Below are 44,945 nucleotides of genomic sequence, written 5' to 3' on the forward strand. Positions count from 1 at the left end.
GGGACGCTGGTGCGAACTGACCGAGCCGGCAGGCAAGAAACGTTTTTACGCCGATTTGGTCGCTACCAATTTTTCACGGTCAAAGGGAAAAGAATATTATTTTTGTAGTAGGACCGCAAAGAAAAAGAAGCTTCTGAAGACCGTGGCTTTTTCAGAAACTTTTTGCCGTTGGGAGAAAAAACGAAAAACCCAGGCAGGCTCTGAGAAAAAGGCAAAATTTCTAAAAATTTTTATTGAAAGTTTTTGACGCAAATAGATTTTGGCGTTATAATGGAGACAAGAAAGCCATAAGGGGATAGAGCCATGAGGTATTATGTGGTCAGGGTAAACGCTGTCCGCCATACGAAGGAGTATCGCGCGTCAAGAACCGTAAGCCGATGGACAGCGGACAAAAGCAAGGCGTATGGATTTGCCAGCCGGCAGGTAGCGGAACTGCTGGCGGAGCGCGAGTGGCGCCTTCAGCACCCATGCTGGATAAATACGATCAAGTTCCGAATTGAACAGGCGGAGGACCGGGCATAGCGGCTTTGAAGCTGCCTCAGGGAAAACCGACGCGCCGAAACAGAAAAAAGGCTTTTGCGAAAAGATTTTGAGATTCTGCCGGAAGTGCCTTTTCTTTTCCAGAAAAAGGTGGTACAATGTCCGTATAAAGAAAGGGCGGAAACGCCCTTGGGTCAGGCAAAAACAGAGAGGAGCCTCTTATTATGGCAAAAATCATCGGTAGACCTGCATTACCCAACATGCCCTGGCAGGATAAACCCGCCGGGTACGACAAGCCCGTGTGGCGCTACACCGGGAACCCCATCATCAAGCGGGACGCGATCCCCACCTCCAACAGCATTTTCAACTCCGCCGTGGTCGTGTTTGGCGACGCTTACGCCGGGGTGTTCCGCTGCGATAACAGAGGGGTGGAAATGGACATTTTTGCCGGCTTCTCCAAGGACGGCATTCACTGGGAGATCAATCACGACCCCATCGTGTTTGAGGGGGAAAAGGACGTGATCCGCAAGGAATACCGTTACGATCCCCGGGTCTGCTTCATTGAGGACAGGTACTATATCACCTGGTGCAACGGCTATCACGGTCCCACCATCGGCGTGGGCTGGACCCAGGATTTCAAAACCTTCCACCAGCTGGAGAACGCTTTCCTGCCCTATAACCGCAACGGCGTGCTGTTCCCCCGGAAAATAGGTGGGAATTACGCCATGGTCAGCCGCCCCAGCGACACCGGGCACACCCCCTTCGGCGACATTTTCTACAGTGAAAGTCCCGACCTGTGCTATTGGGGCAGGCACCGCTGGCTGTTCGGCACGGCAAACGGCTGGCAGAGTAAGAAAGTGGGTCCCGGACCTACCCCCATTGAGACGGACGAGGGCTGGCTGATGATCTATCACGGCGTGCTCAATTCCTGCAACGGCTTTGTCTACCGCTTCGGCGTGGCGCTGCTGGATATCGACCGCCCCTGGATCGTGAAGGAGCGCTGCAACTTCTATGTGTTCGGACCTGAGGAGCAGTATGAGCTGACCGGCGACGTGCCCAACGTCACCTTCCCCTGCGCCACCCTTACCGACCCGGAGACCGGGCGCATCACCATTTACTATGGCGCTGCCGACACCGTGACCGGTCTGGCTTTCACCACCGTGGACGAGCTGCTTTCCTACATGAGAAAGTACCCCATGCCGGTAGGCGACCAGGAAAATAAGTAAGTTTTTCTGTCACTATGACAAAAAAGGCATACCCTCTGCGGGTATGCCTTTTTTACATTCAGGAACTGCGCTCCTTATTGCTTTTGCAGCAGGACGTCCCGCACGAGGGAAAAGTGAAGCTCCACGCCGCCTGCCGGGTAATCCCCGTTTTTTTGAATACGGTATTCTATCCACTCAGCGGAATTCTGCTCACCATTCAAGCTGAAACGGAACACCAGCTGCTTCTGGGCAGATTCCCAAAAATCCTGAAAGACAGTATCCGCCCCGCCTTTGGGGTACTCCATATTTGTGCCGCCCTGCCCGCTTTCCAAAAGATAGGAAAAAGGGGCGCCGAACTGGGCTTGGAACAGGTCGAAGCAGGCTCTGCATACGTCCTGTAATTCTTTTTCGTCCCCGCCGGGGAAAACCGTGTTTGCTGTAATATTTCCCACCATTCCGTAGCCGAAGGAAAGCTTCGTATCCAATTTTATTCCGCACCAGGAGTAGGGAGCGAGATAGGTTTTGTAGGAGACGGTCTCATCGCCCTTTGTTTCCACAAGGTCGGACTCCTTCAAATCCAGCAGAGCAGCGGCGGCGTCTTCCCCGGGGGAGGAAAAAGCTTCCAGAAGCTTGTCCTCTACCGCTTGGGAAGCCCCGCGGATCTGCGTCACTTCAGGCGCACCGCCGCAGCCAGCCAGCAGGAAGCACAGCGAGAGACAGACGCAGAAGCTGGGAAGTAGTTTTTTCATACAAAAACCTCCTCGACAAAAACGGAACAGGAAAAACCTGTGGTATGGACGCGACAGAATGATCCACAGTATATTTATATTAAAAATAATTATACAGAGTTTTTGATAATTTGTCAATAAAGTTTTCCAATTTCTTTTTTATTTTGAAAGGACAACATGAAAAGCAAAGAAAGCAAAAGTGTTTTCAATGATTTGTTGAAAGGCAAACGGCAAATTTTTCTGAAACTTACAGATTTCCCAATCTGACAGGAAACGACAAAAACTCCCCCTTGACAAAGAAAAGGGGGAGTTTTATACTTTGTGTGAGGTTTATCGTCAAGACTTGCCAATTTTCATCAGGGACTGAAGAAAATGCCAGACGGCTTCCTGACTTTCATAAGAAGCTTGTTTCATAAATTCGGTCACACAGTCGTTAAGGGGCTTGTCCAGCTTTCCTGTGAAAAGATAATCCAAACTTACGGAAAACAGCTCGCTGACTTTGAGATAGCTTTTTGGCGTAAGGCTGCTGGTCCCGTATTCTACCCGGGCAATCTGTTTCCCGGTAATGCCCAGATATTCGCCCAGCGCTTCCTGGGTCATTCCGTGCAGCTTTCTCAAATCTGCGATCCTTTTGCCAATGGCAAGCAAATCATATTCCATAAGTTCACCACCTGATGACCTAATTATAGGTCATTTTCTTGGCAGTCTATACTGCATTTCGTGCGAAATATGGACATGAAATGCGGAATTTTTAACAGGAGGATTTCAAAATGAAACGCAAAAGTAAAAAAGGGGCTTCCCAGAAAAATCTGCAAAAGCAGCTTTCCGCTTCCCTGCGGACGCTGCGGCTCAATGTGGGTATGAAGCAAGAAACGGTGGCGGAGTTCCTGCACGTCTCGCGCTCCACCTATTCCTATTACGAAACGGGGGGCGCAACGCCCAGTGTGTTCACCCTGTACTCACTCTGCCAGCTTTACGATGTTCCCATGGAGACATTTTTCGCGCCTGTTGCCGGGTTGTGTCCCGACAGACCTCGGGTGCGGGAGCGCTTGGAGCAAAATCGGTAAAATCAGCTTGTGTTTGAAATGTGCCGCGCACAAAACACGCCCGGAACAGAAAAAGCCAAGCCTGCCGCCTTTGGACGGTGGGCTTGGCTTTGAAGCGTTTTTTTGGGAGCGGCTGGCTACTGATTCTTTGCTGTCAACTGCCCGCAGGCGGCGGAAATATCCGCGCCGGGCGAGTTGGATAGGAAAAAAGCAGCCCCACGCCGCAAAGCGTGAAAGCTGCTGGTTTCCTATTGATTTATCCTATCTCGAAATTCCCATGTTTTGATAGTCTTGATCTGTCAACCGTGAAATTGGAATTTTATGCTTCAAGGAATACTGCCTGATGATAGCAAACTCTTTTTCCCCTTTCGGATTGCGCTTCAAAGTTCCGGGAGCAGCCACAAAACCACCTGCCTTTTCTGCGGCACGTTCCAGCTCCTGACTTTCGATTAAAACCTTTTTCGTCATGGTCTATCATTCCTCCAGAGTATATGCTTCTAACAGCGTTTTTGCGTTTTCCTCATCAATAATCATTGAGTATTGATGAGGTCTGCCTATCAATTTTGCCCCGAATTTTTCACTATAATGCTGCACTAGTTCCATGTTTTTGGCTTCAAAATAAATAAATCCGCCATATCCTGCCTGGTAGGATTTTTGAACCGCAATAGCAAACAGGTGACCGCCCACGCCATTATATATCTTATTTTCTCCTCTATTGTGAGGTGCGCTTTCAGCCAGCGAAAGATGGACGGCATAATTTTTCGGCTGTTCTTCAATAGCCACCAGCCCTTGAATCTGTGGGTCGTCTTTGACCGTCAATTTATATATTTGACTGTCCCTAAGGCTTTCATGATTCCAATTAAACAGCCACCCTTCCTTTTTCAGCCCTTTTCTGTCGGCAACAGATGAAAGACTATAGGTCGTATCAACAATATTTCCTGTTTGGCGTTCTACTAAGCAAGGAGTAAAATCATCAATTTGCACATCGACACCCATAGTCTCACCCTCTATATTTATTATACCGTTTTTTGAGAATTTTTCAAGTGTTTCCACTGATTTGGAGTGCACTGTTTTAGCTTTCCTTGCTTGCGCTGCCTGCTGCCTATTCCACCTGGCGATAGAGAAACGGTCAGAGAGCCGTTTCAAGTTGTTTTCTTGTTTACGATGTTCCCATGGAGACATTTTTCGCACCGGTTGCAGGGCTGTATCCCGACAGGCAGCTGGTGCGGGAGCGCTTGGAACAAAACCGGTAAAATCAGCTTATGTTTGAAATGCGCCGCTCCCAAAACACGCTCGGAACAGAAAAAGCCAAGCCTGCCGCTTTTGGACGGTGGGCTTGGCTTTGAAGCGTTTTTTGGGAGCGGCTGGCTACTGATTCTTTGCTGCCAACTGCCCGCAGGCGGCGGAAATATCCGCGCCGAACTGGGTACGGGCGGAGCAGCTGACACCTGCCCGGCGGAGGACCTGCAAAAATTCCTCCACCTGCCGTGGCTCGGGGGAACGGAATATCCCGCCGGCGTGGTCGGTTTCATTGCAGGGGATCAGGTCCACATGGTACAGGGGAAGCTCCCGGGGATTCTGCCTGAGAAGCTGCGCCAGCTTCCGGGCATGGGCAGGGGAGTCGTTGATATTTTTGCAAAGGGTGTAGGCAAGGAACACCCGGCGGTGGCTGCGCCGGATATGGGCGTTTAACAGGGGAAGGACCTGCTCCATGGACCAGCGGTCTTCCACGGGCATCAGCTTTCGCCGCAGCTCCGGGGTGGGGGCGTGAAGGGAATAGGCCAGGTTGACCTGGGGAAATTCCAGGGTCAGCCGGCGAATGCCCGGCGCCACTCCAACGGTGGACACGGTAATGCGCCGCTGGCTCAGCCCGAAAAGCCGGGGGTCGGTCAGCAGGGAAAGCGCTTCAAATATATGGGGGTTCGCCAGCGGTTCCCCCATGCCCATAAAGGAAACGCTGTCCAGCTCACAGCCCTGCAAATAGAAATAGAGAAGCTCCTCTGCAATCTCCCAGGCGGTAAGGTTCCGCAGTTTGCCCATAGCCCCGGTAGCGCAGAATTTGCACCCGAAGGCACAGCCGCATTGGGAGGAAATGCAGAAGGATTCCCAGCCCTTTTTATAGTGCAGCCGAACCGCTTCGATCCTGCCGCCGCCCGGCAGCTCAAACAGCAGCTTATCCGCCTGCCCGGAGCGGCTTTCCCCAATGGGGCGCAGGGAAAGAACGCTGTCTCCCAGCTCCCGGCACAGCTTTTGCCGCAGGTCTTTGGGCAGGGCGGTCATGTCCTGAAACCGGGAAACGCGCTCCCGGAACACGGCGTGCAGGATCTGGCGGTATCGGTAATCGGGCTGCTCCCAGCAGCCCAGAAGATTCTTACATTGTTCTAATTTTGTCATGATCGGTTCTCCTTATAATAATTGCGAGGTAACCGATCTTCCGGCGGTAAATGATCGCGGTGCGAGCATCTCAGAGAGCCCTGAACCGCAAGCGGTTTTCTCCAAGAAGGCAGCACTTAACGATCATCTTGATCATTTGCGCCTGCAGCGCTCATGAGAAATCAGGACAGGCAAAGAACCGCCGGGAAAACCGGCTTTGCTTGCCCTAAACGGCAAGCGATCACTTTGCGACAGAAAATCAACATGACGGCGAAACCTCCTTTCGGAAAGTAACGGAAAGAAAAAAAGCAAGGTCACGAGAAGCACCTTCTCATGACCTTGTTTTACAGTTTCCAAGTAAAACAGGGAGAGACAGATACTTTGCCACACAGAAAAATCACCGCAGACGCAGTGTGATTTTTACAGGTAAGCAAAGTATTGCCGCATTTCCCCGCCCTCTTTTTCTTTCAGTCTGCTTGATAGTATAGCACAGCCTTCCAGGGAATGCAAGGGCGGTTTTCCGAAATGCTCAGTACCCGTACTTTTTCCGCATGGCGGCAAGGAAAGCGGCGGTGGTCAGGGCTGCCATCAGCTCTGCGGCGACAATGGATATCCAAATGCCGTCCAGCTTCCAGATGAGAGGGAAAATCAGCACCGCCGCCACCTGGAACACCAGGGTGCGCAGGAAAGAGATCAGGGCGGAGACCAGCCCGTTGTTCAGGGCGGTAAAGAAAGACGAGCCAAAAATGGAAATGCCGCTGAACAGGAAAGAGAAGGAGAAGAAGGCAAACGCCCGGAGGGTCATGGAGAGCAGACCCTCGTCATAGCCCACGAAGATCAGGGAGAGGGGGCGTGCCAGCAGCTCGGACGCCGCCAGCATGGCGACAGAGCAGCTGCCGATCAGGATCAGGCTCTTGCGCAGGAGGCTTTTCAGCTCCGTTTGGTTCCCCGCGCCGTAATGGAAGCCGATGACCGGCGCGGTGCCCACGGAATACCCGATAAACGCGGCAATGAAGATCATGCTGACATACATCAGCATGCCGTATGCCGCCACGCCGTCTTCCCCGGCATATCGGATCAGCTGGACATTGTAGAGCATGCTCACCAGCGACATGGAGATGTTGGACATCAGCTCGGAGGAGCCGTTGGTGCAGGCTTTCAGCACGGACTTCCCGTCGTATTTTGTTTTGGTGATGCGCAGCAGGCTGGAATTGGGGCGGGCAAAGTAGACTACCGGCACAATGCCGCCGATGCATTCGCTGATGGCGGTCGCCAGCGCCGCGCCCTGCAGACCCAGCGGGAACACCGCTACCAGCAGGGCGTCCAGAATCATGTTGGCGACTCCGGCGCACACGGTGACCGCCAAGCCCAGCTTGGGCTTTCCCGCCGTGGAAAAGAAGCTTTGAAATTCAAATTGCAGCATGAATGCCGGCTGGGCAAAAAGAATGATCCGCCCGTACACCACACAGTTTTCCAGCATTTCTCCCTCCGCGCCCAGCGCGGTGGCAATGGGGCGGAGAAAGATAACGCCCAGCACGGTGATCGCCACACCGCTTGCCGCCGTCAGCAGCAAAAACAGGGAAAACAGGCTGTTGGCTTTGTCCCGGTCACCCTCGCCGAGAGTTTTGGCGATCAGCGCGCTGCCGCCCGTGCCCAGCATAGAGCCTACCGCGCCTAAGATCATCAAAAAGGGCATGATGAAGTTTACCGCTGCGAAGGGCGTTTTTCCCACATAATTTGACACGAAGAAGCCGTCCACCACACCGTAGATGGAGGTGAAGATCATCATGCCGATGGTGGGCAGCGTATAGCGGACAAGCCGCCCGTAAGTAAAATGGTCGGAAAGCTGGATCCTGTTTTTCATAAAAACTTCCCTAAAGCCTTGCTTTTTTCCCGTAAGGCAGTGAGATAGCGCTCAGTAAGCTGTAAATACAGGCGCTGCTCCTGCTCAGTCCAAGACGCCCAGATTTCGTTTTCTATCCGAATGACAGGCATGACATACAGCTCTATCAAGTCCTTCCCTTTTTCCGTCAGGCAGACGGATTTCCGTTTGCCCCGGAAGGGCTTCACGGTCAGCGCGCCTTCCCCTTCCAGCTTCCGCAGAGCGGAGTTTACCGTCTGCTTACTTGCGCCGGACAGCCGGATAATATCCCCTAAAAGGCACTCCCCTTCAAAATCGTGGAGAATGTAAAGCACAGTCATGGTGCTGTCGGACAGACCCAGCCTGGCGTGAATATCGTGATAAGTACAATTGATTTCTGAATTCAAATAATTAAACTGTACCACCGGGTTCCCAGAGTGGGGAAGAAAAGAGTATCCGGCAGTTCCTGGTTCGGTCATGGCAAACGCCCCTTCCTAAAATCAAGTCCGAAATCGTACAAAAGTATAGTACGATTTCGGACGAATGTCAAGAAAAGGCGTCCCAAAAGGCAAAAAAGCCGAAACAGGGGCGGTCAGGCACGTGAGAGCGGGGGGCGGGAAGTCAAAACAGACCGCGGGAAAGGATAAAACGAAAAAGCCTCGCGGAAAATCGGTATCAGACAAACAACACAGAAAGCGGCGGTTCCGTACATAGATTTTTTACATTGGCACAGTTGACCTTTTTCGCGTTTTTCGGTATCATAAAAACGGAATTTTGCAAGCGATGTTTTGGAAAGGAGATTCCAAATGGTAAAAATACTGACAGACAGCTCCTGCGACCTGAGCCCGAAGCGCTGTGCGGAGCTGGGCGTGGAAATGCTGCCCATTACGGTGAATTTCAGCGGGGAAAGCTTCCGCGCCAATATCGACATTACCAACGACCAGTTCTATGAAAAGCTGGCGGCGGCAAAGGAGCTGCCGAAAACGGCGCAGATCACCCCGGCTGAGTTCGAGGAGATTTTCCGCCCTTATAAGGACAGCGGCGACGAGGTGGTGTGCCTGTTCATTTCCTCCCGCATGAGCGGCACGCTGCAGTCCGCCACCGTGGCAAAGGATATTCTGGGCGCGAAGAATATTTATCTGCCCGACACGCTGAACGTTACCTTTGCGCTGGGGCTGTTGGTGGAGGAAGCGGTAAAAATGCGGGACAGAGGGCTGTCCGCCGCAGAGATCGCCCAGCAGGTCGAGGGGCTTGTGCCCCGCGTGCGCCTGTGGGCGCTGATCGACGATCTGAAGTACCTGAAAATGGGCGGCCGGCTTTCTGCCACCAGCGCCATGGTCGCCAGTATTTTGGGCATCTGCCCCATCATCACCCTGAAGGACGGTCTGGTAGAGGTGGTGGGCAAGGCGCGCGGCAGGAAAGCGGCGTTCCAGTTTATCCGCAAGCTCATTGATAAGGAGCCCATTTCCGCGGACTACGGCGTTTCCACCGGTCACGCGGCAGTGCCCCGGACCAGGGAGGATTTCAAGGAATATTTGGAAGAGGTGCTGAAAAAGAAAGAACTCTATGATATGGATATCGGCAGCATCGTGGGGACGCACACAGGTCCCGGCGCCTGCGGGCTGGCATACATCAAAAAGTAAGCAAATATAAAAATTCCCGAAAGCCCTGTAAAATGCAGAGCTTTCGGGTTTTTCCTTTTCAAGCCGGCGGCGCTAAGAAGGAGAAGGCAGGCAGATTGCGGAGAACGGAGAACACCGTCGCTGTCGCCAATATGGCTACCGCGGGGATCCATGCGTATTTCATACGGCACAGCGGGCGTTCCTTTCGGACGAAGCGCACGCCCTCCCACAGCAGGTATCCGCAAAGCGGGGGAAGCACACAAAACAGGAAGGGGTTGTATCGGAACGCCGCGGCAAAGTCCCCCCGCAGCAGGGCAAACGCCATTCTCTGCCCGCCGCACCCGGCGCAGTAGAAGCCGGTGCGCTGTAAGATCAGGCAGGGCGGCTGCCAGACAAATAAAATGAAGCTCAGCAGCAGTCCCGCGCCCAAAAGCACGGCGAGCAGCAGCAATATCCGCTTTTTCCTGTCCTGCGTCATGGCGGCTCCCCCTTTCCAAGGTCTGTTCTCATTGTACCATAAGCGCCGCAGGCGCCAACCATTTTAGAGAAAGTCGGTGCTTTTCGAGTTTACGAGAAAAGAGAGGTGCTTCGCACCTCAGGCTTTCTCAGTGATGATCGCTTTGCGATCATTGTACTACACCTGCGGTGAGCAATCGTGAAATTTCCTCGTGCAAAGGAAAAGCCCGGCGACCCGACCTCAGCAATTCTTGTGCCCTTACGCCCTTCCTAACATCTAGACTCTAGAATCCAGAATCTAGTGTCTATTATACCATAAGCGCCGAAGGCGCGTTGGTATAATGTGCCGATCGGTCGTCTGAGCAAAGCGAAGAACTGACCGAGGCAACTTCAAATCTATAATATCCGCTGTCCTTTGCGGATATTATACCGCAAGACAAAGCGCCGGGCAACGGTTTTCCCGATTTTTCAGGATTTAGTAAGAAGCGGCGGCTTCTGCACAGAAACAGTCGTCAATGTATACAAATTTTTGTGAAATCCGAAAAAGGGCTTGACTTAAACCGCACTTCACCTTTTATAATAAAAACAAGCCAAAAGGCTGAAATTTTCATGAAGAAAGTGGGGCTGCCGAAGCGGCTCCGGGGAGGAAACGAGTATGGCAGAGAAATATTTGGGTGAATCTATCAAGAAGCTGGGCTTTGGGCTGATGCGCCTGCCCATGAAGGGCGAAGAGATCGACATTGAGCAGGTCAAAAAAATGGCGGATACCTTTATCGCGAAAGGGTTCACCTATTTTGACACGGCATATGTGTACATAGGAGGCAAGTCCGAGGTCGCCCTGAAGGAAGCGGTGGTGGACCGCTATCCCAGGGACAGCTTCCAGTGCGCCAGCAAGCTGCCCCTGTGGGACCTGAAAGATAAGGCGGACATGGAGCGGGTGTTCCAGGAATCCCTGACCCGCGCCGGGCTGGAATACTACGACTTCTACCTGCTCCACGCTTTGAACAAGGACTCCGCGCAGAAAGCGGAGGACCTGGGCGCGTGGGAGTTCATGAAGTCCATCAAGGAGCAGGGAAGGGCGAAGCACATCGGCTTCTCCTTCCACGACAGCGCCGAGGTGCTGGACGATATCCTCACGAAGCACCCGGAAGCGGAATTTGTACAGCTGCAGATAAACTACGCCGACTGGGACAGTGAAAACGTGCAGTCCCGGCTGTGCTATGAAACGGCGAGAAAGCATGATAAGCCCGTCATCATCATGGAGCCTGTCAAGGGCGGTTCCCTTGCCACCATGACGCCGGAGGTGCAGAAGCTCTTTAAGGACGCCAACCCCAACCTTTCCGTGCCCTCCTGGGCGGTGCGGTTCGCCGCTTCCCTGGAGGGGCTGGTCACCGTGCTTTCCGGCATGTCCACGGAGGAGCAGCTGAACGACAATGTGTCCTATATGGAAAATTTCCAGCCCCTGAGCGAAAGCGAGCAGGGTGTTGTGAAGCAGGCGGTGGAGATTTTGAACAGCATTCCCACCATTCCCTGCACCGCCTGCAAGTATTGCGTGGACGGCTGCCCCCAGAAGATCAACATTCCCGGGATTTTCTCCGTGATGAACAACCTGACCCTCTACAACAACAAGGAGGGCGCAAAGGGCTCTTACCAGCGCACCACCGCGGAGGGCGGCAAGGCAAGCGACTGCATTCAGTGCGGCTCCTGCCAGGCGCACTGCCCCCAGCATATCGAGATCATCGAGACCCTGAAAAAGGCTGCGGCGGCGCTGGAACAGTAATGTCATACAGGAGGGATTGACATGCAGGATATTTACATGGGAAAGCCCCATAGGAAGTTTGGTTTCGGTCTGATGCGCCTGCCCCTGAACGACAGGACAAATGCCGGAGACATTGACATCGAGCAGATGAAGCAGATGGTGGACCTGTTTCTGGAAAAGGGCTTTACTTATTTTGACACCGCGTGGATGTACTGCGGCTTCCAAAGCGAAAATGCTGTGAAGACCGCTTTGGTGGAGCGCCACCCCAGAGAAAGCTTTACCCTTTCCACAAAGCTGAACGCCGGCTTTTTTGATTCCCTGGAGGGGCGGGACGAAATTTTTGACCAGCAGCTGGAAAAAACCGGCGCGGGCTATTTCGATTATTACCTGCTCCACGGGATCGATGGGAACAGCTATCCGAAGTTTGAGCAGTTCGACTGTTTCCACTGGCTGATGGAGAAAAAGGCGCAGGGGCTTGTCCGCTGCCCCGGCTTCTCTTTCCACGGCACGGCGGAGCTGCTGGACGAGATCCTCACCAAGCACCCGGAAATGGAATTTGTGCAGTTACAGATAAACTATCTGGACTGGGACAGCCAGTGGATACAGTCCAAAGCCTGCTATGATGTGGCGGTAAAGCACGATAAGCCCGTGATCGTGATGGAGCCCGTCAAGGGCGGCACGCTGGCAAGCCTGCCGGAGAACGTAGAAAAGCTGTTCCGGGAAGCGGACGGGGAAGCCTCCCCCGCCTCCTGGGCGATCCGCTTTGCCGCAACTCTTGACAATGTGTTCATGGTACTGTCCGGCATGAGCGATCTGGAGCAGATGCGGGATAACCTTTCCTATATGGAAAGCTTCCAGCCCCTGACAGAGCAGGAGATCGCCCTGACCCACAAGGCGGCGGACATGATAAACGCCCAGGTCGCCGTACCCTGCACAGGCTGCTCCTACTGCACGGAGGGCTGCCCCCGGCACATTGCCATTCCCCAGTATTTCTCCCTGTACAACGAGGATATGCGGGAGCATTTGGAGGAAAAGGGCTGGACGGTGAATTTCAGCAATTACGACCATCTCACGGAAAAATTCGGCAAGGCGGGGGACTGCATTGGTTGCGGTCAGTGCGAATCCATGTGCCCCCAGCACCTGCCCATTATCGAGCATTTGAAGTCCGTGGCGGAGCATTACGGCAAGTAAGAAAAAATGTAACAGAAATCAGGCGCAGGAAGGCAAGCGGCTTTCCTGCGCTTGCCTTTTTTGAGCGCCTGTGCTATGATAACCCTAAGAATGTGCGGCGGTTTCTGCACAAGCTGCTTTCCCATCGCGGCGGTTTCCCAAAGGAACGCTCCCTGTGGAGGAAGAAAAATCTCAGTTTCGAGAGTGATGAGGTGGATTGCTTTGCGTACGATCAAAAAGCTGAAGCGCACCATTGTTTTCATTTTGAAGCTTGCGTTGTTCATGTCCCTGTTCGGGATATTTTTCGGGATCTTCGGGATCAATAACCCGTGGCTCTTCAACCTTTCCCGTACCACCGGCGTCACCATGGTGACCTTTGTGGTGCTGGGTATCGCGCTGATGTCCGTATACGGCGGGTATGCCATCGGTTCCCAGAAGAGCAAGCCCATCGTGTACTCCATGGCGCTTGCCACGGTGATTACCGATCTGGTCACCCACCTGCAGCTGTCCATCATGAATACCAGCGAAAATAATAACGACCATTTTGTATATGAGACCCCCCATCTGCTGCTGCTGGTGATCCTGCTGCAGGTGGTGGTCATTATCTTTTTTGCCTATTTCGGCAATTTTGTGTACTTCTCCCTGGAGCCGCCGGAGAAATGCTGCGTCATTTCCTCCTCCCGCCAGAGCCTGGGGAATATTATCCCAAAAATCAACAAGTTCCAGCGGCAGTACGAGGTGGACGAGATCATTCGCTACGACGCCCCGGACGTGCTGGACGTGATCGCCCGGAACGACACGGTGTTCCTCTATGACGTGCCGGCGCGGGAGCGCATTACCCTGACGGAATACTGCTACCAGAAGCAGAAAAATATCTACTACAATTTTGAAATGGTGGACGTGGTCGCCCAGGGCGCGAAATACATGACGCTGGACGATAAGTCCCTTGTCATGTACGTGGCGAAGGACCTGACCATGGAGCAGCGCATCGTCAAGCGGCTGATGGATATTGGCGTGTCGCTGCTGGCGCTGATCCTCACCAGCCCCATCATGCTGGGCTGCGCCGCCGCCATCAAGCTGGAGGACGGCGGCAAGGTGTTCTATAAGCAGAAACGGCTGACGAAGTACGGCAGGGTGTTCGAGGTGTACAAATTCCGCACCATGCGGGAGGAAAACTCCATTCACAAATCTGTCACCGCGGACGACGACCGCATTACGAAAGTGGGGAAAATCCTGCGGAAGTACAGGATCGACGAGCTGCCCCAAATGCTGAACATTCTCAAGGGCGACATGACCGTGGTGGGTCCCCGCCCGGAAATGCTGGAAAATGTGGAAAAGTACACCGACGAGCTGCCGGAATTTGCCTACCGCCTGCGTATGAAGGCGGGGCTGACCGGGCTGGCGCAGATTTCCGGCAAGTACAACACCTCTCCCAAGGACAAACTGGTCATGGACCTGATGTACATTGAGAATTACAGCATCTGGCAGGATTTCAAGCTGATCTTCCAGACGCTGACCGTGTTCTTCAAGGCGTCCGAAAGCACGGAGGCATTCGGCGCGGAGGAAATATACGATTTTGACGAGGACAGGGAAAAAATGCGCCGGGCAATGCGGGAAGCCGCAAAGGCGCGGGAAGCGGAGCAGAATGCCGCGAAAGCCGGGGCTGAGCCGGAGGACCCGGATCAGCTGACCTTAGAAGAGCCGGAACAGGCGGATTCCGACCAGATGACGCTGGACGAAGCGGTGGAGAAAACGACGGGAAAAGGAGACTGAGCCATGGCAATCCAGGAATATTTACAGCGGGTATTCCCCGGCACGGCTGAGGAATTTTGCGAAAAAGCAGGGGCAGCCATGACGTCCGGGGAAAAGCTGTTCGTGGTCACGGCGAACCCAGAGATTTTAATGCATGCCGAAAAGCGCCCGGATATCCGGGGGATCCTGCTTTCCCCGGACACTGCCATCACCCCGGACGGTATCAGCGTGGTGAAAGCCATGCGAATGTGCGGGCTGCCCGCGCAGGAGCGCATCACAGGCGTGGACCTGGCGGAGAAGCTTCTGAAGCAGGCGGGGGAAACGGGGAAGTCTGTTTTCCTGCTGGGCGCGAAAGAAGAGGTGGTTTCCGCGCTGGCGGAGAAGCTGAAGGGTGAATATCCCGATATGGTCGTACAGTACCGCAACGGCTACGACGGGAACAAGGATGAGATTTTTGAGGAGATCGCCGCTGCGGCTCCCGACCTGGTGCTGGTGGCGCTGGGCGTGCCCGCCCAGGAGCTGCTCATTGCGAAGCACCTTGCGAAATTCCAGAAGGGCGTGTTCATCGGCGTGGGCGGCTCCTTCGATGTGCTCAGCGGGAAGAAACAGCGCGCCCCGGCTTTTTTTGTGAAGACCAATACCGAATGGCTGTACCGCATTCTGCGGGAGCCCTCCCGGCTGGGCAGGTTCTGGCAGAACAACGTGAAATTCCTGGGAGAGGTACGGAAAGCCGTAAAAAAGTAAAACGGAACTCGCCCATTCGGGCGAGATTTTATATGAAAAAAGCACTTTTTGAAAACTGTAAGAGAATCGTAAGCTCTTTGTTGATAAGTTTTTGAAAGCTTTGCGATATCCTTGGAAAGGTTTTGATCGTATGGAAAAAATCAAGGTCATGTCCGTGTTTGGCACGCGCCCGGAAACCATTAAAATGGCGCCGCTGGTCAAGGAGCTGGACAGGCGGGAGGAATTTGACAGCATCGTCTGCGTCACCGCCCAGCACCGCCAGATGCTGGATCAGGTGCTTTCCGCCTTTTCCATCTGCCCGCAGTACGATTTGGACATCATGAAGCAGGGGCAGACCCTGTCGGACATCACGTCCCGGGTGCTGCAGGGCATGGAGCAGGTCATCAAAGAGGTCCAGCCCGATATGATTTTAGTGCACGGCGACACCACCACCACCTTTGCCGGGGCGCTTGCCGCCTACTATGCCAGAGTGGCGATCGGGCACGTGGAAGCGGGCTTGCGCACCCACGACAAATATTCCCCCTACCCGGAGGAAATGAACCGCCAGTTCGTGGGCTGTATGGCGGACCTGCATTTCGCCCCCACGGAGCAGAGCCGCCGGAACCTGCTGGCGGAGGGGAAGCGCCCGGAAACCATTGTGGTGACGGGCAACACCGCCATCGACGCGCTTTCCACCACCGTGCGGAAGGAATATTCCGACGGGCTGCTCCGCTGGGCGGAGGGCTCCCGCCTGCTGGTGCTCACCGCTCACCGCCGGGAAAACCTGGGCGAGCCCATGCATAGAATGTTCCGGGCGATCCGCCGGATCATCGACGAGTTCCCGGACGTGAAGATGGTGTATCCCGTGCATTTGAACCCTCTGGTGCAGCAGGCTGCCGATGAGGAATTTGGCGGCTGCGACCGGGTGAAGCTGGTTCCTCCCATGGAGGTCATCGAGTTCCACAACCTGCTGGCGCGCTCCTGTTTGATCCTGACCGACAGCGGCGGGATACAGGAGGAAGCCCCTTCCCTGGGCAAGCCCGTGATCGTCCTGCGGGATACCACCGAGCGCCCGGAGGGTATCGCCGCCGGAACGCTGAAGCTTGCCGGGACAGAGGAAGAGACCATCTACGGTATGATCCGGGAGCTGCTGACGGACAAACAGGAATATGACCGCATGAGCCGTGCCAGTAACCCCTATGGGGACGGTCAGGCGAGCCGCCGTATTGCGGACGCCATCGCCGCATGGGCGGCAGGGCGCAAATAGAGCCTGCGCTTCGGCTTTGCAAAAAAATCCATCGTCAAATCATTCATAAAAGTGAGGGTTTGAAGAGCTATGAACAACCTGGAAAAAGAAGAAAAAGAAACGGAAAATTCACAGCCGGAAACGGAAAAAGGACGTCGCTGCCCGGTGGGGATCACATTTTCAAACTGGAGAAAAAACTGGCGGCTTGCCGGGATCGTGCTGCTGGTTGCCTGCGTTTTGCTGGCGTTTGCCGCCCCCACCGTCTGGGAGAATACCGGCACGGGGGAAACCGTGTTCCATCATGTGGCATTTGGGTGTTACATAGGCGTTTCCCTGGCGGCAATCCTGCTGTGCCTGTTGGAAATCCGGCTGCCGGAAGCGGTTCGCCGCGTTTTCGGCTGGGTGCTGCCCCTTGCCACGCCATGGGTCATTTTCTACATAGTCGATCTCATCAACGACACGAAGGTGCTCTATTTTTCCAACCGGCGGCTGGTTGCCAATTATCTGTGCTACCTGCTGGTGTTTGCACTGGTGTATGCTCTGTGCCGCCGGGCATGGCTGACCACCCTGATCGGCGGCGGCGCCTGCCTGGCTTTCGGCATTATCAACTATTTTGTCATTCAGTTCCGCGGGAAGCCCATTCTGCCCTGGGACATTCAGGCGGTCACCACGGCGTTTGAGGTTTCCGGCGGGTACCATTATGAGATCAATCGGCTGATGGCACTGGGGGTCATGCTGCTGGTGTTCCTGACGCTGCTGTGCTACCGGCTGGAATCCCATCAGAAGAAGTGGGGCGGCTGGAAAGCCCAGCTGCTGGAGCGGGGCATTGCGTTCGTGCTGTTCGCGGTGCTGGCGATCCAGATATTCCCCTGCGACCTTCTGACGGATATGGGCATTTCCGTGTGGGCGTGGAACCAGAAGGTCAGCTCCGAGCAGACCGGCGTGCTCACCGGCTTTTTTGCCAACATCCAGTTCGTCATGGTGGATAAGCCGGAAAATTATTCCGTTTCCCGGGTAAAGAGCATCGGGGAAAAGGTGGAAGAATGGGAAGACCCGGCTCCGCTGGGAAAGCCGGAAAAGGACCCTACCGTCATCGTGGTGATGAGCGAGTCCCTCACCGATTTGCAGAATGTGGGAAACGAAGGGGCGCTGCAGCTCAATGAGGACTGCCAGCCCTTCCTGCACAGCCTGCAGGGGGCGGACAACGTGATATGGGGCACGGCGTATTCCTCTGTGTACGGGGGCGACACCTGCAACAGCGAGTACGAATTTTTAACGGGAAATTCCCTGAGCTTTCTTCCCACCGGCAGCAAACCCTACCAGCAGTATGTGGATCACGAGCAGACCGCCCTGCCCTCTATCCTGAAAAGCCAGGGCTATACCTGCACGGCGCTGCACCCCGGCTATGCCACCGCGTGGCACCGGGACACGGCATACCCCCAGCTGGGCTTTGATACGTTCATTTCTGCTGATGAGTATACCTACACCAATCGGGAGCACGGCTTGATCAGCGACGAATCCCACTATAACGAGATCATTCGGCAGTATAAGAACCGCCAGCCGGACGAGAAGCAGTTCCTGTTCACCATCAGTATCCAGAACCATGGCGGCTATGAGAAGGAAGATTATCCCAGCACCGTTCATATTGAAAAGGTGGGGGACGAGGTGCAGGACCCCAACGCCGAGCCCAAGTACCCCCAGGCGGAGCAGTATCTTACCATGCTGAAAAAGACGGATACGGCTACGGAAAAGTTCTTCCGCTATTTTGAGCAGCAGGAGGACCCGGTGATTATTCTGCTGTTTGGCGACCACTGGCCCAATCTGGAAGAGGAATTTGCCAAAAACCTGCTGGGCGTGGACACGGAGGAGCTGGTGTTTGAAGACCTGATGCAGGAGCATAAGGTGCCTTTTGTGATCTGGGCAAATTATCCCATCGAAAGCGGATATGTCGGCGAGACCAGCCTGAACTATCTTTCCGGGCTGCTGCTGCGGGCTGCCGGTCTGCAGGGCACCCAGTACACGAAATTCCTGGAAAATATGCGGCAGGAAATACCTGTTATCAGCGCCCTGGGCACGATGGATAAGGAACTGAACCTGTATCGGAACGGCAACGGCAGGCTGGCGGAGACCCCGCCCCAGGAATATGCCCTTTGGCTCAACGAGTACGCCATTTTGCAGTATAACAACGCCTTTGGCGGCGGGGAAAAGCAGCGGGAGCTCTTTACCGTGGCAGAGTAGCGCGACCTATGGTTCCGTTTCGCCCTGTCCGGCTGCCGGACGGGCAAAAAATTCACTGAAAAGGGAGCTTTCTCATGGCAAAGGTAGCGGTGCGCAGGATCAATGAGTGGGACGGACCGGCAATGCTGAAAATTTATTCCCCCTATACCGGCACGCCCTGCGCGCCGGAGAGGCAGCCCCCGGAGCTGCAAAGCTACATTGCCCGGATCGACACCTACACCTATGGGCTGGGCTGGCTCCTGTGCGAGATCGATTCCACCCCCGCGGGCTTCTGCCACCTGACCGAGGACAGGCACGACCCGAAGAACCTGTTTTCCGTGGAATTTCAGCTTTACGTCAAGCCGGAGTTCCAGCGCAAAGGCGTGGGAAAAGCGCTTTGGGCGCTGATGCGGGACATGATGGAGCTGGGGAACCGCCGGCAGGTGACCGCCAGGGTGGCGCAGGAGAATAAGGCAGGAGCTGAATTTTTCCGCGCCATGGGCTTTCTCCCCGGGGAAACGGAGCAGGAGCCCCAGGGCGCCGTGACGCTGTGGCGGTATGCTCTGACTCCTCTTGACCCTCAGGCGGAGCGCCCCACAAAGCCTTACCTGCTGGAAAACATAGACTATGAAGCCGCCAGAGAGCGGGCGGCAAAGCTGGTAAACCTGTAAAAGACGGGCGCTTCCCACATGGGAAGCGCCCGTCTTTTACAGGTTGCCCGAACTAGGGCAGAAAAGCCTGAACCATAGCCCGCAAAGCTTCCTGCTGTTTGCGGGAAAGCCTGCGGTAGTCTGCCATCAGGACAGCTTCGTCCCGGTTCAGATCATATTGCTGCACAGGCTCTATCACATGACGGATATCAGTATGCCCCACCAGATAATCCACAGAGGTGGAAAAGCAGTCTGCTATCTTTATCAGCGTGGAAATGTCCGGCTCGATATTATGGTTTTCATATTTGTTGATGGACTGCTGGCTTACGCCCACCCGTTCGGCAAGCTGCTGCTGGCTGAGACCCATTTCCCGCCGAAGCAGTTTCAGGTTTTCGAGCATATGTGAAACTCCTTTTTTATTTATAGTAACAACTTTCAGGCGTAAAATAAAAAACCTTAAAGATGTTATTGACAACAACTACAGGGCGTCATATAATAAAGTTGTTTCCTGTGACAACCTTAGGGTTTCCCAAAATGGCTGTCGTAAATCAAAAAAGGAGAGAAGAACATGAAGAAGATTTTAAGCCTGATTTTGGCACTGTGTTTGCTCGTGGGCTGTCTGCCTATGGCGGCAGGCGCCATGGAGGGGACCAGGGTCGCGACCCTTCCCGCCCAGGAAGTGAACACATTTACTCCCACGGAAAGCGGCTGGTATGAATTTTATACCGTCACGAACGAACCATACGGGTATGGTTATGATCTGACGGTTTCCGGCCCCGGAGAAGCCAGAGTGGAGGAGTTCGTGATTCAGGCTGGAGAACCCATATCTCCCGCCGACGCCTGTACGACTCTGGCGAAGCTGACGGCGGGCAGCACCTACACGGTTACAACGAGCCTTACCAGTGAAGAACTGGGATACCAGACTGTTTCCGTGTCCAAAATAGTTCCGGTTGTTGTGCCCTCTTCCGGCGAGATTCAGACCAGTTTTGACGGGAAATATGCCCTGCTTTCCTATACGCCGGCGAAAAGCGGCTGGTACACCATAGGGAACGATAGCGATGATATTTGGATAGATTATTCCTCTTTATTTGCTCGGGACAGAAGAGATTCCGTTTACGGGAGAGAATTTTTCGCTGCGGGGCAGCCCAATTATTTTGTTTGTATGGCAAGCTCTTATTCGATGTGGAATGAGCCGCTTCCCAGTGGGGTTCTGGAGGGAACCATTGCCCCCGCGGAAATCAAAAAGCTGACCACATCGTCTCCTGTCACGGCTACGTCAGGAAACGATGGTGCAGCTGAGAGGTGGGCTTCCTTTACCGCTCCTTCCGCCGGGAACTACACCTTTACCCTCAGCCGTAATCACACTGACGCAAATGGGTGTCAATATATGGCTGTTTACGAGGAAAATTCGCCGATACCCTGGTGGACGATCCCCACTCCAAGCCGTGGCTATATGGGCTTTTCCATCACGTTGACTCTGGAAGCCGGGAAGACCTATTTGATTCATCCTTTCTCCCTTTATGATCTCTGGAGCCTTTCCGTGCGAAGGGTCGGCGCCGCACAGCAGGTTCCCGCCTTTGAAGACCCAAATCCCCGGGAAGTGCCTTACGGAAGCGATTTCGGGGCAATAGACAATCAGCACTGGCGGAACGGAATCAACCCGGCGTACAATACCGCTAAGGACGGCGGCGCCATCACCTATAAAAGCAGCAACCCCGCCGTGGCTGTGGTAGACGCCAACACCGGCAAGGTAACTGCGGGCGGCAGCGCGGGAACAGCTGTGATCACAGCCACTGCCGCTGCGGTAGCCGGGAAGTACGCCGAAGCTTCCGCCAGCTATAACATCGTGGTGGAAAAAGCGGATATTGCTTCCGCCGATCTTACCGATCAAACCAAGACCATAAAAGCAAGCGACCCCAACAACACGGCGGCAGGCTTGATTCGCGCAATGAATCTTCCCAGCCAGACCACGGTCACTTATAACGAAGACTGGTCCGGCGAGGGTAAAACCGCAACGCTTCCCGTCACCTGGACGGGTCCGGCGGAGAAATACAACGCCAGGGGCGGGACCTATACGTTCCAGGCTGCCATTCCCGCCACTACCAATTTCAACGCCTATGCCCCGTCGGCAACCGCTACCCTGACCGTTACCCCGGTCAACGGTACGGTGGCAGCGCCCCTTGCCACGCCGGTGCTGATAGCCAGGAGCGCGGCGCAGAACGCCGCGAGCTACGCAGACTTCAAGCTGCCCACATCTGTTACCATCAACTGTGATAACGGCGTGGCGGCGCAGACCATCACGCCTGAGTGGAGCGTGCCGCTGAGCGCTCTGAAGTCTAAGCCCATAAACAGCAAGACCAATGTAAAAATCACCAATGTGCCGGAGTGGCTCACCATTGACGACAGCGCCATCACCGTGCAGGTACAGATCACCGACAAATTCCCGGTCAATGTTTCTGTGACCCAGAGCGGCACGACTTATGGCACGGCTCTGTCTGACCCCGCCGCTGCCCAGAGCGCCATTGATAACGGTACCGACCTTTCTGGAACGTATACCTACCGCTATACGGGAACCACGGCAGCAGGGAAAAAGTATAATTCTACCGAAAAACCCACCGATGCGGGAACGTATACGGTAACCGCTACCCTGGTGAGCAGCACCCATGTGGGCAGCGGCTCTGCGGAGTTCACCATCGCGCCGAAGGCGCTGACTGCCGCCATGGTGGCGGCGATCCCCGATGAAGCCTATAACAGCGCTCCCCATACGCCGGAGCCTGTGGTGACGGATACAGCGGCGCTGAAAAAGGGCACGGATTATGATGTGACCTATCAGGACAATGTAAACGCCGGAACAGCCACCGCCGTCATCACCGGCAAGGGGAACTATACCGGTACGGTGAACCAGAACTTTACCATTCAGCCAAAGGATATTTCCACGGGAAAGGCTGCTATAACAGGAACGGCTGAAGTGGATTATGCGCTGCTGGCTTCCATCAGCGGTGTGGATTCTACCGATGATTTCACTTACAGCTGGTATGTGGACGGAACAAAGGTAGATGGGAACCGTATCTATCTTTTCCTGAAGGAAGAATACAAGGATAAGGCGATCACTGTTACCGCAACCGCAGACTCCGGCAATTATACGGGCACTACCGCTGCCAGCGAGCCCGTTACCGTTACCGAAGCCGGAGAAGAGATCGTTTCCAGCGCGGTTCCCGGCAAGCCGGAAATCACGGCGAACGCGGGAAACGGACAGATTTCTGTCACTGCCGCTGCGGAATCTGAGAAGCCGGTCGGGCTGTATGAGATCAGGCTTTATGATACCGCTGGAAGCGCTTTGAAAACTTACTTTACTACAGACAGTACCTATACCGTTTCCGGGCTGAAAAACGGTACGGGGTACCAGGCGAGCGTGGTCGCTTACAATATCAATGGCGGAAGCGGGGAAAGCGATAAAATTTCCGTTACGCCAAAAGCCCCCGCCCCTTCCATTCCCTCCGACCCGGAGCCGGTGGTGGAAACGATCACTACGGAGACTGGCAGCGTTGCCACCATTACCACCCAGGCAAACGGCGACAGGGAGATAGAGGTGAAAACGGCTTCCGGCGAAACCTTCGCCAGGATTGAATTGCCCGCCGACCCCGGCACGGGAAAGAGCTTTGTTGACGTAAAGGAGGGGGACTGGTTCAAGTCCGCTGTGGATAACGCCACGGCATACGGGCTGTTCCAGGGCACATCTGACATCACGTTCAGCCCCAACGGCTCCATGACGAGGGGCATGCTGGCGCAGACGCTCTGGAACCTCAGCGGCAAAACAAGCTACGGCAAGGGAGAGGGCACGTTTACCGATGTAAAGGACGGCACGTGGTACGAAAACGCCATTGACTGGGCTGCGAAAGTCGAAATCGTTTCCGGCACGGGAGGGGGAAAATATGCCCCGGAGCATTCCGTTACCCGGGAACAGATAGTGACCATGCTGTACCGTTACGCCCAGACCATCTGCGCGGATACGAAGGGAAGCGCCGGTCTGGAAAGCTTCCCGGATTCCGGCGAGGTGTCCGGGTTCGCCCGGGAAGCCGTGGCATGGGCGGTAGCCGAGGGCTTGCTGACAGGCAGAAGCAGCGGCGGTATAAACTATATCGCGCCGCAGGGCACAGCCACCCGGAGCGAAGTGGCAGCCATTTTAACAAGGTTTGTGGAATTTCTGAAGTAAAAAAGAATCATCGAAAAGAATAACTGATTTGAGAAGCCCCCTCCCGCATACTGCGGGAGGGGGCTTGCTGTCCAAAAAGGGAACATAAAAAATTTTTCAAAACTTCCCGCGGACCATTGTAAATTTTCCCAGCTTGTGCTATGATGAATGTATTCTGATAAAATAGGGAAGAATGGTGTTTTTTACCAGCTTCCCCAGTAAGCTCCTGTATTTGTACCAGGCTTTTTTTCCATAATTTCAACAGGGAAGGGAGGGTGAGAGCAATGAATGAACCCAGTACGCTGCAAGTGGTTGCGATGGGGCTGATTACCGTTTTTGTGGTATTGGTCTTCTTGATCCTTATCATCAAGCTTATGGGTCTGATCATGACGAAAGTCGCCGAGAGGAAGAGCACTCCTGCTGCGGCTCCTGCCGCCCCGGTCAGCGCTGCCCCGCAGATCGACAAGCAAAAGCTGGTGGCAGCGGTTGCCACCGCCATCGCGGAGGACATGGGCACAGATGTGGACCACCTCAAGATCCATTCCATTCGCAGGCTGTAACGGCTCTGCGGCAAAAACTACTGAGAGACAAAATGAAAGAGAGGATTTCCAGTATGAGAAAGTACAATGTCAATGTAAATGGCACTGCTTATGAAGTTACCGTAGAAGAAGTCAAGGGCGGCGCAGCCCCCGCTCCCGCAGCGGCTCCTGCCCCTGTGGCAGCCCCTGCCCCCGCTGCCGCACCCGCTCCTGCCGGGCAAACTCCCGCTAGCGCGGGAGTTGGGGAGCAGATCACTTCCCCCATGCCCGGAACCATTCTGGACGTGAAGGTCGCAGCCGGTCAGGCAGTGAAAGCCGGCGACGTGCTGATGATCCTGGAAGCCATGAAGATGGAAAATGAGATCATGGCTCCCAAGGACGGCACCGTCACCTCCGTTTCCACCTCCAAGGGCGCTTCTGTGGAGAGCGGCACACTCCTTTGCACCATCGCCTGAGAAATTTTTTCGATAAAAATATAAAGGAGTGACATTCATGGACGCAATTTTGAGCTTTCTGCAAAGCACAGGATTTGCATTCATCGCTCAGGACCCCCTTTCTCTGGTGATGATCGCCATTTCCTGCGTTTTGCTGTACCTTGCTATTGTCAAGAAGTTTGAGCCGCTGCTGCTGCTGCCCATCGCTTTCGGCATGCTGCTGACGAACCTGCCCGGCGCGGGCATGTACCATGCCGAGTATTTTGCAAACGGCGTCATCAACTGGGCTGAGCTGGGCACAGGACACGGCGGGCTGCTGGACTATCTCTATCTGGGCGTAAAGCTGGGTATCTACCCCTGCCTGATCTTCATCGGCGTGGGCGCGGGTACGGACTTTGCCCCCCTGATCGCGAACCCCAAGACCCTGCTGCTGGGCGCTGCCGCTCAGCTGGGCATCTTTATCACCTTTATCGGCGCTCAGCTGCTGGGCTTTACCGGCGCTGAGGCAGGCTCTATCGGCATTATCGGCGGTGCGGACGGTCCTACCGCCATCTTCACCACGGCGAATCTCGCCCCCCATCTGCTTGGACCCATTGCCGTGGCGGCGTATTCCTACATGGCGCTGGTGCCGGTGATCCAGCCCCCCATTATGAAGGCTCTCACCACGCCCGCAGAGCGGAAGATCAAGATGAAGCAGCTCCGTCCCGTTTCCAAGACGGAGAAGATCCTGTTCCCCATCGTAGTCACGATTTTTGTTTCCTTCGTGCTGCCCTCCGCCGCTCCTCTGGTTGGCTGCCTGATGCTGGGCAACCTGATGCGTGAGTGCGGCGTTGTGGAGCGCCTGAACAAGACCGTTCAGAACGAGCTGATGAACATTGTCACCATCTTCCTGGGCATTTCCGTAGGCGCTACCGCTACCGCGGCGAACTTCCTGAACCTCCAGACATTGGAGATCCTGGCAATGGGCGTTGTCGCCTTTGGCTTCGGCACTGCCGGCGGCGTGCTGCTTGCCAAGCTGATGAACGTGTTCTCAAAGGAGAAGGTAAACCCGCTGATCGGTTCCGCCGGCGTTTCCGCGGTTCCCATGGCTGCCCGCGTTTCCCAGGTGGTGGGGCAGAAGGAAGACCCCAGCAACTTCCTGCTGATGCACGCCATGGGTCCCAATGTGGCAGGCGTGATCGGTTCCGCAGTGGCGGCAGGCGTGCTGCTTGCCCTGTTCGGTTAAGAAAGGTGAGGTGCAATTATGGCTAAGAATCCCTTAAAGATAACAGATACCATTTTGCGTGACGCTCACCAGTCTCAGGCGGCTACCCGCATGAAGCTGGAGGACATGGTGCCCGCGCTGCCCCTGCTGGACAGCATTGGCTACTGGTCCCTGGAATGCTGGGGCGGCGCTACCTTTGACGTGTGTATGCGTTTCCTGAACGAAGACCCGTGGGAGCGCCTGCGTACCCTGAAGAAAGGGCTGCCCAACACGAAGCTGCAAATGCTGCTCCGCGGACAGAACCTGTTGGGGTACCGCCACTACGCCGACGACGTGGTGGAAGCCTTCTGCAAGAAGTCTATCGAAAACGGTATTGATATCGTCCGTATTTTTGACGCGCTGAACGACCCCCGGAACGTGGAGGCGGCAGTGAAGTATGTCAAGGAATACGGCGGCATGGCGGAGGTCGCCATCAGCTATACCCAGAGCCCCGTCCACGACGAGGATTACTTCGTGAAGCTGGCAATGCAGCTGGAAAAGATGGGCGCGGATACCATTTGTATCAAGGACATGGCGAACCTGCTGCTGCCCTATGACGCCTATTCCCTGGTGAAAAAGCTGAAAGAAAACGTGGGCGTGCCCATTCATCTGCACACCCATAACACCACGGGCACCGGCGATATGACCAACCTGATGGCTGCCCAGGCAGGCGTGGACATTGTGGACTGCGCTTTAAGCCCCCTGGCAAACGGTACCTCCCAGCCCGCCACGGAATCCATGGTGGCAACGCTGCAGGGCACCAGCCGCGACAGCGGTCTGGACCTGACAAAGCTGTCCGAGGCTGCCGCCCATTTCCGCACGGTAGCGGAAAAGCTGGACGTGAACCCCAAGGTGCTGAAGGTGGATACCAACACCCTGCTGTACCAGGTGCCCGGCGGAATGCTTTCTAACCTGATCTCTCAGCTGAAGCAGGCAAATGCCGAGGACAAATATTACGACGTGCTGGCAGAGGTGCCGAGAGTGCGGGAAGACTTCGGCTACCCGCCCCTAGTGACCCCCACCAGCCAGATCGTAGGCTCTCAGGCAGTGCTGAACGTCCTGTCCGGCGAGCGCTATAAGATGATTACCAAGGAGTCGAAAGGTCTGCTCCGGGGCGAGTACGGTCAGCTGCCCGGCAAGGTCAATGAGGAAGTGCGGAAAAAGGCCATCGGCGACGCCGAGGTCATCACCTGCCGTCCTGCCGACCTGCTGGAGCCGGAAATGGAAAAGCTCCGTGCAGAGTCCAGGGAAAAGGGACTGGGACACAGCGAAGAGGACGTTCTGAGCCTTGCCCTGTTCCCCCAGGTGGCGGAAAAGTTCCTGCGGTGGAGAGACGGCGACCATACCGGGGAAACCGCTCCCGCTGCTCCTGCCGCCGCGCCCAAGGCGGACGACAATTCTCCCCGCACTTTGATCGTGGAGGATCTGACCGGCGGCAATTTCTAACTGACGCTGGAAACAATGCAAAACCAGGCTCCCGGTTCTATTGCAAAGTAGAACCGGGAGCTTTCAGTTTGTCAAAAGAAAAAGTCACCACATACAGAGCAAATCAAAAGCAAGCCGCACGCTGCCTTGCGAGAAATCAAAAAGCTGTGGTTTCTCAGCAGTCCGCAAGCTCTCAGCGGTTCACTGCCGTTCCAACAGCTCCAGCCTTTCTGCCCGGGCGCAGGAAAGCAGGTCGCCCTCATTCCCGAGGAACAGCGGGAACAGGTCTTTGTCGGCGCGAATTTGGAAAACATCTATCTCCGCCCGGAGGGAAAGCCCCCGCTCCGTCTTCTCTTTCCGCATGGCGGAGAGGCTTTCTTTCAGCTGCTCGCCAAAACGGAGCAGGGTTCCGTCCGGCGGGGCGGGCTGCTGCCAGCGGGTCAGGTGCAGGGAAATTTCCTGACGGTGAGGGCGGAACAGCTCCTGATAAATGGTTTCCGTGATGTGGGGCGCAAAGGGCGCGTAGAGCTGCAGCACGGCAAACAGGGCGGAGTACAGGGCATATTGGGCGGCTTTTCGGCTTTCCTCACCGTATTTTTCCGGGGAATAGAGCCTGTCCTTTGCCAGCTCGATATAGGTGTCGCAGAGGTCGTTCCAGAAAAAGCGGTCGATCTCCCGCCGCGCCTGCCCCGCCTCATATTCGGAAAAACAGGCGGCGGCGCTGCGGAAGGTTTCCGCTTTCCGGGCAAGAAGCCAGGCGTCCGCCGGGAGCAGCCGGCTTTCGTCAAACGGTGCGGCAGGGGAGAAATCCGCCAGCAGGGTGGAGGCGAACCGTGCGGCGTTCCACAGCTTGATGAGGAAGCGCTTTTCCGGCTGCAGCTCCGCCGGGGAGAAGAAGGAGTCCGTCCCCAGCCGGGCGTTTGCCGTCCAGAGCCGGAGGACGTCGGCGGAATGTTCCCCAATCAGGGCGGAGGGGTCGGCGCCGTTTCCCTTGGACTTGCTGATCTTTTCCCCTTTCTTTGCCAGCACGAAGCCGGTGATCATCAAATCCTTCCAGGGCAGCTTCCCGGTGTGGAACAGGCTGCGGGCAATGGAATAGAACGTCCAGGTCCGAATGATCTCGTGGGCGTGGGTGCGCATGGACATGGGGTACTCCCTCAGCCCCCGGCTTTTGTGGAGCAGGGGCGTGACAGAGGAAGTCGCCCAGGTGTCCAGCACGGCGGTTTCCGGCACAAATTCCGTGCAGCCGCAATCACAAACGCCGTGATAAGGCGACGCCAGGGGGTCGATGGGTAGGGTCTCCGGGTCGGCAAACACCGGCTTGCCGCAGGTCTTGCAGTACCACACCGGGAAGGGCACGCCGTAGTACCGCTGGCGGGAAATGCACCAGTCCCATTTCAGGTTTTCCACCCAGTCCAGATACCGTTCCTTCATCTGCGGCGGGTTCCAGTGAATTTCCTCCGCCGCCCGCAGCAGCCGCTCCCGTTCCGGCAGGACGCGGATATACCACTGCCGGGAGGGGAGAATCTCCACCTCAGTGCCGCAGCGCTCGTGAATGCCCACCGTGTGGGAAATGCCCTTCTGCCCCAGCAGCAGCCCGGACTCCTCCAAAAGCCGGACGATCTCCTTTCTTCCCTGTTTTACCGTCAGCCCGGCAAGGTGGGGGACGGTTTCCGCAAAGACGCCCTCCGGCAGCAGCACCCGGCGAATGGGAAGCCCGTGCTGCTCCACCCACTCGGCGTCGGTGCTGTCGCCAAAGGTGGCGCACATGACGATGCCCGTGCCCTTGTCCGGGTCAGCCTTTTCGTCGGGCAGAATGGGTATCTCAAAGCCGTACAGGGGCACCTTTGCCGCTTTGCCCAGATATTTTTGATATTTCTCATTTTCCGGGTGGATAAAAAGGCAGACACAGCCAAACAGCAGCTCCGGGCGGGTGGTTGCCACAGGCAGGAGATCGCCGCCGCAGGAAAAGGGCAGGGTGTAGAAAACGGATTCCGTTTCCTTTGTGTCCAGCTCCGCCTGGGCGATGGAGGTGCGGCATTCCGTGCACCAAAGCACGGGGGCTTCCCGGCAGACGGCTTTTCCCGCTTTTGCCAGCTCTAAAAACAGGGCTTGCGACAGCCTTTGCACCTCCGGCGAGGCGGTCTCATATTGCAGGGACCAGTCCACCGAAAAGCCCATGGAGACAAAGAGCTGCCGGAAATCTTCTTCATATTTTTGGGAGGTTTCCCGGCAGAGCTTGATAAATTCCTGCCGGGGCAGGTCCCGGGCACGGACGCCCTGTTCCCGCTCCACCAGCCGCTCTGTGGGCAGCCCGTTGTCGTCGAAGCCGAAAGGATAGTACACGTTTTCCCCCTGCATTCGGTGAAAGCGGGAAATTATCTCCGCCTGCGTGTAGGAAAACAGGTGCCCGATGTGCAGGCTGCCGCTGACCGTGGGCGGCGGCGTGTCAATGGAGTAGAGCTTGCCCGCCGCCTGCGGGTCGAACCGATAGATCTGCTCCTGCGCCCAGAATTTCTGGACAGCAGGCTCCTGCGTGTGAAAATCGTAATGCTTTTCCATAAATGAACCCCTTTCCTGTTTTTGGGAACAAAAAACGCCCTAAGCAGCTTTCACTGCTTAGGGCGGACTTGTTCCGCGGTACCACCTAAATTCAGGAGACCATGCTCCTGCGCTTGCTCCGTACAGGACACAAAGCCCGATACGGTTTTCCCTGTAACGGCGGAAAAATGCTCCGGCGGCGCCTACTCAGGGTGTTCTCCCCTTTGGGACCGCAGCTCTGAGGCTACTTCCGTGTTCCCTTCACGAAGACTTGCACCGACCGTCTCCTCTCTGCGCTTTCGGAAAACACGTACTCCTCCTCTTCCCAGCTTTTCAAACACATTCCATTTTGTATCTCCCGTTTTATCACAGGAGAAGTTTTTTGTCAAGAAGAATTTTTTACCGATTGTCCTCCGGCACATATTCCATGAGCCAGCAGTCTACCATTTCCCCGTCGTGCAGCTCATGGGCAGGAAGAAATTTGATCTTCCGAAAGCCGCAGGCTTCATAGCAGCGGATCGCCCGGGGGTTGTCCGCGTGGGGGTCTAAAATGACGGACTGCGCGCCCTCATTTTCCACCAGATGACGGAGCAGCAGCCGGAGAAAGGTTCGCCCGATCCCCCGGTTTCGATATTCCGGCTCGCCGATAAACTGGTCTATCCCAAAGGAGGTAAGCTCCGGGTGGGGATATTCGTATTCCTCACGCAGCTCCCCGTCCAGCCGGCCCACGTGGAGATAGCCGATGGGTTTTTCCCGGTACAGAATGATGCAGCGCCGTAAAAGGGGCTCCTCCGTATAGAAATCCTCCTGAATGCGCTCTGGGGTGAATACGGCGCTTTTGCCCTCCCACCATTCCAGGTTTTCCGGGTCGGTGAGCCATTTCAGCAGCAGGGGCGCGTCCTCTGCCGCCAGCGGGCGCAGAGAGACTTCCCCATCTGAAAGAAACAAATGATTTTCCAAAAAAAGTCCCTCCGTCTTTTATTATATCTCCGTGAATTGCATCAGGAAGCCGTGGGGCAGGATTTTTCCAAGGAAATGGTACAGCTTGTAGAAAAAGCCCTTGACGTATACTGTCTTGCCGCGCTTGGCGGCACGGAGGGAGCCTACCGCCACCGCCTGGGGGGATACCCTGGGCAGCTTGTCGATCAGCCGGGACTTGCCCTCTGTCACATTTGCCACGTTCCAAAAATCCGTGTCCATAGGACCGGGACACACAGCCGTCACCTTGATGCCCCGGGGCGCAAGCTCGCTGTGCAGCGCCTTGGAAAGCGCCAGCACGTAGGACTTTGTAGCGCAATACACGGACATTCTGGGGGTGGGGGCAAAGGCGGCGATGGAGGAGATATTCAGGACCAGGCTGTCGTCCAGCATATAGGGCAGGCAAATGCGCATGAGGCCTGTCAGCGCGCGGCAGTTCAGGTCTACCATGCCGGTCTGCAAAGCACAGTTGGACGAAAAAAAGTCCACGCCCTTGCCGTACCCGGCGTTGTTGACCAGCACCTTGATCTCCGGGTTGTTTTCCTTGAGAAGCTGCTCAAAAATGCCCAGGCTTTCCGGCTTTTCCAAATCCAGCGAAATGGCGGCAATGGTCTTGTCCGGGTGTTCCTCGGCGATTTCCTTTAGAAGCTCCTTTCGCCGGGCGACCAGCCAGAACACGTCTACCGTGGGATATTGGGCGATAATGGCGTTGATATACTCTTTTCCCAGCCCGCTGGAAGCGCCGGTGATGACCGCAGTAATCATAGTTGACATTCCTTTCCCAGCAGCGTCAGGAGCCGCCGCTTGTTCTATCTGTAATTTTACGCTAATCTATTTCTTACGTCAAGCAGGGAATCGGAAAAACGCCGTCAAAAGCTCGGTTGAATTTTATCTGCCATATGTTATAATAGACACTAGATTCTGGATTCTGAATGCTGGAAAGGGCGTAAGGGCATAAGAATTGCTGTGGTCGGGTCGCTGGGTCTTCTCTTTGCACGAAGAAGCTCCACGATTGCCCACCGCAGGTGCAGGTGTGGTATAATATCCGCAAAGGGCGTGGATATTATAGATTTTTATTTGCCTCGGTCAGTTCTTCGCTTTGCTCAGACGACCGATTGGCACATTATATTAACGCGCCTTTGGCGCTTATGGTATAATGGGACTTACATAGAAAAGTACCGCGATTATTTCAAAGTAAAGGTTGATGAAAAATTGAGTCAAAGAAAGCTTGTATCAGTGCTGCTGGCAGTTTTGCTCTGCGCAGTATGCTCTTTATCGGCGTTTGCCGAGCCCTCCGGGGAAGTCTGGACAGGGGACGATTTCACCGTGACGCTGCCGGAGGAGATCGTTTATACCTTTTCCCTCAGTGTCCCTGCGGACGACCCTGCCTGGGTCACGGCAGGGATCGGCGATCCGGCAGCCATTCTGGAGGAATATCAGGAAATGGGCGTGCTGGCGGATTTCTACACAGAGGGGCGGAAGGAAAACGTCCGCATGCTGTCCAATGAAAATAGCAGCGCTCAAAACATGTACGATCTGAAGGAGCTGACCGAGGAGCAGCGGCAGTCCTTTTTGGACGGCATTCAGACCCAGAATGACGATGTGACGCTGGAAAAGGAATTTGTGGACATCAACGGGCAGCCCTTCTACCGCATTCAATTTGACGGGGCGACCACCGTGGGGGAGATCCACGAGCTGCAATACGGCACCATTTTCAACGGGCACACCCTGACCTTTCTGGTGGACAGCGAAACGCCTTTGACAGCGGAGCAGAGCGCCCTGGTGGAGAAGCTCGCCGACACGGTGGAGATCACAAAGCTTCTGCCCAAGCCTGAGCCGGATCCGGTAAACCTTGGGTTGATGCTGACCATTTTGGGAGTGATGGCAGTTGTCGTTTTAGCGCCTGTTATCTATCTGCCCCTTCGGAAGCGTCGGGATAAGAAGCAGAAGGCGCAAATGGCGGAGCTGCTCAGCCGGTACCGTAAGACCCACACTGACGAAAACAGCTACGGGGCGCTGAAATTTGTCAATGAGACCGACTGCACCCGGGAAGCGGTGCGGGATTTCAGCCGCTACCATGCCTATGGAAAGAACCTGGTTTCCCTGCTGCTGGGGGCGGCGCTGTGCGCCATGGTGCTGCTGTCCGTGTTCCTGTTTGATACTACCTGGTGGCTGAAGGCAGTGGGCTTTGGTATCACGGTGTATTATCTTTACCGCGCGGTCAGTATGCCCCGGGCTATTGAAAAGGTCCAGCAAAAGGTATTTGGGCGCGGGACCTCCTCCACCGCCCGGTATATGTTCTTTGAGGACGGCTTTCGGGTGACCGGCATTCAGTCCGCCAGTGTGTTCCCCTATTTTCAGATCACCTCCGTCAAACGGCACGGGCACTATCTGTACCTGTACTATGGGTACGACAACGCCTATCTGGTAGATGAGTACGGCTTCTCCATGGGAAGCTTCGAGGAGTTTACCGCGTTTATTTCCGAAAAGATCAAAAAGTGAGAAAAATATTGGGTTTTCTGCGAAGAGCAGGTTAAAATTTGTTTTTTCAAAAATTAAGGAAAGAAGGGATCGGCATGACAAAGCAGCCCGTGGGGATCGTAGGCGCTATGGAAGTGGAAATAGAAGCCGTTTTGGAAGCGGCGGTCGATGTGACCGTACAGGAGCATACCTCCATGAAATTTTACGAGGGTCTGCTTTCCGGCGTGCCCTTTGTGGCAGCCCAGTGCGCCTCCGGCAAGGTAAATTCCGCCCTGTGCGCCCAGGTGATGGCAGACTTTTACCACCCCAGAATGATTTTGAATATCGGCGTAGCAGGGGGGATCGGCAGGGACGTTAAGATCGGCGATGTGGTGATCGCCACCTCCTGCGTGGAATACGATTTTGACGGCTCCGGGCTTTCCGGCTGCCCCGTGGGGCAGATGGACCTGCCCACCGGGGAGGAGATCGTTCATTTTCCCTGTGACGAAGAAATTTCCGGCAAGCTGGCGGCAGCGGCGGAAAGCCTGTACGGTCATGCCCATCGGGGCGTGATCGCCACCGGGGACAAATTCGTGGCGGACCCCGCTTTTGGGCGCAGCCTGAATGAAAATTTCTCCGCCCTTGCCTGCGAGATGGAAGGCGCTTCCACCGCCCACACCTGCTATCTGAATCAAATTCCCTGCGCCGTGCTGCGCACGATCTCCGATAACGGCAACGACGACGCCCCTGCCGATTTCCCCACCTTTGCCAAAGAATCCGCCTACAAGGCGCAAAGGCTTCTGGCAGGCGTGATCGAAAGCCTATGAAGCTGTTCCACGCTTCGCAAACACCGGGGATACGGGTGCTGGAACCCCGGGTCTCAAGCCACGGAAGACCTCTGGTGTATTTTTCGGACTGCCGGGAAAACACCTTGGTTTATCTGAGCAACGCGGTGGAAAAATTCTGCCGGGAAACCGGTCTGCCGCCACAGACCTCCTATTATAAATGGGGCTCCTATGGCTTTACGGAGGAAGGGCTGCTCTGCCTGGAGGAGTATTGGCCGGGCGCCACGGAAGAAACCTACGGCGGAGAAGCCGGGTACCTCTATACCGTGGAAACAGAAAAGGCCCAGCCCCTGTCTGAAATTCCCCATGCCTTCATTTCGGAAGAGGCGGTGAAAGTGACCGGCTGTGAATTCGTGCCCGACGCGCTGACCGCCCTCAGGCAGGCGGAACAGGCAGGAAAGCTGGTGCTGCGTCCTTATGCGGAAAACAGCCCCGAAAAGCTTCAGTGGATCGAGCAGGGGATCCGGCGGGAGTATGAAAAAACGGAAGCGTTTCCCTATTATCGGGAGTTCCTAAAAGCCAAATTCCCGATTCTTGACGGAAAACACCGAAAGGAAAACAGGGGGTGAGCATTTTGCTCACCCCCCATCCTTTTTCCCTGTTTCTGAAATTATAAGTAGCGCATTACGGCGATGACCTTGCCCAAAATAAATACGTGGTCGGTATAAATAGGCTCAAAGTCCGGGTTTTCAGGCTGGAGACGGACGCAGTCCTTTTCCCGGAAAAAGCGCTTTACCGTGGCTTCGTCGTCGATCATTGCCACGACGATCTCACCGTTCTCCGCGGCAGGGGTCTGTTCGGCCACCACGTAGTCGCCGTCCAGAATGCCGGCGTCACGCATACTCAGCCCGCTGACGTGGAGGGCGAACAGCTCTTTGCCTTCCTTCTGGGGAAAGGGCAGATAGCCCTCGATGTCCTCCACCGCCAAAATTGGCTGCCCGGCAGTGACCTTTCCCAGAACGGGAACCTGGACGGCGGCGGTGCTGCCCTCAATGCGAATGGAGCGGTTCAGCCCGGCGTCCCGGGAGATATAGCCCAGCTTTTCCAGCGTTTTCAGATGGGCGTGGACAGTGGAGGTGGAACGAAGCCCGGTGGCGGCGCAAATTTCCCTCACAGTGGGCGGGACGCCCCGGGGCGCTTCTTTTACCAGAAAATCATACACCTTCTGTTGGCTCTTTGTCAGACCGGCCATAACATTTCCTCCCTTACAATATCGCAGATGCTTTCCGAAACACGACCTGTCCCGCGTTCCAATCCCAAACCAAAGGACAGCGGCGCTTTCAGCCGGGTTTCCCGATCCGGCATGAAGTTCCTGCCTGTTATTATCCATCTTATCATAGTATCGTCAAAAAAGCAAACACTTGTTTGAATTTATTTTTGGAAATTTTGGGCAAGCGGGTTTGAAACCCCTCTTTGTTTTTGAATCGTTCATAAAACGTGTGGAATTTCTTTAAGCTTTATTCACAGCACGGTAACAACTCCCCAAATTTTTTGGGTATAATATAGGTGTACTCGAAAAGAAATGGACCGCACCTTTTCTTTGAGATACGTGTTCTACCCTCCTCAATAATACCCCTCAAGCAAAAAGGAAAAACCGGCGATTTCGCCGGTTTTTCCTTTTTGTGCGAATGGCTTTTCTGCCGCCTGCATATTTTCCGGGATTTCGGCTCAAAATACAGTTGCGAACAAAAAACTGTATTTTTCTCCGAAAGGAATGGAACACATGAACCCAAAGCGTTATTCAGAAAGCAAAGCCCGGAAGAACGGATTTTACCTTGCCTTAGCCATCTGCCTGGTGGCGGTGGGCATTGCGGCGTGGAGCACCTACGACGCCGTTCACAATTATGTGCAGGCAGAAAATAAAACCACCTCCAGCCAGGCGCAGCAGCCGAAGAAAACCCCTGCCGCCGGAGAACAAAAGGGAAAGGACGACCCCGAAGCCCCGCGCGCCGCTTCTTCTCCCGTCCCTGCCCGGCAGACGGTAGGCTCTGTGACGGACAAGGCGGAGACCAGTAAGCCGGAAAGCAGCGCGGTCAGCGAACCTGCCAGCAGTGCCCCGGAAGAGCCTTCCAGCGAGCCCCAGGTTCCCGTGAACGCCCCCATGTATGAGATCAGCGGGGAGCTTATCTATCCCCTGGCGTCTCAGGAGGTCCCTCAGGCGTACAGCGCCGGAGCGCCGGTGTATTCCCAAACCATGAAGGACTGGCGTATCCACACGGGCACGGACGTGAAGGGGGAGAGCGGTGAAGAGGTCCTCGCCTGCGGCAACGGGCAGGTGAAGCGCACCTATACCGACCGTATGCTGGGCAACGTGGTGGAGATTGAGCATGGCGACTATGAATTTTACTACTGCGGGCTGGGCGAAAACTTCCTTGTCAAGGAAGGGGACACCGTGACCAAGGGGCAGGCGATCGGCACCATCACCGCCGTTCCCTTTGAAGCGGCGGAGGAGCCCCACCTCCATCTGGAAGTCCGCCGGGACGGCGTTTGTATCGACCCGGAAAGCATTTTGCAGGGACAGGAGCAGGAGTAAGCCGAAAAAGAAAATACAAAAGGCTCCCGGTCGGGGAGCCTTTTTGCTGTGAAAATTTATCTGCTTTTTCTCCCCGTTAAAACCGGGAGAAAACAAACTTGCCGGATTCCGAAAGGTCGCTTTGCTTCCAGCCGCCGTTCGGGGAAGCGCCGGGCTTTAAGGCGGCGGAGGTCTCATTCTTGTCGCAGAGGGACCAGTTTGCCCAGCTGATGTTCCGCTTTTGCAGGAAATCCAGCCATTCGCCGGACTCTTTCAGGAACACGCCGCCGCTGCCGTCCGCCCGGCTGGTGCCCCATTCGGAAACGAAAACGGCGATCCCCTTTTTATTTGCTTCGTCAATGCGCCGGCGCAGGTCTTCCCCGTGGGTACCCGCGTAGAAATGCAGGGTGTACATGAGGTTTTCCCCCGGTACCGGGTCGGCGGCTGCCAAATGGATATCCTGGCTCCATGTGGGGCTGCCGATCAGGATCACCCCGTCGGAGCCGGCGTCCCGAATGGTTTTCACGATCTCTTTGGCATAGGGCTTCACATCGTTTGCCCAGGACACATTGCCGTTGGGTTCGTTGCATATCTCATAAAGCACCGCCGGGCTGTCCTTGTAGCGCTTTGCCATTTCGGCGAAAAAGGTTTTTGCTTCGCTCAGGTGGGTTTTGGGATTGCCGTCGGAGAGAATGTGCCAGTCGATGATGACATACATATCATTCTTAATGGCGTCGTCCACTGCGGCGATGATCTTTTTCCTGATGGCGTCCTTTTGGGAAAGATAGCCGTTTTCCCCGGTGTACATGGCGACCCGGAACAGGTTCGCGCCGTACTCCGCCGTGGTCTTGATCGCCCCGCCGGAAGCGTACTGCCCGTACCACTGCATTCCGTGGGTGCTCATGCCATGGAGCACGATGGGTTCTCCCGCTTCGTTGCAGAGCTGGGTCCCCTTGACCTGCAGCCTGCCGTTCTGGGTAACGCCGCCCTGCCGGGCTTCCGTGGGCTGGGGCGGGGTGGAGGGCTCCGTGGTGTCCAGGGGAACGTCCGGGAACTCAGACTTTTTCGCCGCCCGGCAGATCAAGGCGCAGGCTTCCGCCCGGGACAAGCCCTTTTTGGGTAGGAAATTTCCCTGGTTCGTGCCCTGGGCGACACCCTCGGCGTAGGCAGCCAGAACAGCGTCGTAATACCTGCCGTCCAACTGGGAAAAATCCTTCATTTTCTGGGATTCCGTGTTGTAATCCCCACGGGCGTTGGGCAAAAACGCTTTCATTAGTATCTTTACCGCCAACTGACGAGTGATGGGCCTGTTGAAGGTTTCCCCGGTGGGGGGAAGCTCATCATAATCGTACCAGCCCTGTTCAAGGGCTGCCTGGGTCAGAGGAGCAGCCCAGTGGTGGACCTGTCCCTGAGAGGGGGCAATGCCCCGGCGGCGGGCGATGATACTGACAAATTCCGCCCTGCTGATCATGCGCTCCGGCTGGAACCTCCCATCGTCACAGCCGTTCAGCCAGCCGGATTCCGTCATCGCCATAATGTCGCTGTAGTACCATTTGCTGGGGGTTACATCGGGGAAGGTCTTTTTCGCGGCGGTGGCTGTGGGGGAAAAGCTGTTCAAAAAGAGCTGCGCCGCGGCGAGCAGAGAGGCTACCAGACGTTTCATATCGCTGCCCCTTCCATTCTTGTTTCCAGCCAGCTCAGAATATCGTCATAGACCTTCTGCCTGCCGGTTTCATTCAGCAGCTCGTGGCGCATTTCCGGGTACAGGGTCAGCTCCACATTTTTTACCCCCGCGCTTTTCAGCATATCCGCCACCTGACGGGGACCCTCGCCGTAGTTGCCCACCGGGTCCTCCAGACCGGCAACCAGGTAGATGGGCAGCTCTTTTGGCACGGCGGCTGCCCATTGGGGCGAGCTGACCTCCTCAAGCCCCGTGAACAGGTCGCGGTACCCGGCGGCGGTAAACTCGAAGCCGCACATTTTGTCGGCGGCATAGGCTTTGCAGTTGTCTTCGTCGGTAGAGAGCCACGCAAATTTATTTACAGGGTTTTCAATGCGCTTGTTGTAGGAGCCAAACGCCAGCTTATCCAGCAGCTTTCCCCGGGAACGGGGACCCTGCAGCCTGCATTGCAGCTCCGCCAGAGCCTTGCCGGGCTTTACGCCGGGGTTCTGCCCCATGGTGCCGCAGAGAATGCAGCCGGAAAGCCGCTGCCCGTACCGGGTCAAAAAGGAGCGGGACAAAAACGAGCCCATGCTGTGCCCCATCAAAAACAGGGGCAGCCCCGGGTTTTCCCGTTCCGCTTCGTCCATCAGGGCGTTCAGGTCGCTCACCACGTTTTCCCAGCCGTTTTTATCGGCAAAATGCCCGTTTATCTGGGCGGACCGCCCGTGCCCGGCGTGGTCGTTCATATAGACGGTATAGCCCCGCTCCGCCAGAAAGGCGGCAAAGGCGTCGTACCGGGCGCTGTGCTCCGCCATGCCGTGGGCGATCTCCACCACGGCTTTCGCAGGGGTATCTTCGCTTTTCCAGCTGCGGGAAAAAATCCTTCCCGGCTCGCCGGAAGCCTTTCTTGTCCATTCCTTTCGCTCGATATTCATATGGCGTGCTCCTTTCTCCATAGGGAAATGATTTAGAATAAGTCCAGCACATGGCAGGGCTTTTTATAGAAGACATTTTCAAAGGGAGCGTTCTGATTTTTTACCTGCACTGCCGGCATCCAGGGGAACTCCTCCGCGCTGCGCACACCCAGCAGCAGGGCGGAAAAGTCCCCGATGTCCAGAACGATATCGGGCTGCTCCGTGACCCGGCGGACCTGATTCTCCGCAGCGGGAGAGAACTGGATTTGAAAAGCGCCGCAGTTTTCCGGCAGGAGCGGGTCATTTACCTGCACGGTGAGCTTTCCCTCGCCCCGGCAGCGGCAGAGCTTCAGGGCTTCTTCCACATTTACCACCCGCAGCATGCCGTTCACAAACAGCTTGCAGTCTATGGAGGTCACCTCGGAGAACAGGGAAATAACATTGGTATGGGCGGGGGTGGAGAAGCGGATCGCTTCAAAATTGGCGATAAACGCCGTGCGGACAAAGTGCAGCAGCCCCTGCAGCGCCCGGGCGTCCCGGAACAGCAGGCCGTTTCTGGCGGAAAAATCCGTGCGGCAGTTCAGTACCTCGCCGTCCCTGCCGCCGATGAGGAACGCGCCGGGCGCGCCGGTCTCATCTTCCCAGACAAAAATATAGCGCTTTTCCTCCAGCAGGTTTTTTTCAGCCAGGTCCTCATCGTATACCTTCCGCACCACGGAAAGGTTGCAGTCTTCGTACATGGCGTTGTATACCGCCAGCAGGGGGGCGTAGTCGTCCCCGGGGAACAGCTGGTACACCCGCCCGCCCACGTCCGGCACGTTCAGGTCGGACAGGGGCAGCGTCCAAAGCTGGCAGGGCTGCCCGTTTTCAAAGCCGAATTTCCGATAATAGGCGGAGCTGAAGGGATACAGGGAGGACAGCACAAAGCCGCTATCGTACAGGTCCCGGAAGGAAGCCTGCATACAGGCGCGGATCGCGCCGCCCCGGCGGTGTGCGGGCAGGGTGGCAACGCCGCCTACGCCGCCCATCTTGACCACGTGCCCGTCAAAGCGGGACTGGTATTTGTTCATGATAAAGCTGGCGACAGGGGCAGGCTCCCCCTCCACAAAGGCGGCCCAGCAGTCGGAATTCTCTGTTTCCTTTGCCTCGGGGGCGGTGGCGCGCGCCTTTTCCAGATCAAAGCCACCCTCAAAGGCGACAGCCATGTGGAGCCCGGAAAAATACCGTTCCTCCGGCTTTAGTTTTCTGGCGATCATAGGATTCTCCTTTTGCGTTTCATCGTCGTTTCCTTTCCCTGGAACAGGGAAAATTTCCTATGAGGTAGGATACCATATTCCTTTTGGAAATTCAACCGGGAAGCATGGCGGGGCAGCGGCACGAAACGGCTCCAAAAAATTTTTAGGAAAAAACCTTGACAAACACGGAGGGTAAGGTGTATGCTCTAACTGTACTAATCGAAATAGTACAGTTAGGAGGGAGAAAAGTGTTCTCCATCGACTACAAAAGCGGACTGCCGATTTTCGAGCAGGTCTACCGCAGTGTGATCCGCCTGGGCGCGGCCGGGGCGTTCGGCGAAAGCGGGCAGCTCCCCTCGGTGCGGGCGGTGGCAAAGGAGCTGGGGGTCAACCCCAACACAGTGCAGAAAGCCTATGCCATGCTGGAGCATGACGGGGTGATCTGCTCCCTGCCGGGGAAGGGTTCCTTCCTGGCAACGCCGGAGGCGGCGCTCCAAAAGCGCCGGGAAGCGGCGCTGATCCGGGTGCGGGAGGCGGTGCGGGAAGCGCTGGAATGCGGTATCGGCAGGGAAGAACTCAGGATGGCTCTGGAAAAGGAGGAAACGGTATGATAGAGACGAAGCAGCTGACAAAGCGCTTTGGGGAAACCACGGCGCTGTCCGAGGTCAGCATGAAGATAGAGCAGGGCAGCATCTTCGGGCTGATCGGCTCCAACGGGGCGGGAAAATCCACCCTGCTCCGCGTTTTGGCGGGGATCTACCGCCCGGAGGGCGGGGAAGTCCTGCTGGACGGGGAATCCCCCTGGGAAAACAGCGCGCTGAAAAGCAGGACCCGCCTGCTGCCGGACGAGCTGTGGCTTCCGGGGAACCAGTCCACCCTGCAGGTGGGAAAAGAGCTTTCCCGGTTCTATCCCAGCTGGGACGAGGACTATTTCCGCAGGCTCTGCGCCATGTTCCCCGTGAATGAAAAGGCAAGGTACAACAGCCTGAGCAAGGGCAACCGCAGGCAGGCGGGGCTGATCCTGACGCTGTCTTCCCGCCCGGATTTCCTGCTGCTGGACGAGGTATTCGACGGGCTGGACCCGGTGGTGAGAAAGCTGATGAAAAAGCTGCTCATCGAGGAAGTGGCAGACCGGCACATGACGGTGGTGCTGGCGTCCCACAATCTTCGGGAAATGGAGGATTTCTGCGACACCATGGCGCTGCTGCACAAGGGCGGCGTGGTACTGGAGCAGGAGCTGGACGGCGTCCAGCTCTGCCTGCACCGGGTGCAGGCGGTGTTCCCCGCCATGCCGGAGATCGGCGAGCTGAAACAGAAAATCTGCATCACCCAGTGGGAAGCCACGGGTTCGCTTTTGAATTTTGTGGCGCGGGGAAACGAGGAAGAAATTTTGGCGGCGCTGGACAGCTTCTCCCCGTCTTTCCGGGAGACTGTGCCCCTGTCGTTGGAGGAAGTATTTATCAGTGAAATGGAGGCGGCTGGTTATGACATCGAAAGCATCCTTGGAGAATAAAAGAATTGGAACGGTGTTCGCGTGGCAGTTCCGCCGCAGTTTGCCCCTGACGGCGATCTATCTGGTGCTGTTCCTGGGGGTCTGCCTGGTGCCGCCCTATCATCAGCCAAATGATGTATCTATGGCGCTGAGCGTTGTCATGCTGGGCTTTTCCCTGCTGCTCCCCCCGTTCCTGTTCAGCGAGTGCTTCAGCCGCCGGCAGGCGGACGTGCTCCACGCCCTGCCTGTGAAACGGGAAGTGTTTTTTGCGGGAAGCTTCCTTTCGGCGCTTGCTTCCCTGTGGCTGCCGGTGGTGCTGGGGCTTCCCCTGCGGCATATGCTCTGTCTGATCTGCCGCAATGCTCCCTCCCCGGTGGGGACCGCCTTCCTGCTCCTGCATTTTCTGGTGATCGGTTCGGCGGCGCTGGCGTTTTTCCTGCTGATGGCGGTTTGCAGCGGCACGCTGTTTGAATACGGGCTGATCTCGCTGGTGCTGAGCCTTGCGGCGCCGCTGCTGATGACCTATCTGCCCTCTGTCATTTTCAGCACCATACCCGGGGCGGACCTTTCCTGCAGGCTCACCCATTTCCTGCGGGGGGCGATCTCGCCGCCTGTGGCGCTGTTCTTTGTGTTCCGGGATATGGAGCTGCCGCTGACGGTCCTCTGGTACGGCGTGCTGTTCCTGCTGCTGGCTGCGGCGGGCTGCGGAGTTTACCGCCGCCGGAAAAGCGAAAGCTCCGGCGTTTCCCGGTGCAGCCGGGGGATCGAATACGTTGCCCGGGCAGAGCTTTCCCTGATGGCGGCGTTCTTTTTGGGCAGCAACATTCCCGGGCGCTACCGGGTCGGCGGTGTGCTGGGGATATTCCTCACGCTGGGGGCAATGCTGCTGGGGCTAATGCTGGTGTGGCTCCTCACCGAGCTGCTCTACCATCACAGCCTGAAAAAGCTGTTCCGCCATTTCCAGCCGCTGGTGGCGGCGCTCCTCATCTGGGCGGCGGTGCTGGGAATCGTTTCCACCGGCATGGGGCTGGATACTCCCCCGCTGGAGCAGGAGGAAGCGGTAGGCGCGACGATGGAATACTATGACGCCGGTTCCAACGGGGCTTTGCTCAGCGAATTGCACGTGGGGCTGACAGGTGCTGAGGAGGGGACCCTGGGGAAGCTTCTCTCTCCCGGCGTGACCAGCCCGGAGGGGATCGCGCAGGTGCTGGGGCTTCAAAGGAAGTGGATCGAAATGGAACGCGCGTCCCAGTACCCTTACCTGCCCGGGCGAAAGGGAGACGGCAACGTAGGCATTCAGCTGCATTACTATACAGAGCCCGGCGGGAAATGGGTCAGCTACTCCTGGGTCAACTACTCCCAGAATGAATCCGTCCTCACAGGACAGGGAAGGGAGAAGCTGGGGGAGATCAGGGACAGTTGGCGGGAGATCGCCGCCTCGGAGGAGATGATGTCCAGCTATTTCCCCATAAACGCCCTGGGCGCCCTGACAGAGGTGGGCGTTATTGATACCGAAGAAAAATGGGACGGACAGGGGTACTACGGCCTGTTGCTGCTGTCGGAAACGGGAAAGGAGCCGAAGGAAGTGACTGCCGGAAAGAAGATCGGCGGATTCTCCAAAGACTTCCTCCAAAAGCTGGAACAGGCGCTGCGGGAGGACATTGCCGGGGAAAGGCACCTCACCATAGATTTTAGCGCAGAAAGACCCAGAGTGTACGAGCTGATGTACACAGGGGAGAAGCCCTTCACGGCAAAGGGCGGTCTGCTTACAGGGAACGGTTCGGAGCCTGCTGCCGGGCAGACCGTGCAGCTGGAACGAAATGAGATTTTCCTCATTTATCCCGAAATGACGGAAACCTACGCCCTGCTGGAAAAAGAATATCAGAAATAGCAAGAACCTCCCGGAGAAAAACTCCGGGAGGTTTTTTCTGCCGGAGATTTTCCATTGCGTTTTGGGCAGAACCCCTGTATAATCTAAAGAAAATGGGCTTGAAAATATGGGAGGTCATGTTATGACACTGGAAGAAATGAAGCGCAAGTATGCCTATACGCTGGCGCGGGTGGGCTTGAACGTCCAGAAGGGACAGACCGTTCTGGTAGAGGCTGCCATCGAGGGATACCAGTTTACCTCCATCTTTGCGGAGGAATGCTACAAGCTGGGTGCGGGAAACGTGGTGGTGCATTATCTGGACCTGCCCAATCTGAAGGTCGCCGCGCAGTTCCGCAGCGATGAGGATATGCGCCGGGTAGAGGATTGGGAGTACGCCATGCACGAGGGGTATCTGGAGCAGGGCGCCTGCTATATCCGGCTGGAGGGCGTCAACCCCAAGCTGATGGAGGACGTGAGCGAGAAAAACTCCAGTGCCATTTTCGCCCATGTGGACGCCGTGCGGAACATCATGCGAAAGGCGAGCCGGGAAAAGCACTGCCAGTGGCTGATCGCCATGGTCTCCACCCGGGAATGGGCGGAGTATATCCTCCCGGAGCGCGGCGAGGAAGCGGAAGAAAAGCTGTGGCGGCTGCTTTTTAAGCTCTGCTATGTGGACGAGGAAAACGATGTGGTAAAAACCTGGCAGGAAAAGAACCGGGTCACCGCGGAGCGCGGCAGGGCGGTGGACAGGCTGCACCTGAAAAGCCTGCACTACACCGCCGGCAACGGCACCGACCTTACGGTCCAGCTGACCCCATGGTCAAAATTCGGCTATGAGGACGGAGAACTGCCCGCCGGGTATATCCCCTTTAACGCCAATATCCCCTCAGAGGAAATCTGCACCACGCCCCACAAATTCGGGACAAACGGCGTGGTGTACGCCTCCCGCCCGCTGGTGCTGGGCGGCAAGAAAATCGAGAAGTTCGGGTTCCGTTTCCAGGACGGCAAGGTGGTGGAGGTGCTGGCGGACGAGGGCAGGGAAATGCTGGAAGCCCTGATCGCCACCGATGAAAACGCCGGATATCTGGGCGAAGCGGCGCTGGTGGAATACCATTCCCCCATCAGCATGAGCGGGCTGGTCTATTACACCACCCTCATCGACGAAAACGCCAGCTGCCATCTGGCGCTGGGGCGTGGGTTCGGCGGCGCGGAAGAAACCAAGGAGGTTTTCAACGACTCTACCATTCATGTCGACTTTATGATCGGCACCCCGGATATGAAGATCGTGGGCGTCACTGAGGACGGCAGGGAAGT

43 protein-coding genes and 1 other annotated feature are annotated in these 44,945 nt (G+C 56.0%); of the genes, 25 read left to right on the top strand and 18 right to left on the bottom strand.

What is annotated here, in order from left to right; genetic code table 11:
- The 3 genes from AB8996_RS04410 to AB8996_RS04420 form a co-directional block, all read left to right on the top strand.
- The coding region (locus tag AB8996_RS04410; protein WP_369297760.1) for a hypothetical protein at nucleotides 1-247 on the top strand (247 nt) is incomplete at its 5' end.
- Between the two features lie 56 nt (nucleotides 248-303).
- On the top strand, nucleotides 304-522 hold the full coding sequence (locus tag AB8996_RS04415) for a hypothetical protein (protein WP_369297761.1): 219 nt from the start codon (nucleotides 304-306) through the stop codon (nucleotides 520-522).
- Between the two features lie 179 nt (nucleotides 523-701).
- Complete coding sequence (locus tag AB8996_RS04420; RefSeq protein WP_369297802.1) at nucleotides 702-1,706, top strand: glycoside hydrolase family 130 protein; 1,005 nt, start codon at nucleotides 702-704, stop codon at nucleotides 1,704-1,706.
- A 74-nt stretch (nucleotides 1,707-1,780) separates the two neighbouring features.
- Here the strand turns inward: AB8996_RS04420 and AB8996_RS04425 are convergent, their stop codons facing one another.
- Together AB8996_RS04425 and AB8996_RS04430 are read right to left on the bottom strand one after the other, a co-directional pair.
- Nucleotides 1,781-2,434, bottom strand: coding sequence for a hypothetical protein (locus AB8996_RS04425; RefSeq protein ID WP_369297762.1), 654 nt, complete (start codon nucleotides 2,432-2,434; stop codon nucleotides 1,781-1,783).
- A 315-nt stretch (nucleotides 2,435-2,749) separates the two neighbouring features.
- The gene (locus tag AB8996_RS04430) at nucleotides 2,750-3,073 is read right to left on the bottom strand and encodes a helix-turn-helix domain-containing protein (RefSeq protein ID WP_369297763.1); all 324 of its coding nucleotides are present in this window, start codon (nucleotides 3,071-3,073) and stop codon (nucleotides 2,750-2,752) included.
- 110 nt (nucleotides 3,074-3,183) lie between these two features.
- On the opposite strand from AB8996_RS04430, the gene AB8996_RS04435 reads away from it, so the two are divergent.
- Nucleotides 3,184-3,480, top strand: a complete 297-nt coding sequence (locus AB8996_RS04435) for a helix-turn-helix transcriptional regulator (protein ID WP_369297764.1) — start codon at nucleotides 3,184-3,186, stop codon at nucleotides 3,478-3,480.
- A 240-nt stretch (nucleotides 3,481-3,720) separates the two neighbouring features.
- Here AB8996_RS04435 and AB8996_RS04440 read toward each other — a convergent pair whose 3' ends face one another.
- The 5 genes from AB8996_RS04440 to AB8996_RS04460 all read right to left on the bottom strand — a co-directional run bounded on the left by AB8996_RS04440 (nucleotide 3,721) and on the right by AB8996_RS04460 (nucleotide 8,172).
- Nucleotides 3,721-3,927, bottom strand: a complete 207-nt coding sequence (locus AB8996_RS04440; RefSeq protein WP_369297765.1) for a hypothetical protein — start codon at nucleotides 3,925-3,927, stop codon at nucleotides 3,721-3,723.
- 6 nt (nucleotides 3,928-3,933) lie between these two features.
- Nucleotides 3,934-4,512, bottom strand: a complete 579-nt coding sequence (locus AB8996_RS04445) for a hypothetical protein (RefSeq protein WP_369297766.1) — start codon at nucleotides 4,510-4,512, stop codon at nucleotides 3,934-3,936.
- A gap of 315 nt (nucleotides 4,513-4,827) precedes the next feature.
- Complete coding sequence (cfr, locus tag AB8996_RS04450; protein WP_369297767.1) at nucleotides 4,828-5,853, bottom strand: 23S rRNA (adenine(2503)-C(8))-methyltransferase Cfr; 1,026 nt, start codon at nucleotides 5,851-5,853, stop codon at nucleotides 4,828-4,830.
- A gap of 508 nt (nucleotides 5,854-6,361) precedes the next feature.
- Nucleotides 6,362-7,696, bottom strand: coding sequence for an MATE family efflux transporter (locus tag AB8996_RS04455; RefSeq protein ID WP_369297768.1), 1,335 nt, complete (start codon nucleotides 7,694-7,696; stop codon nucleotides 6,362-6,364).
- Nucleotides 7,693-8,172 carry a MarR family transcriptional regulator gene (locus tag AB8996_RS04460; RefSeq protein ID WP_369297769.1) on the bottom strand — a complete coding sequence of 160 codons (480 nt, stop codon included), beginning with the start codon at nucleotides 8,170-8,172 and terminating at the stop codon, nucleotides 7,693-7,695. Before AB8996_RS04460 ends, AB8996_RS04455 begins: the two co-directional genes overlap by 4 nt.
- A 327-nt stretch (nucleotides 8,173-8,499) precedes the next feature.
- On the opposite strand from AB8996_RS04460, the gene AB8996_RS04465 reads away from it, so the two are divergent.
- Nucleotides 8,500-9,336, top strand: a complete 837-nt coding sequence (locus AB8996_RS04465) for a DegV family protein (protein WP_369297770.1) — start codon at nucleotides 8,500-8,502, stop codon at nucleotides 9,334-9,336.
- 58 nt (nucleotides 9,337-9,394) lie between these two features.
- On the opposite strand, the gene AB8996_RS04470 is transcribed toward AB8996_RS04465, so the two are convergent.
- Nucleotides 9,395-9,793, bottom strand: a complete 399-nt coding sequence (locus AB8996_RS04470) for a DUF2752 domain-containing protein (RefSeq protein WP_369297771.1) — start codon at nucleotides 9,791-9,793, stop codon at nucleotides 9,395-9,397.
- 633 nt (nucleotides 9,794-10,426) lie between these two features.
- Here AB8996_RS04470 and AB8996_RS04475 point away from each other — a divergent pair.
- Nucleotides 10,427-11,551 carry an aldo/keto reductase gene (locus AB8996_RS04475; protein ID WP_369297772.1) on the top strand — a complete coding sequence of 375 codons (1,125 nt, stop codon included), beginning with the start codon at nucleotides 10,427-10,429 and terminating at the stop codon, nucleotides 11,549-11,551.
- A 21-nt stretch (nucleotides 11,552-11,572) separates the two neighbouring features.
- Complete coding sequence (locus AB8996_RS04480) at nucleotides 11,573-12,721, top strand: aldo/keto reductase (protein ID WP_369297773.1); 1,149 nt, start codon at nucleotides 11,573-11,575, stop codon at nucleotides 12,719-12,721.
- On the opposite strand, the gene AB8996_RS04485 is transcribed toward AB8996_RS04480, so the two are convergent.
- A complete protein-coding gene (locus AB8996_RS04485; RefSeq protein WP_369297774.1) occupies nucleotides 12,709-12,963 on the bottom strand; it encodes a hypothetical protein in 255 nt (84 codons plus the stop codon). The genes AB8996_RS04480 and AB8996_RS04485 overlap by 13 nt on opposite strands.
- A 1-nt stretch (nucleotide 12,964) precedes the next feature.
- Here AB8996_RS04485 and AB8996_RS04490 point away from each other — a divergent pair, with 1 nt between their 5' ends.
- The 5 genes from AB8996_RS04490 to AB8996_RS04510 all read left to right on the top strand — a co-directional run bounded on the left by AB8996_RS04490 (nucleotide 12,965) and on the right by AB8996_RS04510 (nucleotide 19,309).
- Nucleotides 12,965-14,473, top strand: coding sequence for a sugar transferase (locus AB8996_RS04490; RefSeq protein ID WP_369297775.1), 1,509 nt, complete (start codon nucleotides 12,965-12,967; stop codon nucleotides 14,471-14,473).
- A 3-nt stretch (nucleotides 14,474-14,476) separates the two neighbouring features.
- Nucleotides 14,477-15,196, top strand: a complete 720-nt coding sequence (locus AB8996_RS04495; RefSeq protein ID WP_369297776.1) for a WecB/TagA/CpsF family glycosyltransferase — start codon at nucleotides 14,477-14,479, stop codon at nucleotides 15,194-15,196.
- Between the two features lie 130 nt (nucleotides 15,197-15,326).
- Nucleotides 15,327-16,442 carry a non-hydrolyzing UDP-N-acetylglucosamine 2-epimerase gene (wecB, locus tag AB8996_RS04500; protein ID WP_369297777.1) on the top strand — a complete coding sequence of 372 codons (1,116 nt, stop codon included), beginning with the start codon at nucleotides 15,327-15,329 and terminating at the stop codon, nucleotides 16,440-16,442.
- Between the two features lie 69 nt (nucleotides 16,443-16,511).
- The gene (locus AB8996_RS04505; protein WP_369297778.1) at nucleotides 16,512-18,659 is read left to right on the top strand and encodes a sulfatase-like hydrolase/transferase; all 2,148 of its coding nucleotides are present in this window, start codon (nucleotides 16,512-16,514) and stop codon (nucleotides 18,657-18,659) included.
- Nucleotides 18,660-18,733: 74 nt separating this feature from the next.
- The gene (locus tag AB8996_RS04510) at nucleotides 18,734-19,309 is read left to right on the top strand and encodes an N-acetyltransferase family protein (protein WP_369297779.1); all 576 of its coding nucleotides are present in this window, start codon (nucleotides 18,734-18,736) and stop codon (nucleotides 19,307-19,309) included.
- Nucleotides 19,310-19,361: 52 nt separating this feature from the next.
- Here AB8996_RS04510 and AB8996_RS04515 read toward each other — a convergent pair whose 3' ends face one another.
- Entirely contained in the window at nucleotides 19,362-19,688 is a 327-nt protein-coding gene (locus AB8996_RS04515; protein WP_369297780.1) for a helix-turn-helix domain-containing protein, read from the bottom strand.
- Nucleotides 19,689-19,856: 168 nt separating this feature from the next.
- On the opposite strand from AB8996_RS04515, the gene AB8996_RS04520 reads away from it, so the two are divergent.
- The 5 genes from AB8996_RS04520 to AB8996_RS04540 all read left to right on the top strand — a co-directional run bounded on the left by AB8996_RS04520 (nucleotide 19,857) and on the right by AB8996_RS04540 (nucleotide 27,142).
- Complete coding sequence (locus AB8996_RS04520; RefSeq protein ID WP_369297781.1) at nucleotides 19,857-23,501, top strand: S-layer homology domain-containing protein; 3,645 nt, start codon at nucleotides 19,857-19,859, stop codon at nucleotides 23,499-23,501.
- Between the two features lie 263 nt (nucleotides 23,502-23,764).
- On the top strand, nucleotides 23,765-24,040 hold the full coding sequence (locus tag AB8996_RS04525; RefSeq protein WP_369297782.1) for an OadG family protein: 276 nt from the start codon (nucleotides 23,765-23,767) through the stop codon (nucleotides 24,038-24,040).
- Between the two features lie 53 nt (nucleotides 24,041-24,093).
- Nucleotides 24,094-24,474 (top strand): biotin/lipoyl-containing protein, encoded by a 381-nt coding sequence (locus AB8996_RS04530; RefSeq protein WP_369297783.1) that lies wholly within the window; start codon nucleotides 24,094-24,096, stop codon nucleotides 24,472-24,474.
- A 37-nt stretch (nucleotides 24,475-24,511) separates the two neighbouring features.
- Complete coding sequence (locus AB8996_RS04535; RefSeq protein ID WP_369297784.1) at nucleotides 24,512-25,678, top strand: sodium ion-translocating decarboxylase subunit beta; 1,167 nt, start codon at nucleotides 24,512-24,514, stop codon at nucleotides 25,676-25,678.
- Nucleotides 25,679-25,696: 18 nt separating this feature from the next.
- On the top strand, nucleotides 25,697-27,142 hold the full coding sequence (locus tag AB8996_RS04540) for a pyruvate carboxylase subunit B (RefSeq protein ID WP_369297785.1): 1,446 nt from the start codon (nucleotides 25,697-25,699) through the stop codon (nucleotides 27,140-27,142).
- Between the two features lie 180 nt (nucleotides 27,143-27,322).
- Here AB8996_RS04540 and AB8996_RS04545 read toward each other — a convergent pair whose 3' ends face one another.
- The 3 genes from AB8996_RS04545 to AB8996_RS04555 form a co-directional block, all read right to left on the bottom strand.
- On the bottom strand, nucleotides 27,323-29,683 hold the full coding sequence (locus AB8996_RS04545) for a valine--tRNA ligase (protein WP_369297786.1): 2,361 nt from the start codon (nucleotides 29,681-29,683) through the stop codon (nucleotides 27,323-27,325).
- Nucleotides 29,684-29,738: 55 nt separating this feature from the next.
- Nucleotides 29,739-29,998 (bottom strand) — a binding site (T-box leader).
- Nucleotides 29,999-30,061: 63 nt separating this feature from the next.
- Entirely contained in the window at nucleotides 30,062-30,622 is a 561-nt protein-coding gene (locus tag AB8996_RS04550) for a GNAT family N-acetyltransferase (RefSeq protein ID WP_369297787.1), read from the bottom strand.
- A gap of 21 nt (nucleotides 30,623-30,643) precedes the next feature.
- Nucleotides 30,644-31,414 (bottom strand): SDR family NAD(P)-dependent oxidoreductase, encoded by a 771-nt coding sequence (locus AB8996_RS04555; RefSeq protein ID WP_369297788.1) that lies wholly within the window; start codon nucleotides 31,412-31,414, stop codon nucleotides 30,644-30,646.
- 462 nt (nucleotides 31,415-31,876) lie between these two features.
- Here AB8996_RS04555 and AB8996_RS04560 point away from each other — a divergent pair, with 462 nt between their 5' ends.
- The 3 genes from AB8996_RS04560 to AB8996_RS04570 all read left to right on the top strand — a co-directional run bounded on the left by AB8996_RS04560 (nucleotide 31,877) and on the right by AB8996_RS04570 (nucleotide 34,514).
- Nucleotides 31,877-33,142 (top strand): hypothetical protein, encoded by a 1,266-nt coding sequence (locus AB8996_RS04560; protein WP_369297789.1) that lies wholly within the window; start codon nucleotides 31,877-31,879, stop codon nucleotides 33,140-33,142.
- A gap of 74 nt (nucleotides 33,143-33,216) precedes the next feature.
- Nucleotides 33,217-33,927 carry a 5'-methylthioadenosine/adenosylhomocysteine nucleosidase gene (locus AB8996_RS04565; protein ID WP_369297790.1) on the top strand — a complete coding sequence of 237 codons (711 nt, stop codon included), beginning with the start codon at nucleotides 33,217-33,219 and terminating at the stop codon, nucleotides 33,925-33,927.
- On the top strand, nucleotides 33,924-34,514 hold the full coding sequence (locus AB8996_RS04570) for a hypothetical protein (protein ID WP_369297791.1): 591 nt from the start codon (nucleotides 33,924-33,926) through the stop codon (nucleotides 34,512-34,514). The genes AB8996_RS04565 and AB8996_RS04570 overlap by 4 nt, the downstream gene beginning before the upstream one ends.
- Nucleotides 34,515-34,555: 41 nt before the next feature.
- Here the strand turns inward: AB8996_RS04570 and lexA are convergent, their stop codons facing one another.
- Nucleotides 34,556-35,137, bottom strand: coding sequence for a transcriptional repressor LexA (gene lexA, locus AB8996_RS04575; RefSeq protein WP_369297792.1), 582 nt, complete (start codon nucleotides 35,135-35,137; stop codon nucleotides 34,556-34,558).
- Nucleotides 35,125-35,250: a hypothetical protein gene (locus AB8996_RS04580; protein ID WP_369297793.1), complete on the bottom strand. Its 126-nt coding sequence runs from the start codon at nucleotides 35,248-35,250 to the stop codon at nucleotides 35,125-35,127. The genes lexA and AB8996_RS04580 overlap by 13 nt, the downstream gene beginning before the upstream one ends.
- Before the next feature lie 418 nt (nucleotides 35,251-35,668).
- Here AB8996_RS04580 and AB8996_RS04585 point away from each other — a divergent pair, with 418 nt between their 5' ends.
- Nucleotides 35,669-36,478, top strand: coding sequence for a peptidoglycan DD-metalloendopeptidase family protein (locus AB8996_RS04585; RefSeq protein WP_369297794.1), 810 nt, complete (start codon nucleotides 35,669-35,671; stop codon nucleotides 36,476-36,478).
- Nucleotides 36,479-36,554: 76 nt separating this feature from the next.
- Here the strand turns inward: AB8996_RS04585 and AB8996_RS04590 are convergent, their stop codons facing one another.
- Genes AB8996_RS04590 through eis form a run of 3 tightly spaced genes read right to left on the bottom strand, consistent with a single transcriptional unit; the run spans nucleotide 36,555 to nucleotide 40,290 of the window.
- Complete coding sequence (locus AB8996_RS04590; protein ID WP_369297795.1) at nucleotides 36,555-38,120, bottom strand: cellulase family glycosylhydrolase; 1,566 nt, start codon at nucleotides 38,118-38,120, stop codon at nucleotides 36,555-36,557.
- A complete protein-coding gene (locus tag AB8996_RS04595; RefSeq protein WP_369297796.1) occupies nucleotides 38,117-39,055 on the bottom strand; it encodes a lysophospholipase in 939 nt (312 codons plus the stop codon). The genes AB8996_RS04590 and AB8996_RS04595 overlap by 4 nt, the downstream gene beginning before the upstream one ends.
- A gap of 32 nt (nucleotides 39,056-39,087) precedes the next feature.
- Nucleotides 39,088-40,290, bottom strand: coding sequence for an enhanced intracellular survival protein Eis (eis, locus tag AB8996_RS04600; protein ID WP_369297797.1), 1,203 nt, complete (start codon nucleotides 40,288-40,290; stop codon nucleotides 39,088-39,090).
- Between the two features lie 227 nt (nucleotides 40,291-40,517).
- Here eis and AB8996_RS04605 point away from each other — a divergent pair, with 227 nt between their 5' ends.
- From AB8996_RS04605 to AB8996_RS04620, 4 genes are all read left to right on the top strand, one after another.
- The gene (locus AB8996_RS04605) at nucleotides 40,518-40,880 is read left to right on the top strand and encodes a GntR family transcriptional regulator (protein ID WP_369297798.1); all 363 of its coding nucleotides are present in this window, start codon (nucleotides 40,518-40,520) and stop codon (nucleotides 40,878-40,880) included.
- Complete coding sequence (locus AB8996_RS04610) at nucleotides 40,877-41,782, top strand: ABC transporter ATP-binding protein (RefSeq protein ID WP_369297799.1); 906 nt, start codon at nucleotides 40,877-40,879, stop codon at nucleotides 41,780-41,782. The genes AB8996_RS04605 and AB8996_RS04610 overlap by 4 nt, the downstream gene beginning before the upstream one ends.
- Entirely contained in the window at nucleotides 41,772-43,652 is a 1,881-nt protein-coding gene (locus tag AB8996_RS04615) for an ABC transporter permease (protein ID WP_369297800.1), read from the top strand. The genes AB8996_RS04610 and AB8996_RS04615 overlap by 11 nt, the downstream gene beginning before the upstream one ends.
- 121 nt (nucleotides 43,653-43,773) lie before the next feature.
- A partial coding sequence (locus tag AB8996_RS04620) for an aminopeptidase (RefSeq protein ID WP_369297801.1) occupies nucleotides 43,774-44,945 on the top strand: 1,172 nt, incomplete at its 3' end.

Origin of the sequence: uncultured Neglectibacter sp., from assembly GCA_937958185.1 — a bacterium.
Taxonomy (GTDB): domain Bacteria; phylum Bacillota; class Clostridia; order Oscillospirales; family Acutalibacteraceae; genus Acutalibacter.

Coding starts and splice junctions, on each gene's coding strand:
- AB8996_RS04525 (WP_369297782.1), top strand. CDS start 23,765: ATGAATGAACCCAGTACGCTGCAAGTGGTTGCGATGGGGCTGATTACC.
- AB8996_RS04520 (WP_369297781.1), top strand. CDS start 19,857: ATGAAGAAGATTTTAAGCCTGATTTTGGCACTGTGTTTGCTCGTGGGC.
- AB8996_RS04475 (WP_369297772.1), top strand. CDS start 10,427: ATGGCAGAGAAATATTTGGGTGAATCTATCAAGAAGCTGGGCTTTGGG.
- AB8996_RS04485 (WP_369297774.1), bottom strand. CDS start 12,963: ATGAAAACAATGGTGCGCTTCAGCTTTTTGATCGTACGCAAAGCAATC.
- AB8996_RS04580 (WP_369297793.1), bottom strand. CDS start 35,250: ATGCCGGATCGGGAAACCCGGCTGAAAGCGCCGCTGTCCTTTGGTTTG.
- AB8996_RS04570 (WP_369297791.1), top strand. CDS start 33,924: ATGAAGCTGTTCCACGCTTCGCAAACACCGGGGATACGGGTGCTGGAA.
- AB8996_RS04610 (WP_369297799.1), top strand. CDS start 40,877: ATGATAGAGACGAAGCAGCTGACAAAGCGCTTTGGGGAAACCACGGCG.
- lexA (WP_369297792.1), bottom strand. CDS start 35,137: ATGGCCGGTCTGACAAAGAGCCAACAGAAGGTGTATGATTTTCTGGTA.
- AB8996_RS04535 (WP_369297784.1), top strand. CDS start 24,512: ATGGACGCAATTTTGAGCTTTCTGCAAAGCACAGGATTTGCATTCATC.
- AB8996_RS04595 (WP_369297796.1), bottom strand. CDS start 39,055: ATGAATATCGAGCGAAAGGAATGGACAAGAAAGGCTTCCGGCGAGCCG.
- AB8996_RS04555 (WP_369297788.1), bottom strand. CDS start 31,414: ATGTCAACTATGATTACTGCGGTCATCACCGGCGCTTCCAGCGGGCTG.
- AB8996_RS04565 (WP_369297790.1), top strand. CDS start 33,217: ATGACAAAGCAGCCCGTGGGGATCGTAGGCGCTATGGAAGTGGAAATA.
- AB8996_RS04465 (WP_369297770.1), top strand. CDS start 8,500: ATGGTAAAAATACTGACAGACAGCTCCTGCGACCTGAGCCCGAAGCGC.
- cfr (WP_369297767.1), bottom strand. CDS start 5,853: ATGACAAAATTAGAACAATGTAAGAATCTTCTGGGCTGCTGGGAGCAG.
- AB8996_RS04430 (WP_369297763.1), bottom strand. CDS start 3,073: ATGGAATATGATTTGCTTGCCATTGGCAAAAGGATCGCAGATTTGAGA.
- AB8996_RS04480 (WP_369297773.1), top strand. CDS start 11,573: ATGCAGGATATTTACATGGGAAAGCCCCATAGGAAGTTTGGTTTCGGT.
- AB8996_RS04515 (WP_369297780.1), bottom strand. CDS start 19,688: ATGCTCGAAAACCTGAAACTGCTTCGGCGGGAAATGGGTCTCAGCCAG.
- AB8996_RS04585 (WP_369297794.1), top strand. CDS start 35,669: ATGAACCCAAAGCGTTATTCAGAAAGCAAAGCCCGGAAGAACGGATTT.
- AB8996_RS04415 (WP_369297761.1), top strand. CDS start 304: ATGAGGTATTATGTGGTCAGGGTAAACGCTGTCCGCCATACGAAGGAG.
- AB8996_RS04455 (WP_369297768.1), bottom strand. CDS start 7,696: ATGAAAAACAGGATCCAGCTTTCCGACCATTTTACTTACGGGCGGCTT.
- AB8996_RS04460 (WP_369297769.1), bottom strand. CDS start 8,172: ATGACCGAACCAGGAACTGCCGGATACTCTTTTCTTCCCCACTCTGGG.
- AB8996_RS04540 (WP_369297785.1), top strand. CDS start 25,697: ATGGCTAAGAATCCCTTAAAGATAACAGATACCATTTTGCGTGACGCT.
- AB8996_RS04435 (WP_369297764.1), top strand. CDS start 3,184: ATGAAACGCAAAAGTAAAAAAGGGGCTTCCCAGAAAAATCTGCAAAAG.
- AB8996_RS04510 (WP_369297779.1), top strand. CDS start 18,734: ATGGCAAAGGTAGCGGTGCGCAGGATCAATGAGTGGGACGGACCGGCA.
- AB8996_RS04545 (WP_369297786.1), bottom strand. CDS start 29,683: ATGGAAAAGCATTACGATTTTCACACGCAGGAGCCTGCTGTCCAGAAA.
- eis (WP_369297797.1), bottom strand. CDS start 40,290: ATGATCGCCAGAAAACTAAAGCCGGAGGAACGGTATTTTTCCGGGCTC.
- AB8996_RS04590 (WP_369297795.1), bottom strand. CDS start 38,120: ATGAAACGTCTGGTAGCCTCTCTGCTCGCCGCGGCGCAGCTCTTTTTG.
- AB8996_RS04495 (WP_369297776.1), top strand. CDS start 14,477: ATGGCAATCCAGGAATATTTACAGCGGGTATTCCCCGGCACGGCTGAG.
- wecB (WP_369297777.1), top strand. CDS start 15,327: ATGGAAAAAATCAAGGTCATGTCCGTGTTTGGCACGCGCCCGGAAACC.
- AB8996_RS04505 (WP_369297778.1), top strand. CDS start 16,512: ATGAACAACCTGGAAAAAGAAGAAAAAGAAACGGAAAATTCACAGCCG.
- AB8996_RS04470 (WP_369297771.1), bottom strand. CDS start 9,793: ATGACGCAGGACAGGAAAAAGCGGATATTGCTGCTGCTCGCCGTGCTT.
- AB8996_RS04425 (WP_369297762.1), bottom strand. CDS start 2,434: ATGAAAAAACTACTTCCCAGCTTCTGCGTCTGTCTCTCGCTGTGCTTC.
- AB8996_RS04440 (WP_369297765.1), bottom strand. CDS start 3,927: ATGACGAAAAAGGTTTTAATCGAAAGTCAGGAGCTGGAACGTGCCGCA.
- AB8996_RS04530 (WP_369297783.1), top strand. CDS start 24,094: ATGAGAAAGTACAATGTCAATGTAAATGGCACTGCTTATGAAGTTACC.